Origin of the sequence: Amycolatopsis thermoflava N1165, assembly GCF_000473265.1 — a bacterium.
GTDB classification, from domain to species: Bacteria; Actinomycetota; Actinomycetes; order Mycobacteriales; family Pseudonocardiaceae; genus Amycolatopsis_E; species Amycolatopsis_E thermoflava.
In genome coordinates this window covers 4733346-4789238 of sequence record NZ_KI421511.1, presented here as the reverse complement: position 1 = coordinate 4789238, position 55893 = coordinate 4733346, and the positions used below count along the sequence as shown (strand labels likewise).

The following is a 55893-nucleotide window of genomic DNA, read 5'->3' as shown; positions in this document are numbered from 1 at the left end:
GCTCGGCGAGGCGCTCACCCAGGCGCAGTACGTGGTGGCCGAGCGGGACCCGCTGGCCGAGCTGATCGTGTCCGGCTCGGGCGACCTGTCGGGAATCGCCGGGCTCTTCCGCCGGTTGCAGCAGGGGCACACCAAACGGATGCAGGTGCTCGGGCTGGGCTAGCCTGGGCGGTGGAGTACGTGGCAGAACCAGTCGGAGGTAGCAGGTGGAGGTCAAGATCGGCATCAAGGACACCCCGCGTGAGCTGGTGGTGTCCAGTGGCCAGTCCGCCGAGGAGGTCGAGAAGCTGGTCGCCGACGCGCTGAAGACCGAGGACGGCCTGTTCAGCCTCACCGACGAGAAGGGCCGCAAGTTCCTGGTCCCGTCGGACCGGATCGCCTACGTCGAGATCGCGCCCTCGGACGTGCGCCGGGTCGGGTTCGCGGTCGGCTCGTAAGTCTTCTCGGATGTAAGAAGGGCGCCCACCGGCTGGTGGGCGCCCTTTTCAGTCCGCCAGTTCGGCGAGTGTCTTCGGCACCGTGAACGGCGGCGTGCTCGTCCCCAGGATGCGGTACCGCCCCCACGGGTCGGGGTCGGACAGCTCGCCGGTGGCCGAGCCGTCCGGGGTGCGGATCTCGCCCTTCTTCTTGCGGCCGCCGCACAGCTCGTCCAGCCGGGCGCTCGGCGCGATGCGGCCGTACCAGCGGTAGTAGCCGTCGATCGGCTGGAAGTGGCCCCTCAGCTCCACCTCGACCGGCACCTCGGCGCCGTCCACCACCACCGTCGCGGGACCGGTGTAGCCGTCTTCGTCGTCAGCCGACATCCGTCTCCTCCTTCGGGCGCACCCGTCCGAGCTGGACGATCTTGTTCTCCTCCAGCGGCTTGTTCGGGTCGATCGTGACCCCGTGCTGGCGGGCCAGCCCGTCGATGGCGGCCCAGATGATCTGCGTCAGGTACTCCACGACGCTGTCCCGGCTCATCGACCGGCGCTCCAGCCACCACTCACCGGTGTTCTGGACCATCCCGACGATCCCGTACGCCCACGGCTCGGCCGCGCCGGAGTCCATGTTGAACATCCGCATGTAGTCGCCGAGCAGGGCGGTCAGCGCGGTGGCGATCAGTTCCTTGTCCTCGGCCACCACGTCGGCGTCGGCCGGCTTGCCCGCGAACGAGCCGCGCACCAGCAGCCGGTACAGGTTCGGGTGCTCCTCGATGACGGTGAAGAACGCGTCCAGTGCCATGCGGATCCGCGGCACCGGCGCCAGTTCCGCGTTGATCGCCGGGACCAGCCGCGAGAACAGCAGCTCGGTGCCCCGCTGGCCGAGCGCGTCGTACAGGTCGGCCTTGTCCGCGAAGTGCCGGTACAGCACCGGTTTGGTGACCCCGGCGGCGACCGCCACGTCGTCCATCGCCAGGTCCGGACCGCGCTCGTCCAGCGCCTTCAGCGCCGCCTCGACGAACCCCGGCCCGGCGCTCGACCCGGTGCTTGCGCCACCGGTCCCGGCGCGCGTCGCCGGTCGCAGGCTCGCCTGCCGAGGGGTGCTTGCCGCTGCGCTTGACACGATCCGTCACGCGCCTCATGCTACCAGAGGTAACTGTTACCACGGGTTACACAATGTGGGGAGCACGCGATGACGCGAACGCTGGACGACCACGGCCGCGAGAAGACCGCCGACCGGTTGCTGAAGTCCTCGGCCAACAAGTTCTACGACCCCGACGTCGACATCGACTGGTCCGCCCCGCTGGCCGAGGGCAAGCCCTTCCAGCTGGAGCGCCGCAGCTCGCTCTACGGCACGCACCTGTGGGACCGGCTCACCGAGGAACAGCGGCTCGAACTGGGCAAGCACGAGCTGGCCAGCATCGCCAGCAACGGCATCTTCTTCGAGGTGCTGCTGATGCAACTGCTGCTGAAGGAGGTCTACAACTCCGACCCGACCACGCGGCACGTGCAGTACGCGCTCGCCGAGATCGCCGACGAGTGCCGCCACTCGACGATGTTCGCGCGGTCGGTCGAGGCCGTTGGGGCGCCGGCGTACGGCCCGGTGAAGATCGTGCATCGCCTGGGCAAGCTGCTGCCGTTCATCGGCTACGGGCCCGCGCTGTACGGCTCGATCCTGGTCGCCGAGGAGATCCTCGACCGGATCCAGCGGGAGAGCATGGCGGACGAGGACATCCAGCCGCTTGTGCGCATGGTCAACCGCATCCACGTGCTCGAAGAGGCGCGGCACGTGACCTTCGCCCGCGAGGAGGTCACCCGCGGCATGGCGAAGTTGAACAAGGCCGAGCTGTTCTACCAGCGCTGGCTCATCGCCGTGGTCAGCTTCGCGATCACCCGCAGCCTGATCAACCCGCGCGTCTACAAGGCGGTCGGCCTCAATCCGCGCGAGGCGTGGGAGGCGGCCATGAACAACCCGCACTGGCACGAAACCCTCCGCTGGTCCGGCGAGCGCATCATGGCGTTCCTCGACGACGCAGGGCTCGTCGGCCAGCCGGGCACGTACTGGTGGCGCAAGTCCTTCCTGCTGGGGGCCCGATGACGGCGACGGTCCGTCGGAGGGGGACGGACCGTCGCTTCACCACGAGCGACGGCACCGCCCTCCACGTCGAGCTGTCCGGACCGCGCGATGCCGCGGTCACCCTGGTGCTGGTGCACGCGTGGACGCAGGACCACCTGGAGTGGGACCCGGTCCTGCCGCTGCTGCCGACCGGCGTCCAGGTGCTGCGCTACGACCACCGCGGGCACGGCTGGTCGGAGCCGGCGAAACCGGGGACGGCGACGGTCGCGCAGCTGGCCGACGACCTCGCCGAGCTGATCGCGGAGCTGGCACCGGAGGGCAGGCTCGTCCTGGCCGGGCATTCGATGGGCGGGATGACCGTGATGGCGCTGGCCGAGCGGCACCCGGAGCTGGTCGAATCGCGGGTGGACGGGGTCGCGTTCATCGCCACCTCGTGCTGCGACATGGACCGGCTCACGCTCGGGCTGAACGGGCGGGCCGGACGGGTGGCGGCGCGTGTCGACAAGACGTTCGGGCGGCTGCTGAACCGCTGGGGCGCCGAGCACGTGCCGATCCCGGCGCCGCTGGCCCGGCCGTCGGTGAAGTGGCTGGCGTTCGGGAAGAAGGTGCGGCGGGCCGACGTGCGGGCGATGACGGAGCAGTTCCTGCGTGCGCACCCGCGCAGCGTCGGCGGCTTCCGGGACTCGATGTCCGACCACGACCGGCGCAAGGCGCTGGCCACGCTGCGGGAGAAGCCGACCGTGGTCATGGTCGGCGACCGGGACCGGATCACGCCGGTGCACCACGCGCGCGTGATCGCCGAGGAGTTGCCGGAGGCGGAGTTCGTGCTCTTCCCCGGCGCGGGTCACGAGCTGACCTACGAGCGGACGCGCGAGGTCGCGAAGCGGCTGAGCCGCCTGCTGGCGCTCTGACCGGCTGAGCCGTCAGGAGCGGCGGTGCCGCTCGTGCCACGCAGGCAGCCGGCACCGTCGTGGGTTCGGAGTCGGCTCAGCCGCGCGGAGCGCGTCGGTTGAGGGTGGTGGTCGGGCCGGCGGGCGGGGATTCATGAGGAGGCGATCCCACAGCCCGGAAGCACGGCGGCGCGAAGCGCCTCGATGAGGGGCGGTGGTCGGGTGGCGGGCGGGATTCTGAGGTTCCGCTACCCGCACCGCCTCGCAAGCTGGCCCGACACCTCAGGAATCGCCTGGCGTGTGCTGGAGCGGGAAGCCGCCGCCGATGCCGCGCCAGGCGAGCGTCGCGGTCAGCGACACCGCCTCCTCACGGCTCATCGTGCTGTGGTGGGCCAGCCAGAACCGGGCGCTGACCTGGCTCAACCCGACCAGGCCGACCGCCAGCAGGCGCGCCCGGCCCTCGTCCAGGCCCGCGTCGGCGGTGATGGTGTCCGTGATCGCGTTGACGCACTCGGTGGTGGCGCGGTCGACGGCCTCCTGCACGACGGGCTCGCCCCGCAGGTCGGACTCGAAGATCATCCGGAAGGCGCCGGTCTCGCTGGCGACGAAGTCGAAGAACGCGCCGACGGCGGCCCGCACGCGGAGCTTGTTGTCGGTGGTCGAGGCGAGCGCCTCGTTCACGCGCGCGACCAGCTCGTCGACGTGGTTCTCCAGCAGCGCGGTGTAGAGGTCCAGCTTGCCCGGGAAGTGCTGGTACAGCACGGGCTTGCTGACCCCCGCCTGCTCGGCGATCTCGTCCATGGCCGCCGCGTGGTACCCGTTTGCCGAGAAGACCCGCTGCGCCGCGGCCAGAAGCTGAGCGCGCCGCTCGGTCCGGGGTAGCCGGACTCCCCGCTGTTGCGCCGCCGCAGTCTCCGTCATGCTTTCCTCCCAAAGAACCCGTTCGAGATTACTCGCCGGTATCGCCGAGTCGCCAAGGGCCGGGTGGGTAGGCATCCTGGATTGATGACCGACACCGTCCCGGCTTCCCGGCCGTCCCCGGATTCCGGGGCGCCCAGGGTGCCCGTCACGCACGTACCGCTGTCCACTCGTCAGTTACCCGAACTCGACCCGAAACTCCCGCCGTGGCCGGGGAAAACCGAGCAGGTCGGGGGCGTGTCGCTGCACGTCCGGCGCACGCCGGGCGCGGCGGAGGAGACCGTCCTCTACGTGCACGGCCTCGGCGGGTCGTCGACGAACTGGACGGACCTCGCCGCCCTGCTGGCGCCGACGGCCGGGGGAGCGGCGATCGACCTGCCCGGCTTCGGGTTCTCCGAGCCGGAACGCGCCTTCGATTTCAGCCTCGACGCGCACGCCGAGGTGGTCGCCAGGTTCGCGGAGGGGCTCGGCGCCGGCCCGGTGCACCTCATCGGCAACTCGATGGGCGGCGCGGTGTCGCTGCTCGTCGCGGCGCGGCACCCCGAGCTGGTCAAGACGCTGACGTTGATCTCGCCCGCGATGCCGGACCGGCGGCCGGACCCGCGGCGGCTGTCCGACCCGCTGATGGCGCTGGCCTACCTGCCGATCGTCGGCCGCCGCGCCCGGCGCAAGCTCGCAGCCTACACCGCGCACCAGCGGGCCAAGCTGGTCATCAAGCTGTGCTTCGCCGACCCGGACTCCTTCCCCGAGCACCGGATGGCCGAGCTGGTCGAGGAGCACAGCGCCCGCGCCGAGCTGGCCTGGGCGAACGCGGCGATGTCGCGGAGCACGTTCGGGATCTTCCGCACCTGGTTCGCGCGGGGCGCCGCCTCACTGTGGCGGGTGACGCCCAACGTGACGGTTCCCACGCTGGTCGTGTGGGGCACCGAGGACAAGGTGATCTCGGTCCGCCGGGCGGCCCGGACCGCGAAGCTGTTGCCGCGCGGGCGGCTCCTCGTGTTGCCGCGGACCGGCCACGTGGCGCAGATGGAACGCCCGGTTGTCGTAGCGAAGGCTGTTCTGGGTATGTGGGAGGCGGTCGCCGCCGGTTCGTGGTAGCCCATTCGAGTTACTCCGAGCCCGCTCCGTGACGGCTTGGTCGCGCGTTGCGTAACTCTGCGCATGTGGCAATCTGGGAGCCGTGAAGCGGGCGAGCAGCGGCGAGCGTGGCGAAGGACGGCGACTGCAGTACGCGCCCCCGTCGGGCCGGCCGTCGGTTCGCCTGAGCGAGGACCGCTACCGGCCGCGTGCGCGGCGCGTGCAGGCCGAGCCGCTCGCCGCGTCGTGGAAGCCGCCGCAGGCGCAGCTCGAGCAGGACCCGGAGGAAGCCCGCCGGGAGCGGCGCCGCAAGGGCAAGGTCGGCCGTCTCGTCGGCGCCTACGGCTGGCGCGTGTACGCGCTGCCGGTCCTCGTCGTGATCACCGTCCTGGTGGTGTTCAACACCGCGACCGAGCCGCCGCAGACGAACTCCGCGGCGGAGACCGTCGACGGCGGCGCCGCGCAGGGCGGGGACAGCGCGCTCTCCGAACAACCGGCCACGCCGCGCGACCTCAACATCCCCACCGCCGAGCTGCCGACCGGCGGTGATTTCACGCAGAGCGGCTCCATGGCCTACCACGTCGTCCCGGTGCCGAACGACGGCGTGAGCGGCAAGGAGGCCGGCAGCGGCGGGAAGCTGTACCACTACACGATCGAGGTCGAGAACGGCATCGACGCGGCCAGTTACGCCGGCGACGACGCCTTCGCCAGCGCCGTCGAGCGGACGCTGTCGGACGTGCGCAGCTGGATCGGCACCAGCAAGGTCAAGCTGCAACGCGTCGGCGCGGACTACCCGGACATCGACTTCCGCGTGAGCCTCACCACCCCGGAGACCGCCAAGCGGCCGGACGTGTGCGGGTTCAGCATCCCGTTCCCGACCTCCTGCTACTCGCGGTCCTTCGACCACCGCGTGGTGATCAACCTCGCCAGGTGGGTCCGCGGCGGGCTCGCGTTCACCGACCTCGGGATGTACCGGCAGTACGCGATCAACCACGAGGTCGGGCACGCGCTGGGGAAATCGCACGTGGGCTGCCAGGAGAACGGCGCGCTGGCGCCCGTGATGATGCAGCAGACCTTCGGCGTGTCGAACAACTACGTGGCCCAGCTGAACGCGGTCGACCAGTACAACTCGAAGGCCGTGCCCGCCGACGGCAAGACCTGCGTTCCGAACGCCTGGCCGGTGCTGCAGTTCGGCGATTCCGCTCCGGCCGGCTGACCGGTTCCACATCCTGGGACGGCGGGAAGAGTCCGGTCGCGCTCCGTGTTGTGGATACTTGGGGAAGCGACAACGACAGCCGCGCGATTTTGGAGGACCGATGGCAGGCACGCTGCCGCCGCTCGTGGAGCCGGCGGCCGAACTCACCAAGGAAGAGGTGGCCCGCTACAGTCGGCACCTGATCATCCCGGATGTCGGGATGGACGGGCAGAAGCGGCTGAAGAACGCGAAGGTGCTGGTCATCGGCGCGGGCGGCCTCGGCAGCCCCGCGCTGCTGTACCTCGCCGCCGCGGGCGTCGGGACGCTCGGTGTCATCGACTTCGACGTCGTCGACGAGTCGAACCTGCAACGCCAGGTCATCCACGGCCAGTCCGACATCGGCAAGCCCAAGGCCGTCTCGGCCAAGGAGTCGATCGCCGAGATCAACCCGTTCGTCAACGTCATCCTGCACACCGAGCAGCTGACCACCGCGAACGCGCTGGACGTCTTCCGCGGCTACGACCTGATCCTGGACGGCACGGACAACTTCGCGACCCGCTACCTGGTCAACGACGCCGCCGTGCTGCTGGGCAAGCCGTACGTGTGGGGTTCGATCTTCCGGTTCGAGGGCCAGGTCAGCGTGTTCTGGGAGGACGCGCCGAACGGTCAGGGCCTGAACTACCGCGACCTCTACCCCGAGCCGCCGCCTCCGGGCATGGTCCCCTCGTGCGCCGAGGGTGGCGTGCTGGGCGTGCTGTGCGCCTCGATCGGCTCGATCATGGTGACCGAGGCGATCAAGCTGATCACCGGCATCGGCGAGCCGCTGCTCGGCCGCCTGATCAGCTACGACGCGCTGGAGATGAAGTACCGCGAGGTCAAGATCCGCAAGGACCCGGAGACGCCGAAGATCACCGAGCTGATCGACTACGAGGCGTTCTGCGGTGTCGTGTCGGACGAGGCGCAGCAGGCGGCGTCGGGCAGCACCATCACCCCGGCGGAGCTGAAGGCCAAGTTCGACGCGGGTGAGAACTTCGAGCTCATCGACGTCCGCGAGCCGCACGAGCACGAGATCGTGAACATCAAGGGCGCCAAGCTGATCCCGAAGGACCGCATCCTGTCGGGCGAGGCGCTGGCGGAGCTGCCGCAGGACAAGCCGATCGTGCTGCACTGCAAGTCGGGCGCCCGCTCGGCGGAGGCGCTGGCGGCGCTGCACCGGGCCGGGTTCAAGGACGCCACGCACCTCGGTGGCGGCGTGCTCGCCTGGGCGCGGCAGATCGACCAGAGCCTGCCGACGTACTGACGCTTGCCGGAAGGGCCCGCCGCGGTGTTTGCCGCGGCGGGCTTTTTCGTTACTTCAACCACGTGGCGATGTCGTCGACCACCGCCTCGTCCACGTGCTGCGGGTGCGCGTACTGCTCGGGCCGGGAGGGTTCCGTACCGGGGAAGAACAGGTGGTCGCAGGCATCGTGGACGCGGATGTCCACGTCCGCGCGGTGGGCGAGGCCCGCACGCCAGCGGGCCAGGTCTTCGTCGACGGTCACCTGGTAGTCGCGGCCGCCCTGGAGGATCAGCATCGGCACGTCCAGCGCGGCGGCGGTCGCCACCGGGTCGTAGTCGCGCAGGTCCAGCCAGTACGACGCGGGGAAGCCGAACAGCAGGTCCGCGGCCGGGGTCGATGGTTTCAGGTCCGGGCCGCCGGCCAGCGTGGCCTGCCGGACGATCGTGTCCAGGAAACCGTCCGGCAGTGCCCCGAGCGAGTCGAGGTGCCGGGCGACGCGGACCGCGGCCTCGTGCATCGGCTGTGCGTCCGCGGCCAGCAGCACCATCCCGGCGACCGGCTCGGCGGCGGCGACGCGGGGCGCGACCTTGCCGCCCATGCTGTGCCCGGCGAGGAACACCCGGTCCACCTCCGGCCGCGTGGCCAGCAGCCGAACGGCGGCGCGGGCGTCGGGCACGTACTCCTCGGCCATCGTCGGCGCGCCTGCCCGCTTGTCGAAGCGGACGACGGCCACGCCACGGCTCGCGAGACCCCACGCCAGGTCCTTGAGCGGCTTGTTCGGTCCGGTCGTCTCGTCGCGGTCCTGCGGCCCGCCGCCCGCGAGCAGCACGACGCCCGGCCTCGGCCCGGCGCCGACGGGCAGCGTCAGCGTGCCGGCGACCGCGCCGACCGCGACCTCGTGCTCGGCGAACGACGACGGAACGGTGTACCCCGGGGGCTCCCACATGGCATACCTTTCTCAAGTTTTGCGAACGGTAGCACGTCATGAGATCGTTGGGCTCGTGAACACCTTGGAGCTGCTCGCCCACCCGGTCCGGCTGCGGATCGTGCACGCGATGCGCGGCGGGCGCACCCTCACCACCGCGGAGCTGGGCGACCTGGTGCCCGACGTCTCGAAGGCCACGCTCTACCGGCACGTCGACGTGCTCGCCGGCGGCGGGGTGCTGGAGGTCGCCGAGGAGCGGCGGGTGCGTGGCGCGGTCGAGCGCCGCTACCGGCTGCGCCAGGAGCGCGCGGTCGTCGACGCCGAGGGCCTGTCCGCCGAGGACTACCGGCGGGCGTTCACCACCGCGGTCGCCGCGCTGGTCGCCGAGTTCGGGGCCTACCTCGACCGCGACGGCGCGGACCCGGCCGCCGATCTGGTCGGGTTCCGGCAGCACGCCGTCTGGCTCAGCCGCGACGAACTGGAGGCGCTGATCGCCGACCTGCGCGCGGCGATCGCGCCCCGGCTGGCGAACCAGCCCACCACGCAACGAGCGCGCTACCTGCTCAGCCCGATCCTCTTCCCGGCGGCCGAACCGACCGCTTGAACGCGGGAAAAACGTCGTCGTCACGGGGTAACCTCGGGCGGTGCCCGACGGTCCGAGAGCAGGTCAGCCACCGGCGACTGTCCTGATGGCGTTCGGCCTCCAGCACACCACCCCCGAGCCGCTGCCGGGCGGCCGGGCGCACCGCTGCGGCGACACCGTCCTGGCCCCGGTGCGGGACCGGCCGAAGGCGCTCTGGCTCGCCGGCACCATGCACACCCTCGACGTCCCCGACCTGCGCATCGCCCGGCCGCAGCGTGCCAGGGACGGGCGGTGGATCGTCGCCGGGTGGGCGGCCCGCCGCTACCTCGACGGCGCGCCCGAGCACCGGCACGACGAGATCATGCTCGCCGCCCTCAAACTGGCCCACGCCCTCACCGGCCTGCCGCGCCCGAAGCACCTCGCCGCGCGCACCGATCCGGACGGGATCGCCGACCGCGTCGCGTGGGGTGAGGCCGAGGTGCCGGTCGACGAGGCCAAGGGCGGCCGCTGGTTCGAGGTCCTCGCCGTGGCGCGAAGACCCGTGGGGTTGCCGGACCAGGTCGTGCCGGGCGACCTCTTCGGCGCCGTCCTCTTCGACGGTGACGCCCCGCCCGGCATCGTCGACTTCGACCCGTTCTACCGGCCCGCCGAATGGGGCGCCGCGGTCGCCGCCGTCGACGCGGTCGCCTGGGGCGACGCCGCCCCCGACTTCCTGCAGCGCTGGTCCCACCTGCCGGAATGGCCCCAGCTCCTGCTGCGCGCCGTGCTGTTCCGGTTGGCGGGCAACGCCCTCAGCCCGCGTGCCACGGCCGCTTCCCTGGACGGTTTGCGTGCCGCCGCGGCTGCCGTGAGTGAAATCCTGTAGCGCCGGTCACTTCTCACCGGGCATCCCTCGAAATGCCGTAGCAATGTCAAACGCCTGAAACATTCGGGAGTTTTCAGGTAACACGCCGTTCCTACCGTCTCTGGGCAGAGGCGGAAGGAGGTGCGCGTGACGCTCACCGCGGAACCCCAGGTCAAGGTGGCCACCCACTGTCCCTACTGCGCCCTGCAGTGCGGGATGAGCCTGTCCGGCACCGCCGTCGCACCCCGCGAGTTCCCCACCAACGGCGGCGGTCTGTGCCAGAAGGGCTGGACCTCGGGCAGCCTGCTCACCACCCCGGCGCGGCTGACCACGCCGCTGGTCCGGGTCGACGGCGAGCTGGTGCCCGCGACCTGGGACGACGCGCTCGACCTCGTCGCGCGCCGGATCGCCGAGGTCCAGGCCGAGCACGGCCGGGACGGGGTCGCCCTGTTCGGCGGCGGCGGCCTCACCAACGAAAAGAGCTACCTGCTCGGCAAGTTCGCGCGCGTCGCGCTGGGCACCTCGCAGGTCGACTACAACGGGCGGTTCTGCATGTCGTCCGCGGCGGCGGCGGGCAACAAGGCGTTCGGCCTGGACCGCGGGCTGCCGTTCCCGCTGACCGACGTGGGCGGGGCGGACGCGGTCCTGCTGATCGGCGCCAACCCGGCCGAGACCATGCCGCCGTTCATGCAGCACCTGCGCAAGGCCATCGACACCGGCGGGCTGGTCGTGGTCGACCCGCGCCGCACGCCGACCGCGGACCAGGCGAGCCTGCACCTCGCGCCCGCGCCGGGCACCGACCTCGCGCTGGCGCTGGGCATCCTGCACGCGCTCGTCGCCGAGGGCCGGTTCGACCGCGACTACGTCGAGCGGCGCACCCGCGGTTTCGACGCGGTGTGGCAGATCGCGGCCCGCTGGTGGCCCGAGCGCGTCGAGCGGATCACCGGTGTCGCCGCCGCCGACCAGCGCCGCGTCGCCACCCTGCTGGCGAACGCCCGTAACGCCTACATCCTCACCGCGCGCGGCACCGAGCAGCACGCCAGCGGTTCGGACACCGTGAGCGCCTGGATCAACCTGGCGCTGGCGCTCGGCCTGCCGGGCCGCGAAGGCTCCGGTTACGGCTGTCTCACCGGCCAGGGCAACGGCCAGGGCGGGCGGGAGCACGGCCAGAAGGCCGACCAGCTGCCCGGTTACCGCAAGATCGACGACCCGGCCGCCCGCGAGCACGTCGCGCGCGTGTGGGGGGTCGACCCCGCCGAGCTGCCCGGACCCGGCCGCTCGGCCTACGAACTGCTCGACGCGCTGGGCACCGAAACCGGCCCCAAGGCGATGCTCGTGTTCGGCAGCAACGTCGTGGTGTCCGCCCCGCGCTCGGCGCACGTCGCGGACCGGTTGCGCAGCCTGGACCTCCTCGTCGTCGCGGACTTCGTGCTGTCCGAGACCGCCGCGATGGCCGACGTCGTACTCCCGGTCACGCAGTGGGCCGAGGAGAGCGGCACGATGACGAACCTGGAGGGCCGCATCCTGTTGCGGCAGAAGGCGATCGACCCGCCCGCCGGCGTCCGCAGCGACCTGGAGGTCCTCAGTGGACTCGCGCAGCGCCTCGGTCAGCCCGCCGGACGCTTCCCGGTCGAGGCGAAGACGGTGTTCGCCGAACTCCGCGAGGCTTCGAGGGGCGGGCTCGCGGACTACTCCGGCGTCACCTACGAGCGCCTGCACGACGGCGAGGCCCTGTACTGGCCGGTGACCGGCGCCGAGCACGCCGGGACGCCGCGGATGTTCCTGGACACCTTCGCCCACCCGGACGGCCGCGCGCGGTTCGTCCCGGTCGAGCACCGCGGCCCGGCCGAGCCGACCGACGACGAGTTCCCGCTGATCGCGACCACCGGCCGGGTGCTGCAGCACTACCAGTCCGGGGCGCAGACCCGGCTGGTCGGCGAGCTGAACGACGTGGTGCCCGAGGCCTACGTCGAGGTGCACCCGGACACCGCCGCCCGCGCCGGACTGGCCGACGGCGACTGGGCGCGGGTGGTCTCCCGGCGCGGGGAGACCACCGCGCGGGTGCGGTGCATCGCCTCGATGCGGCCGGACACGGTGTTCCTGCCGTTCCACTTCCCCGGCGCGCAGCGGGCGAACCTGCTGACCAACCCCGCCCTGGACCCGACGAGCCGCATGCCCGAGTTCAAGGTGTGCGCGGTTCGCCTGACCACGAAGGACGGTGCGGAATGACCCGCAAGGTGGTGGTGCTGGGCTACGGCATGGCCGGGGCCCGGCTCGCCGACGAGATCCGGGCCCGCGATCCGGAGGGCACCCGCGTCACGCTGACCGTGATCGGCGAGGAGCCGCACGCCGCGTACAACCGCGTCCTGCTCTCCGCCGTCGTCGCCGGCACGATGCGCCCGGAGATGGTCCGCCTGCACGACGCCGGCTGGGCGGCCGCGCACAACGTCGACCTGCGCACGGACGTCAAGGCCGAGCACATCGACCGCGCCGCCCGGCGGGTCCGGCTCAGCGACGGGTCCACTGTGGACTACGACGCGCTGGTGCTGGCCACCGGCAGCCGCCCGTGGCTGCCGCCGGTCGAGGGCCTGACCCTGGACGACGGCACGCCCGCGCCGGGCGTGGTCACCTTCCGCACGCTGGACGACTGCGACCGCATCCTGGACGCGGCCAAGGCCGGCGCGCCGGTCGCGGTGCTCGGCGGTGGGCTGCTCGGCCTGGAGGCCGCCCGCGGCCTGGCCGGGCGCGGCAACCTGGTGACCGTCGTGCACCCGGTCGGCCACGTGATGGAACGGCAGCTCGACGCCGGTGCCGGTGGCGTGCTCGCCAAGGCGCTGGGCGAGCTGGGCATCGACTTCAAGCTCGGCGCGGGCGCGGCCCGGTATCTGCCGGGCGACGGGCTCAAGCTCGACGACGGCAGCAAGGTGCACGCCGACCTGGTCGTCGTCAGCACCGGTGTGCGGGCCGAGACCACCCTGGCTGTCGACGCCGGTCTGGAGGTCGACCGCGGCGTCCTGGTCGACGACGCGCTGCGCACCAGTGACGGCCGCATCCACGCGATCGGCGACTGCGCGCAGCACCCCGGCACCGTGTCCGGCCTCGTCGAGCCGGCCTGGCAGCAGGCCAAGGTGCTGGCCGACCTGCTGACCGGCGCCGACGTGTCCGCGCGGTACCGCGGCACGCAGGTGATCACCAAGCTGAAGGCGCGCGGCATCGACCTCACCGCGCTCGGCGACGTGCACACCGACGCCGCCGACCCGGACGCCGAGGTCGTCTGCCTGACCGACCCCACCCGGGGCCGCTACGCGAAGCTCGTCGTCCGCGGGGAGCGGGTGGCGGGGGCGATCCTGCTGGGTGCGCCGGACGCCGCCGCGAACATCACGCACCTGTTCGACCGGGGTGTCCCGGTTCCCGAAGACCGGCTCGCCGTCCTGCTCGGGCGCGCGCTGCCGGGCGGGGCGACCGTCGCGTCGAGCCCCGCCGACATCCCGGCGGCCGCCGTCGTCTGCCGGTGCAACTCCGTGACGAAGGGCCGGCTGGTCGAGGCATTCCGCGCCGGGGCCACCGACGTCACCGAACTCGCGTCCGTGACCAGAGCGACGACCGGATGCGGCAGCTGCCGCGACGCCGTGTGCGGCATCGCCGACTGGCTCGCGACCACCGCCTAGACCTTTCCGCATTGAAGGAGCAGGGATGACGACGACTGCCAGCGACACCACCGCGCCCAGCGGGCGCAAGCACTGGATCGAGCACTGGGAGCCCGAGAACGAGTCGTTCTGGGAGAGCACCGGCAAGAAGATCGCCAACCGCAACCTGTGGTTCTCGATCTTCTCCGAGCACATCGGCTTCTCCATCTGGACACTGTGGTCGGTCATGGTGCTGTTCATGGGGCCGCAGTACGGGTTCTCGGCCGCCGACAAGTTCCTGCTGACCTCAACGCCGACGCTGGTCGGCGCGATCGCGCGGCTGCCCTACAGCTGGGCGGTGGCGAAGTTCGGCGGTCGCAACTGGACGATCGTCAGCGCGTTGCTGCTGCTGATCCCGAGCGTCGGCGCGGCGATCGTGATGGAGCCCGGCACCCCGCTGTGGGGCTTCCTGATCGTGGCGGCGCTGGGCGGTGTCGGCGGCGGCAACTTCGCGTCCTCGATGACCAACATCAACGCGTTCTTCCCGGAGAAGGCCAAGGGCATGGCGCTCGGCCTGAACGCGGGCGGCGGCAACCTGGGCGTCGCCGTGATCCAGCTGCTCGGCCTGCTGATCATCGCCACGGCGGGCACCGGCGCGCCGCGGATCATCCTGTTCATCTACATCCCGCTGATCGTCGTCGCGGCGCTGTGCTCGGCGCTGTTCATGGACAACATCGCGTCCGTGAAGAACGACAAGAAGGCGATGCGGGAGATCATCGGCGACGCCCACACGTGGGTGATGTCGTTCCTCTACATCGGCACCTTCGGCTCGTTCATCGGCTACAGCTTCGCCTTCGGCCTCGTGCTGCAGAACCAGTTCGGCCGCACCCCGCTGCAGGCCGCCGCGGTCACCTTCCTCGGCCCGCTGCTCGGCTCGTTCTCCCGCCCGGCCGGTGGCTGGCTGGCGGACAAGCTCGGCGGCTCGCGGGTCACGTTCACCACGTTCGTCGGCATGGCGGCGATGACCGTCATCCTGATCATCGCGTCGAACACGAAGTCGCTGGCGTTGTTCACCACCGCGTTCATCGTGTTGTTCGTCCTCACCGGGATCGGCAACGGCTCGACCTACAAGAGCATCCCGGCCATCTTCCGCACCAAGGCCAAGGCGGCGATCGCGGCCGGCGCGGACGAGGCGGCCGAGCTGCTCAAGGCCCGCAAGCGCTCCGGCGCCCTGATCGGCCTCGCCGGCGCGATCGGCGCGCTCGGCGGCCTGTTCATCAACCTGGCGTTCCGCCAGTCCTTCTTGGACACCAAGAGCGGTGTCCCGGCGTTCGTCGGGTTCCTCGTCTTCTACGGGATCTGCTTCGTCCTCACCTGGGCCGTGTACCTCCGCAAGTCGGACGCCCCGGTGAGCGAGCGCGGGCTGGCTCTGGCCGGCGCCCGGGTCTGAAGCAAGAGAAAGCAAGCAGGAGGTTTCGGTAATGCGCACACTCGTCGTCGTCGGGAACGGCATGGTGAGCCATCGACTGGTGGAGGCACTGCGGGCCGAGGACACCGAGGGCGCCTGGCGGGTCGTCGTGCTCGCCGAGGAGCCGCGCCCGGCCTACGACCGGGTGGCCCTGACCTCCTACGTGGATGGCTGGGACGTCCAGGCGCTCACCCTGTCCGGTTCGGACTACGCGGGTGACGACCTCGTCGAGCTGCGGCTGGGCGACCCGGTCACGTCCGTGGACCGGGCGGCCAAGAAGGTGACCACCGCGTCCGGCCACGTGCAGGCCTACGACGCGCTGGTGCTGGCCACCGGCTCGCGGCCGTTCGTGCCGCCGGTGCCCGGCCACGACCTGCCGGGCTGCTTCGTCTACCGCACGATCGAGGACCTGGACGCGATCCGGGCCGCGGTCGAGCACGCGAAGGCGACCAAGCGCGGCCGCGCCGCGGCGATGGTCGTCGGTGGTGGCCTGCTCGGGCTGGAGGCGGCGAAGGCCCTGCGGGACATGGGCCTGTCGCCGCACGTGGTCGAGATGGCGCCGCGGCTCATGCCGATCCAGGTCGACGACGGCGGTGGCCGGCTGTTGCGCAAGCTGGTCACCGACCTCGACCTGACCGTCCACACCGGAACGTCGGCGGAGAAGATCGAGCAGGACGGCGACCGCCTGTTCACCAAGCTCACCAACGGCACCGAGCTGGACCTGGACCTGGTGGTGTTCTCCGCCGGTGTCCGCCCGCGCGACGACCTGGCCCGCTCGTCCGGTCTGGCGGTCGGCGAGCGCGGCGGCATCATCACCGACCTGGCCTGCCGCACGAGCGACCCGGACATCTGGGCGGTCGGCGAGTGCGCCGCCGTCGAGGGCCGCTGCTACGGCCTGGTCGCGCCGGGCTACACGATGGCCGAGATCGTCGCCGCGCAGCTTCTCGGCCGGGCAGGCGAGTTCCCGGGCGCGGACCTCTCCACCAAGCTCAAGCTGATGGGCGTGGACGTGGCCAGCTTCGGCGACGCGCACGCCACCACGGAGAACTCGGTCGAGGTCGTGCTCTCCGACGCCGTCGGCGGGTACTACAAGAAGCTCGTGGTGTCCGAACCCGATGAGCAGGGCGGACGACTCCTTCTGGGCGGTGTGCTGGTCGGCGACGCGAGCGCCTACAACCTGCTCCGGCCGCTGGTCGGCAGCCCGTTGCCGGCGGACCCCGCCGCGATGCTGGCTCCCGAGGGCGGTTCCAGCGCCGTGGGAGTGGACGCGCTGCCGGACGAGGCGCAGATCTGTTCGTGCAACGCGGTCAGCAAGGGCGCCATCACCAGCGCGATCCACGACCAGGGTTGCGACAGCGTCGCGAAGATCAAGGGCTGCACCAAGGCGGGCACGACCTGCGGTTCGTGCGTGCCGATGCTCGCGAAGCTGCTGGATGCCTGCGGGGTCGAGCAGTCCAAGGCGCTGTGCGAGCACTTCGCCTACTCCCGCCAGGAGCTGTTCCAGATCCTCAGCGCCACCCGCATCACCACGTTCGGCGAGCTGATCGCCAAGCACGGCACCGGCGCGGGCTGCGAGATCTGCAAGCCCGCGGTGGCCTCGATCCTCGCCACGCTGGACACGACCGACCGCGACGGCGGGCACGTCCTGGCCGGCGAGCAGGCCACATTGCAGGACACCAACGACCACTTCCTGGCGAACATGCAGCGCAACGGCACCTACTCGGTGGTGCCGCGGATCCCCGGCGGCGAGATCACCCCGGCGAAGCTCAAGGTCATCGCCGAGGTCGCCGAGGAGTTCGGCCTCTACACCAAGATCACCGGCGGGCAGCGGATCGACCTGTTCGGCGCCACCGTGGACCAGCTGCCGCACATCTGGCGGCGGCTGGTGGACGCGGGCATGGAGTCCGGCCACGCGTACGGCAAGTCGCTGCGCACGGTGAAGTCCTGCGTCGGCTCGACCTGGTGCCGCTACGGCGTGCAGGACAGCGTGGGACTGGCTGTCGAGCTGGAGCTGCGTTACCGCGGCCTGCGCTCGCCGCACAAGCTCAAGGCCGGGGTGTCCGGCTGCGCCCGTGAGTGCGCGGAGGCCCGCGGCAAGGACTTCGGCGTGATCGCCACCGAGAAGGGCTGGAACCTCTACGTCGGCGGCAACGGCGGCGCCCTGCCGCGCCACGCCGAGCTGCTGGCGTCCGACCTGGACAAGGACACGCTGATCACCTACATCGACCGGTTCCTGATGTTCTACGTCCGCACCGCCGACCGCCTGCAGCGCACCGCGCCGTGGGTCGAGGAGATGGACGGCGGGCTGGACCACCTGCGCGCGGTCATCGTCGACGACAAGCTCGGCATCTGCGAGGAGCTGGACGCCGCGATGGCCAAGCACGTGGAGAACTACGCCGACGAGTGGCGCGGCGTGCTGGAGGACCCGGAGAAGCTCGCCCGGTTCACGTCGTTCGTCAACGCGCCGGGCACGCCGGACCCGACCATCTCGTTCCGGGCGGAACGAGAGCAGAAAGTGCCCGTCCTGCTGGGTGTCCCGGAGGTGGTTTCGCGATGACCGCGGTGGAGGAGAAGCGCGCCACGGAGGTGGTCGAGATCTGCCGGTTCGACCGGTTGATCCCCGGTCGCGGGGTGGCCGCGCTGCTGCCGGACGGACGGCAGGTGGCGATCTTCCGCACCGTCACCGACGACGTCTACGCGCTGTCCAATGTGGATCCGTTCACCAAGGCCGCCGTGCTGTCCCGCGGGATCATCGGCGATGTCAAGGGTGTGCCGCACGTCGCATCACCCATGCTGAAACACCGTTTCGAGCTGGCCACGGGCTACTCTCTGGAGGACGAAACGGTGGCTGTGCGGACGTATCCCGTGCGGGTGATCGAGGGCGTGGTGTACATCCAACCATGATCGATTCCTCCGGAATCCTCCCGCTCGCCGGTTTCGCGGTGGGCATCACGGCCGCGCGCCGCGCGGACGAGCTCGGCGCGCTGCTGGTACGCAAGGGCGCGACCGTGCGGTACGGGCCGGCGATCCGGATCGTGCCGCTCGCCGACGACACCGAGCTGCACGCCGCGACCGTGCGGATGCTGGAGGAGCCGGTCGACGTGGTCGTGGCGACCACCGGCATCGGGTTCCGCGGGTGGGTCGAGGCGGCCGAGGGCTGGGGCCTCGGCGAGGCGCTGGTCGACCAGCTCGGCAAGGCGTCGCTGCTGGCCCGCGGCCCGAAGGCGCGCGGCGCGATCCGGGCGGCCGGGCTGTCCGAGATCTACTCGCCCGCCTCGGAGAGCAGCGCCGAGCTGCTCCAGCACCTGCTGGAGTCCGGTGTGGAGGGTCAGCGGATCGCGGTGCAGCTGCACGGCGAGCCGTTGCCGTACTTGGTGGAGTCGTTGCGGGAGGCCGGGGCCGAGGTCATCGAGGTGCCGGTGTATCGCTGGGTGGGGCCCTCCGACCCGGGGCCGCTGGACCGGCTGATCGACGCGGTGCTGGACGGTTCGGTGGACGCGCTGCCGTTCACCAGCGCCCCGGCCGCGGCGAGCACGCTGGCCATGGCCAAGCGCACCGGACGTCTCGCGGCGCTGGTCGACGCGCTGACGCACCGGGTGCTGGTCGCGTGCGTCGGGCCGATCACCGCCGCCCCGCTGGCGGCCGTCGGGATCCCCACGGTGCAGCCGGAGCGGGCGCGGATCGGCGCGCTGGCGCGGACGGTGGCGCAGGCGCTGGTCGAGCGGTCGCCCAAGCTGTGCGCGGCCGGGCGGCTCATCGAGCTGCGCGGCCAGGCGGCCATTGTGGACGGTCAGCTGTGTGAGGTGGCGCCCGCGCCGATGGCGGTGCTGCGGGCGCTGGCCCGCGAGCCCGGACGGGTGGTGTCGCGCCGGGAGCTGACGTCCGCGCTGCCCAGCGGCGGTGAGGAACACGCGGTGGAGACCGCGATCGGGCGGCTGCGCACGTCGCTCGGTGAGGGGAAGCTCGTGCAGACCGTGGTGAAGCGCGGATACCGGTTGGCGGTGGAACGATGATCGTGCTGGCAGCGCATGGAACGCGGGACCCGCAGGGCGCGCGGGTGATCGAGGAACTGGCCGACCGGGTGCGGGCCGAGACGCCTGTGCCGGTGCGGGTGGCCTACGCCGACGTGCGGCAGCCCGACGTCACCACGGTGCTCGACTCGGTGCGCGGCTACCAGGCGATCGTCGTTCCCGCGTTCCTGGCGGCCGGCTACCACGTGCGCACCGACATCCCGGCGCAGATCGCCGCGAGCGGGCACCGGAACGTCCTGCTGGCCGGCCCGTTCGGCCCGGCGCCGGAGTTGGTCGGCGTGATGCGCGACCGGCTGGAGTGGGCGGGTTATCGCGCGGGCGACGCGGTCGTGCTGGCCGCGGCGGGCTCCAGCGATCCGCGTGCGCTGGCCGAGGTGCGGGTCGCCGCGGATGCGCTGGGCGCGTTGCTGGGCGTGTCAGTGCAGGTGGGTTACGTCGCGACGGCGCGGCCCTCGATCGCGGACGCGGTCGCCAGGGCGCGAGGCCGCGGGCGGCGGGTGGCGGTGGCGTCGTGGCTGCTCGCGCCGGGGCTGTTCCAGCGGAAGGTGCTGGAGGCGGGCGCGGACGTGGTGGCGGACCCGCTCGGTGTGCACCCGGACGTCGTCGACCTGGTGCTGGCCAGGTACCAGCAGGCGCAGCGGCAGCTCGCGGTGGCCGCCTGACCCTTGTGGTTCGCTTGATGAAACAGTAGTTTCTGTTTCCGTGATGCGTTACACGAACAGGGTCGTTCTGATCACCGGTGCCGGGCAGGGGCTCGGCCGGGCCATGGCGCACAGGTTCGCCGACGAGGGGGCGTCGCTCGCGTTGTGCGACGTCAACGAGGGTGCGCTGAAGGAAACGGCGGTCGACTGCATCGATGTGCGCACGTCGGTGGTCGACGTGTCCGATCCCGAGCAGGTCGACTCCTGGGTCGCGGAGGCGCTGTTCGAGTTCGGGCGGGTGGACGTGCTGGTCAACAACGCCGGCGTGATCCGCGACAACCGGCTGGAGCGGATGACCGACGACGAATGGGACGCGGTGCTGAACGTCAGCCTGCGCGGCATGTTCAACTGCAGCCGCGCGGTGTTCCCGGTGATGAAGCGGCAGGGGTACGGGCGGCTGCTGTCGTTCTCGTCGATGTGCTGGCGCGGCAACTTCGGGCAGGTCAACTACGCTGCGGCGAAGGCCGGTGTGGTGGGCATGGCGCGCACGATCGCGCTCGAAGGCGCCCGCCACGGCGTGACGTCGAACGCGATCGCGCCCGGGCTGATCGCGACCCCGATGCTGGCGTCGATGGACGAGCGGGCGCGGGCGAAGCTCGCCGCGCGGGTGCCTGCCGGGCACATCGGCGACCCGGAGGACATCGCGGAGGCCGCGGCGTTCCTGTGCTCCGAGGCGGCCGGGTACGTGACCGGGGTCGTGCTCGACGTCGACGGCGGGATCAGCATCGGCAGCGCGTTGCGCTGATATCACGCGCGCTGCGGTGAGCTCACGGGTGGTTCACCGCGTCCGGCCGGGCAGCGGCCTGTCCGCGCTTTGCCCAACCCGCCGCGCCGCGCTTTGCCCAATGCGCCGCGCCGCGCCCAGCCGCGGCCTGTCCGCGCCCTGGCCAACCGTGGCTTGTCCGCGCCGTGCCAATCCGCCGGGTCGCGCCGTGCCAATCCGGCGTGCGCGCGGCCTGCTCGCGCCGCGCCTAGCCGTGGCCTGGTCCGCGCCCTGGCCAACCGTGGCTTGTCCGCGCCTGCCCAATCCGCCACGCTGCCCCGGCCAATCCGCCGCGTCGCGCCCGGCCCGCTTACGCCGGGCGCGCGCGGCCCGGCGCGTCAGCCCCAGCTCACCCGCAGATCCGCGAACCCCCGCGCTCGCGCGACGCGTTCGGCCTCCTCTTCCGCCGCCTTCCGTGCGGCGGGCGGCAGGGGGTCGAAGGCGGTGATCGTGAAGTCCAGGCGCTTGCGGCCGCTGCCCTTCGTCCGCCACACGCCGGCCACCTCGCCGCCCGCGAGGAGCGCTCCGGGGTTGCCCAGGATCTTCCACACCTCCTTCTGCCGCGCCCGGTCCGGCACCAGCACCGCCCGGTCGCGCGACTGCAGGAACGGGTCCCACGGCGGCAGCAACCGCACCAGGTCGGGCTCCGGCGGGTTCTCCAGCGCGGCCACATCCCCAGACGGCAACCACACCTCGCGGCCCGCGAAGCGCACCGGCGTCAGGTCGTCCGGCCACATCCGCTTCGCGATCGCCGTCTTCGTGCCGACGAAATCGGCCGCCTCCTTGGGCGTCGCCGGGCCGTGCAGGTGCAGGTAGTCCCGGACAACGCCCGTCGCCGCCTCAAGATCCGGTGTGGTCCGCATCCGCGACCTGCCCTCCAGCGGCGCGAGCGCCGCGGGCTGCGCGCCGGCCTCCAAGCGCACCCCGCCGTGGATCGCCGCCAGCCGCATGACCTGCTCCAGGATGTGGGTGGCCTGGCAGCCGCGGCACCAGTACGACAACCCGGCCGGGATGATCTTCGTGACGGCCTCGCTCACCGCCCCCTTGGTCATCACCCGCGTCACGACCTTGCGGATCGCCCGCGCCGCCGTGAACAGGCCGTCCACCGCGCTCATCCCGGCCGCCTCGACCTGCTTGCGCTGCCAGCCCATCCGCGCCATCGCGTCGTCCTCGTCGAGCGGGACCAGCGCGGCGGTGACCCGGCCGATCTCGTCCGCGCGGTGGAAATGCGGCGCGCCGCGGTGCGTCCACGCCAGCACGAACCGCGGATCCTCCACAAAGGACTCCTCGGTGACCGGGCCGGGCAGTCGCGCCGCGAGCGCTATCGCCGCCGTCTCCCGCTGGGTGCTCTGGACGCCGAGGTCGAACACGGCCAGCCCGGCCGCGTCCGCGACGTCGCGGTGCAGACCCTGCGCCGCGATCCGGTGGGCGAGCACCTGCTCGCGGTCGACGTCGAGCATCACAGCCGGTGGTCGAAGGTGTAGTTCACGGTCTCGCTCGCCCCTCCGATCGTCCCGGTGCCCGCCAGCCCCGCCAGCTCACCGGTGCCCGAGCCCTCGACGACGGTGAACGTGCCCCGGATGCCGTCCGCGCCGTACGACACGTCGTGCCGGATGACGAAGCTGCCCTTGCGGCCGTCCACGCTGCCCTCGATCCGCTCGAACCCCGGTGCGGTCTGCGTGCTGCCGGTGTAGCCCTCTCCCGGGTAGTACAGCAGGTAGTCGCAGGCGGATTCGCCCTCGATCAGCCCGGAGTAGGTGAACGTGGCGTGCGCGTGGGCGTACCGGGGCCCGTCCTCGGGGCCGCTCACGACCTTCTCGTCCCAGGTCCGCATGGTGAAAGTGTTGGTCATGGCACCAAGTCTGACCCCCTTGCCTGACACCTTCTGTCAGGTTTTCCGGCGATAATGGAGCCCATGCGCGCGAGCAGGTTGCTGTCGGTGCTGCTGCTCCTGCAGAACCGGGGCCGGATGACCGCCGAGGAGCTGGCGGAGGAGCTCGAAGTGTCGGTGCGGACCGTGTACCGGGACATCGAGTCGCTGTCGGCCGCCGGGGTGCCGGTCTACGCGGAACGCGGCCGGGCGGGCGGCTACCGGCTGCTCGACGGCTACCGCACCCGCCTGACCGGGCTGACCGGGGAGGAGGCGCAGTCGCTCCCGCTGGCCGGGCTGCCGGACGCGGCCGCCGAGCTGGGCCTGGGCACCGTGCTGACCGCCGCGCAGCTCAAGCTGTACGCCGCACTGCCGGACGAGCTGCGCGGCCGCGCCGGCAAGGTCGCCGAGCGGTTCGTGCTCGACGTGCCCGGCTGGTTCCGCGGCATCGAGAGCCTGCCGCACCTGGCCGAGGTGGCCCAGGCGGTGTGGGATTCGCGGCGTGTTTCGGTCCGGTACCGGCGGTGGGACAACAGCGAGACGAACCGGCTGCTGGAGCCGCTGGGGCTCATCCTCAAGGCCGGGAACTGGTACCTTGCAGCGCACTGCGACGGTGCGACCCGGACCTACCGGGTGTCGCGGATCCTCTCGCTCGAACCCGGCGCCGCGTTCGAGCGCCCGGCCGGGTTCGACCTCGCCGCCTACTGGCGGGAGTGGTCGGAGCAGTTCGAGCGGCGGATGTACCCGCGGGTCGCCGTCGTCCGGCTTTCCCCGCTGGGCCGCGAACTCGTACCGTTCTACCTGGGAGCGGTGGGCGCTCGCGCGCTGCGGGAGTGCCGTGCGGTTCCGGACGAAGACGGGTGGTTGCGCGTGGAGTTACCGGTGGAACCCGGCGCCCCGGCGCTCGGGGAGCTGTTGCGGTTCGGGCCCGAGCTGCAGGTGCTCGAGCCCGCCGACCTGCGTGACCGGGTGGCGGCCGCGGTGGGCCGGATGGGTGCGTTCTATGGGTGACCTGAGCGGAGTCACGATCGGGGTGACCGCGGAGCGGCGGGCCGAGGAGTTCATCGGCGCGCTGGAACGCAACGGCGCCACGGTGCGGCACGCGCCGCTGATCCACATCGTGCCGCTGCCCGACGACGCCCGGCTGCGCGCCGCGACCGAGGAGGTCCTCGCCGAGCCGCTGGACGTCCTCGCGGTCACCACCGGCGCCGGTTTCCGCGGCTGGATCGAGGCCGCCGAGGGGTGGGGACTGCGCGACGACCTGCTCGCGTCGCTGACCAGGGCGCGGGTGTTCGTCCGCGGCCCGAAGGGCAAGGGCGCGGTGCGGGGCGTCGGGCTCACCGAGGAGTGGGCCGCGCCCGAGGAGAGCAACCGGCAGCTGTTCGGGCACCTCCTGGAAGCCGGTGTCGCCGGCGCGCGGCTGGCGGTCCAGCTGCACGGCTCGCCGCTGCCCGAGCACACTGCGCCATTGCGCGAAGCCGGCGCGCGGGTGATCGAGGTGCAGCCGTACCGGTGGGAGTGGCCCGCCGACCTGCACCCGGCGCACGAGCTGCTCGACGGCGTCCTCGACGGCCGGGTCGACGCGCTCGCGTTCACCAGCGCCCCGGCGAGCGCGAACATGCTGAACCTGGCCCGGGAACGCGGCACCTACGACGACCTGGTGCGCGCCCTGCGGGGCGACGTCGTGTGCGCCTGCGTCGGGCCGGTGACCGCCGCGCCGTTCACCGACGCCGGGGTGCCGACCCTGCAGCCGGAGCGGCAGCGGCTCGGTGCGCTGGTCAAGCTGCTGGTGGCGGAGCTGGGCACCTAGCTTGAGTTTTAACGTTTGGGGTGGTGGCGAGGACCCAGTTGATCATGGATGAAGCCCTTGGTTGATCATTCTTCTTGCGACAGAAAGACGATCACACCAAGGGCTTCAGTTGATCAGTGTGCACGATCCGGATGCGGGTGGCGCGTCCGGGGACCTTGTCCGTTTCCGGCACGAGTTCTATCGGTGCCTGACCCGCCGGGCGGACGCGTTGTTCGAGCTGGCCGAGGCGGTGTTGTGTGCCGAGGGACCGGTGCGGTCGCTGCCGGAGTTGTCTCTGCTCGCGGAGCATCGCCGCGGTCATGGTGGGCTGTATGCGGGTCTGGCTCACGGCCGGATCGATGTCGATCGGCTCCGCGACGCGATCCTGGCCGGACCGCTGCCGCAAGCGGCCGACGGCCGGCTGGTGCTGGCCGTGGACATCACCTGCTGGTTGCGGCCCGAGGCGCACACCGCGCCAGAACGGGTCATGTGCCACGCCTACGGCCGCAACCGTAACCAGCACCTGGCGATTCCCGGCTGGCCTTACTCGGTCGTGGTCGCGCTGGAAAGCGGCCGTAGCTCCTGGACCGCGCCCGTGGACATCCAACGCCTGGCACCCGGGGTCGATGCCGCCACGGTCACCGCACACCAACTCCGCCGGGTGGTCACCGGACTGATCACCCACGGGCACTGGCAGCCCGGGGATCGCGAGATCCTGATCGTGGCCGACGCCGGCTACGACGGACCACGCTTGGCCTTCCAGTTAGCCGACCTGCCCGTGGCGGTGCTGGTGCGGATGCGCTCAGACCGGGTCCTGCGCCGCTCGGCCCCGCCCCACACACCGCACACGGTGGGCCGACCGCGCCGTCACGGCAGCGAGTTCGTCTTCGGTGATCCGGCCACCTGGGGTCAACCCGATGTCGCTATCGACGCCGACACCCGTCTCTACGGTCCGGCCATCGTCCGGGCCTGGAACCGGCTGCATCCCCGGCTGACACACCGCACCGCCTGGACCACGCATGTCGGACACCTGCCGATTCTGGAGGGCACCGTGGTGCGTTTGCAGGTGGACCGGTTACCGTCCGGGGCGATCCCGAAACCGGTGTGGTTATGGTATTCCCGCGTCGATCTGGACATTGAGATGGTCGATCTGCTCTGGCAGGCGTTCCTGCGCAGATTCGACATCGAGCACACGTTCCGACTGTTCAAACAGACACTCGGTTGGACCCGCCCGAAGCTGCGCACTCCCGAGCAGGCCGATCGGTGGGGCTGGCTGATGCTGGCCGCCTACACCCAACTCCGACTGGCCCGCCGGCTGGCCGCAGATCTACGGCGCCCCTGGGAGAAACCCGCACCACCGGGCCGGCTCACCCCAGCTCGAGTACGTCGCGGGTTTCGGCACCTACGCGCACAGGCCGGCTGTCCCGCGAGTGCACCGAAACCAACACGCGCCGGCCCAGGGCGGCCAACCGGCCGTCGCAACGACCGCCCAGCCACCCGCCATGACGTGCACGTCATCACCTCAACAACATCCAAGAAATACAAGTCGAGCACGCCTCGACCACGCCGAACAGGTTAAAACTCAAGCTAGGGCGTGTCTGACAAAGGTTCTGGCTGGTTGCTGGGACGCTGCTGGTCGTGTCGCGGTTTGAGTTGCTCTCGGATGAGCAGTGGGCGTTGATCAAGGACTTGCTGCCGGTGCGGACGGGTAAACCGGGGCGGCCGTTCTCCGACGCCCGGTCGATGGTGGAGGGAATCATTTACCGCTACCGGTGCGGGATCGCGTGGCGGGATGTGCCGGCGGTGTTCGGGCCCTGGCAAACAATCTGGACCTGGCACCGCCGCCTGGCCGCCCAGGGCGTCTGGGATGCGGTGCTGGCCCGGCTGCTGGCCACCGCGGACGCGGCCGGGCAGATCGACTGGGCGATCTCGGTGGATTCCACGATCGCCCGCGCCCACCAGCACGCCACCACCATCACCCGCCACACAGGGGGCTGGATCGAACTACACGAAACCCGGGATCGAGCCGCCTGACCATGCCATCGGCCGCTCCCGCGGCGGCCCGACCACCAAGATCCACCGGCTGGCCGACGGCCACGGCCGCCCCCTGGTCACCCTGCTCATCGCCGGGCAGGCCGGGGATTCGCCGATGTTCGAACCGCTCATGGCCCACCTGCAGGTCCCCCGGCTGGGCGGCGGCGGACCCCGCACCCGACCCGACCTCGTGCGCGGCGACAAGGCCTACTCCTCCCGCGCCATCCGCCAACACCTCCGCCGCCGCGGAATCCGCACGATCATCCCCGAACCCGCCGACCAGATCGCGCACCGCAAACGCCGCGGCTCCCGGGGCGGCCGCCCACCCACCTTCCACGCCCTGGATTACCGCGGCCGCAACGTCATCGAACGCAGCTTCAACCAGCTCAAACAATGGCGCGGCATCGCCACCCGCTACGACAAACTCGCCACCCTCTACCGCGCCGCCATCCTCATCCACGACATCATCACCTGGACGAAAGCATTGTCAGACACGCCCTAGGTGTAGTGCCCAGTGAGGTTGTCGACGCGGGTGTTGGGTGGTTGTCCGTTGAGGGCGGTGTGGGCTTGGTGGTGGTTGTAGTGGTGGAGGAAGTTGGGCAGTGCGGCGGTGCGCTGGTGTGAGTTGGTGAAGGCACGTCCAGGAGCCACCTCCGCAGACGTTCGGGTCGGGGAGGTGCGGCGGGCGACTCGGGCGGGCGGCCAACCCGGCCTCACCGTCCTCCTGAAACCGGCGCAACCGCCTTGATCAACCCGACTCAACGACCGCACCGTCAACAAACGTCCATGATCCCTACACCTAGGGGACGATCTCCGGGCCGCGACCGGATGTGCCCTGCCCCGCCGCTTCCTAGGTTCGGTGCATGGTCAAACCAAGATCGACAATCCGCAGTCTCGCGCTGCTCACCGCCGCCGCCTTCGCCCTCACCGTGGTGCCGGCGTCGGCCGACACGGCACTCGCCCTGCCGGCACCGTCCGGCCCGTTCGCCGTCGGCGTCACCGAGTTGCACCTGGTCGACCAGGCCCGCGACCGCGAGCTGATGGCGACGGTGCGTTACCCCGCCATCCACGACCGCGGCCCGCGGGCGCCGTTCCTGACGCCCGGCGCCGCCGCTGTGATCGCCGAAGCGGACGCCGCCCGGATCGGCATGGACCCGTCCCGGCTGGACTACGGCTTCGCCACCAACGCGCGTTCCGGCGCGCCCGTCGCCGCGGGGCGCCTGCCCGTCGTGCTCTACACACCGGGCGCCGAGCAGCCTCGCGCGCTGGCGACCACCCAGCTGGAGGAGCTCGCGAGCCGGGGATACGTCACCGTCGCGTTCGACCATCCCGGCGAGACGTCCGTGGTGGAGTTCCCGGACGGCCGCCTGGTGCGCGGCTCCCTGCCACCGCAGAGCGTCGAGGTCGGCCGTCGGATGATCGCCACCCGCGTCGCGGACGCCCGGTTCGTCCTCGACCAGCTCGAAGTCCTCGCGCGGGGCGGCAACCCGGACGTCGCGCGGCGTGCGCTGCCCGCCCGGCTGGGCCGCTCGCTCGACCTGACCCGGATCGGTATGTTCGGGCATTCGGCAGGCGGGTTCACCACGGCCGAGACGATGCTGGCCGACCCGCGGATCGACGCGGGCGCCAACCTGGACGGCAGCATGGCCTACTCGCAGCGGGACCGGATCTTCGGGCAAGCCGTCGAGCAGGGTCTGGACCGGCCGTTCCTGCTGATGAGCGCCGGTGACCACAGTGCCGGCACGGACGGGTCCTGGCAGGAGTTCCTGGACAACCGGCGCGGCCCGGTCGAGCAGCGGCACCTCGCCGGCGGCGAGCACTTCAGCTACACCGACTACCAGTTCCTGCTGCCCCGGCTCGGCGTCGATCCGGCGGTCACCGCGCCCTGGATCGGCGACGTCGACGCCGCCCACAGCCTGGAGTTCCAGCGGACGAGCCTCGTCGAGTTCTTCGGCCAGCGGCTCTACGGCTGCCAGCGGTAGGTCTTCAGGTTGACCTTCTGACCGTCCGCCAGCACGCCTTCGGCCCGGAGCAGCTCCAGCTGCCGGTGCACGAGGTGCGGCGCGGGCGTGCCGTTGGCGCGCAGGATCCGGTGCCACGGCAGGTCCGCGCCGTCCTCGGACAGGATCCGGCCGATCATCCGGGGTGACGGGGCGCCGGCGATCGCCGCGATGTCGCCGTAGGTGGCGACCTTCCCCGGCGGCACGGTCGCGACCACCTCGCGCACCCGCTCGTGCAGCTCCTCGTCCACGTGACCAAACTACCGTCAAGGTGTGCCGGTCCCCGGTTCTGTCGGACGGTCGTGATTCCATGCGAGCGTGAGCGGAGAGGGCACCCGGTCCCGGGCGGGCGCGCGGCTGGTTCGGCTGCCCGTCCCCGAGCCGCGCCCGGAACGCTGGGACGCCGACGCGCGGGCGGTGCTGGCGGCGCCCCGCGGGTTCGTCCGGGTCCTCGGTGGACCGGGCACCGGCAAGACCACCTTGATCACGAGCGCGGCGGCGGCCCGCATCTCCGGCGGCGCCGATCCGGAGAGCCTGCTGGTGCTCACCGCGTCCCGCCGCGCCGCCAACGCCCTGCGCGCCGAGATCACCCGCCGCGTGACCGCGGGTGACGGCGTGCCCCGCACGATCCGCGAGCCGATCGTGCGCACCGTCCACTCGTACGCGTTCTCCCTGCTGCGCCTGCAGGCCGGGCTGCAGGACGTGCCGGCGCCGCGGCTGCTGTCCAGCCCGGAGCAGGACGTCGTGGTCCGCGAACTGCTGGCAGGCGACCTCGCGGAGGGCGCGCCGGACTGGCCCGAGCAGCTGCGGCCGGCGCTGGCCGTGCCCGGCTTCGCCGAGGAGCTGCGGGACCTGCTGCTGCGGGCCGCCGAGCGTGGCCTCGGCCCGGAGGACCTGGTCAAGCTGGGGCGGCGCAAGGACCGTCCGGAGTGGGTCGCGGCCGGGGTGTTCTGGCGGCAGTACGAGGAGGTCACCGTCCTGCAGGGGGCGGGCGGCAACGCCCTCGGCGCGCCCGGTTCGCCCGCGCTGGACGCGGCTGAGCTGGTCGCGAGCGCGCTCGTCGAGCTGGAGGGCGACCCCGACCTGCTGGCGCGCGAGCAGGCGCGGATCAGGCACGTGTTCGTCGACGACGCCCAGCACCTGGACCACCTGCAGTTCCGCCTGCTGCGGCTGCTCGGCACGGCGGCCGAGGACTTCGTCGTCACCGGCGACCCGGACCAGGCGATCTTCTCCTTCCGCGGCGCCGACCCCGGCCTGCTCACACGGGCCGACGCCGACGGCGGCCGCACGGTGACCCTGACCAGGACCCACCGGCTGAGCCTGGCCGTGCACGAGGCGGTGACGAAGCTCGGCGCGACCCTGCCGGGCGCGCAGCGGCACCGCGCGATCGAGGTCGACCCGTCGTCCGAAGAGGGTGAGGTCAAGGTCCGGTTGCTGCCGACCCCGTCCGCCGAGGCGAGCTGGGTCGCCGACCAGTTGCGCCGCGCGCACCTCATCGACGGCGTGCCGTGGTCGGAGATGGCCGTGCTGGTGCGCTCGCCGGGACGGTCGTTCCCCGTGCTGCAGCGGGCGTTGCGTGCCGCGGGCGTGCCGATCGCGTCGGCCGCCGACGAGCTGCCGCTGGCCCGCCAGCCCGCGGTCCGGCCACTGCTCGCGGTCCTGCGGGTGGCGAGCGATCCCGGGCTGCTGGACGTCGACACCGCCGAGATGCTGCTGGCGTCCCCGCTCGGCGGCGCCGATCCGCTGGCGCTGCGCCGGATGCGGCGCGGTCTGCGGCGGCTGGAGCTGGCAGGCGGCGGTGAGCGGTCGAGCGACGAGCTGCTCGTGGAAGTGTTGCGGGACAACGACAAGCTCGGCGGACTGGCCGAGGCCGAGGCGGCGCCGATCCGCCGGGTCGGCGGGCTGATCGCGGTCGCCCGCGAGGCGATCGCCCGGGGCGCCGGGGTCGAGCAGGTCCTGTGGGACGTGTGGCGGGAGAGCGGCCTGCAGAAGCGGTGGGTGCGGCTGTCCGGCCGCGGCGGCACGCTGGGCGCGCAGGCCGACCGCGACCTGGACGCGGTGGTGGCGCTGTTCCACGCCGCGGGCAACTACGTCGACCGGTTGCCGAAGGCGAGCGTGGCGGCGTTCGCGGACTACCTGTCGTCGCAGAACATCGCGGGCGACAGCCTCGCCCCGGTGGCGATGCGCGGCGAGGGCGTGTCGATGCTGACCGCGCACGGCGCGGCCGGTCGCGAGTGGACGGTCGTCGCGGTGGCGAACGTGCAGGAGGGCAGCTGGCCGGACCTGCGGCTGCGCGGGTCGCTGCTCGGCGTCGAGCGACTGGTGGACCTGCTCTCCGGGCTGGAGGAGGAGACGGTGTCCGCGACGGCGCCGATCCTCGCCGAGGAGCGGCGGCTGTTCTACCTGGCGCTCGGCCGGGCGAAGCGGACGCTGCTGGTGAGCGCGGTGATCGGGGAGGACGAGCAGCCGTCGCGGTTCGTCGACGACCTGGAGGCCAACAGCGCGGACGAGTCCGGGCTGGACTCGCGGGTCAAGCCACCCGGCCGGTCGCTGGTGCTGGCCGAGCTGGTCGGCGACCTGCGGCGCGCGGTGTGCGACCCGGAGGTGCCGCCGGACCGGCGGGCGCGGGCGGCGCGGCAGCTGGCGCGGCTGGCGCGGGCCGGGGTGCCCGGCGCGCACCCGGATTCCTGGTACGGCCTGGTGGAGACGTCGACGGACACCCCGCTCTACGGCGAGGGCGACGTGATCCGGATTTCGCCGTCCACTGTGGACACGTTGAAGAAGTGCCCGTTGCGGTGGCTGATCGAACGGCACGGTGGCGCCGACCCGGCCCAGCTGGCGGCGATCACCGGGACGCTGGTGCACGAGCTGGCGCAGGCCGCCGCGGACGGCATGGACGACGAGGGCCTGCGCCGCGCGTTGGACGACGCGTGGGCGAAGGTCGACGCCGGTGCGCCGTGGTTCTCGCGGCGGGAACGCAACCGGGTCGAGCAGATGGTGCGCAACTTCCTGACCTGGCTGCACAATTCGCGGCACGAGCTGCAGCAGATGGGGATCGAGCAGGACATCGAGGTGGAGCTGCCGGTCGGTGGTGACGGTCTGCTGGTCAAGCTGCGCGGCCGCGTGGACCGCCTGGAGCACGACGCCGAGGGCCGGCCGGTGATCGTCGACCTGAAGACCGGGAAGAACGCGGTGAGCGCCGCGGACGCCGAGCTGAACCCGCAGCTGGCGGCGTACCAGTTGTCCGTGCTGCTGGGCGCGTTCGGCGGTGGGAAGCGACCGGGCGGCGCGAAGCTGGTGTACCTGGCGAAGGCGCACAACAAGACCGGCGCGACGGTGCGGGAGCAGCCCCCGCTGGACGACGAGAGCGGCCGCGAGTGGCTGGAGCTGGTGCGAAAGGTGGCGGCCTCCGCGACGGGCCCCTCGTACGACGCGACGGAAAACCCGGACTGCGACCGCTGCCCGGCGAAGGGATCGTGCCCGCTGCGCCCGGAGGGCAGGCAGGTGACAGGCCCGTGAGGATCCTTTCCAACTCCCGCCAGCCTGGGGGCCGCCCCATGACCGAACCCGCCGCCCGGGCCGAACATTCTGGCTGGGCCGAACCCGCCGACCGGGCCGAACCCGCCGATCCGGCTGGTCGGGCCGGACTTTCCGGCTGGGCCGAACCCGCCGACCGGGCCGAACCCGCCGATCCGGCTGGTCGGGCCGGACCCTCTGGCTGGGCCGAACCCGCCGACCGGGCCGAACCCGCCGATCCGGCTGGTCGGGCCGGACTCTCTGGCTGGGCCGGTCCGGCTGGCCGGGCCGAACCCGCCGATCCCGTCAACCGAGCCGAACCCGCACTCCAATGACCGAGATCGCCTCCCCAGCTGAAGTCGCCCACGCGCTCGGCCTCCATCCGCCCACCCCCGAGCAGGCGGCGGTCATCGCGGCGCCCATCGAGCCCGCGCTGGTCGTCGCGGGGGCCGGGGCCGGTAAGACCGAGACCATGGCCGCCCGGGTCGTCTGGCTCGTCGCCAACGGGTTCGTCACCCCGGAGCGCGTCCTGGGCCTCACGTTCACCCGCAAGGCCGCCCGCCAGCTCGCCGACCGCGTCCGCGCCCGCCTGCGCCGCCTCGCCGGCTCGGGCCTCCTCGACCGCCTCGACCCGGGCGGCGCGCGCCGGGCCGCGGTGGTCGCCGGGGAACCGACCGTCCTCACCTACCACGCCTACGCCGGCCGCCTCCTCGCCGAGCACGGCCTCCGCCTGCCCGTCCAGCCCGGCGTCCGCCTCCTCTCCGAGACCAGCTCCTGGCAGCTCGCCCACCGCGTGGTCTCCACCTGGGACGAGGACCTGGACACCGACCGCGTCCCGGCCTCGGTCACCGCGCAACTGCTCGCCCTCACCGGCGAACTCGGCGAACACCTGGTCACCGAAGAAAAACTCGCCGACTACACGCGCTGGCTCTGCGACCTCATCGAACGAGCCCCGCGCGCCAAGGGCCAGCGCGCCGCCATGCCGAAGTCGCTCACCGACATCGTCGCCGCGCAGAAGTTCCGCCTCTCGCTCATCCCGCTGATCGAGGAGTACCAGCGCCGCAAACGGGCCGAGGGCGCGCTCGACTTCGCCGACCAGATGTCACTGGCCGCGACGCTCGCCGACAACCACCCGGCGGTCGCGGAGGGCGAACGCGCCCGCTACGGCGCCGTTCTCCTCGACGAGTACCAGGACACCGGCCACGCGCAGCGCATCCTGCTGCGCGCCCTGTTCGGCGGCGTCGAGAACGAACCGCTGCCGGTCACCGCGGTCGGCGACCCCGCGCAGGCCATCTACGGCTGGCGCGGCGCGAGCGCGGCCAACCTGCCCCGCTTCACCACCGACTTCCCGCGCCCCGGCCTGGAACCCGCCCGCGAGTACGGCCTGCTCACCAGTTTCCGCAACCCCGCCGAAGTCCTCGTCCTCGCCAACGGCATCGCCGAGCCGCTGCGGCAGCGCGGCCTCGGCGTCGAACGGCTCCGCGCCCGCGACGGCGCGCCGCCCGCCGACATCGAGGTCGCCCTGCTGCCGGACATCCGGACCGAACGCGAGTGGGTCGCCGACGCCCTGGCGCGGAGGTGGTTCGCCCACCAGGCCGAGCACGGCGCCCCGCCCACCGCCGCCGTCCTCGTCCGCCGCCGCGCCGACATGGCCCCGATCGCGGCCGAGCTGCGGGCCCGCGGGTTGCCGGTCGAGGTCGTCGGTCTCGGCGGGCTCCTCGACGAACCCGAGGTGGCCGACCTCGTCGCCACTCTGCGCGTCCTCGCCGACCCCCTGGCGGGAACCGCCGCCGCCCGCCTGCTCACCGGCGCCCGCTGGCGGCTCGCGGCCGCCGACCTGGCCGCGTTGTGGCGGCGCGCCAACGAGATCTCCGCGCCCCCGCCCACCGAAGAGTCCAAGGTGGACGACCTGTTCGCCGAACGCGCCGAGCAGACCGGCCTGATCGACGCGCTGGACGATCCGGGTGACCCCAAGCGCTACTCGCCGGAGGGCTACCGCCGGATCCGGGAACTGGGCCACGAGCTCGCCGCGCTGCGCCGTCGGCTGGACCAGTCGCTGCCCGAGCTGGTCGCCGACGTGGAGCGGACCATGCTGCTGGACGTCGAAGCCCAGGCCCGCCCCGGCAGCGCCCGCCGCGCCCACCTGGACGCGTTCGCCGACGTGGTCACCGACTTCGCCGAGACCTCGCCCACCGCCACGCTGATGTCCTTCGTGGACTACCTCGCCACCGCCGCGCACGCCGAGGACGGCCTCACCCCGGGCGAGGTCGAGGTGGTGCCGGACCGGGTGCAGGTGCTGACCGTCCACTCCGCGAAGGGCCTGGAGTGGGAGGTCGTCGCCGTGCCGCACCTGGCGCGCGAGGTCTTCCCGAACAAGCGCCGGTCCTCGTCGTGGCTGCGCACGGTCACGTCGCTGCCCGCCGCGCTGCGCGGCGACTCCGAGGACCTGCCGAAGCTGCGTGTGTCCGACGGCATGGACCGCAAGGAGGTCATCGAGGCCTTCGAGATCCACGAGCAGGACTTCGCCGAGCGCGAGGCGGAGGAGGAACGCCGCCTCTGCTACGTCGCGCTGACCCGCTCCGAGCGCGCCCTCATCGTCTCCGGGCACTGGTGGAACGAAACCAGCGCACGGCCGAAGGGCCCGTCGGACTTCCTGGTCGAGGTCGGCGAACTCGCGAAGGAGGGCGTCGGCAAGGTCGCCGTCTGGGCCGATGAGCCGCCTGCCGACGAGGAGAACCCGCTGGTCAGCCAGGCCCGGTCGGCGCAGTGGCCGTCCGACCCGCTGACCGGCCGCCGCGACGCCGTGCACGAGGGCGCCGACCTGGTGCGCACCGCGCTGGCCGAGGGTGAGGTCGAGGAGACGGACGAGGACGACCCGGACGGCTGGATCGCCGACACCGACGTGCTGCTCGCCGAGTTCGCCAAGCGCAGCGGCACGGCCGAGCAGGTCGCCCTGCCGGACCACCTGTCGGTGAGCCAGCTCGTCGAGCTCGCCGCGGACCCGGCCGGGCTGGCCCGCCGCCTGCGCCGCCCGCTGCCGGTGCCGCCCAACACGTTCGCCCGCCGCGGTACCGCCTTCCACGGCTGGCTGGAGCGCCGCTTCGCCGGCGACCGCCTGTTCGACCTCGACGAGCTGCCCGGCGCCGCCGACCCGGACGAGGCCGGCGACGACGAACTCGAAGCGTTGCAGGAGGCCTTCGACCGGAGCGCATGGGCGGCCCGCACTCCGCACGAGGTGGAGGTGCCGTTCTCCACCGAGGTGGACGGCGTGACCGTGCGCGGGCGCATGGATGCCGTGTTCGCCGACCCGGACGGCGGCTGGACCGTCGTGGACTGGAAGACCGGCGCGGTGCCCGAGGAGGGCCGGATGGCTTCGCTCGCCGTGCAGCTGGCGGCGTACCGTCTGGCTTGGGCGTCGCTGTCCGGAACGCCGTTGGAGAAGGTGCGCGCTGCCTTCCACTACGTCCGCGAAGACCACACGCTGCGCCCGGTGGACCTGCTCGACGCGGACGGTCTGCGCGACCTCCTGCGCAGTGTGCCGCAGCCCTAGCGAGGCCTGACATGATCGCTTACGATCCGCGGGTGCGTGTCGCGGACGAACCGGACCACTCGCTCGTCGGCGTCGTCCGGATGCCGGAGCCGGCCCTCAGCCCGATCCGGTCCATCGGCAGACGGATCCTCGGTGCACTGCTGGCGCTCGTCGCCGCGGTGTTCATCGTCTACCTCGGGCGGGACGGCTACCGGGACGTCAACGAGGACGGCCTGTCGCTGCTCGACGCGTTCTACTACGCCACGGTGTCGCTGTCGACCACCGGCTACGGTGACATCACCCCGGTCACCAACTCGGCCCGGCTGATCAACGTGCTGGTGATCACGCCGCTGCGGGTGCTGTTCCTCATCGTCCTGGTCGGCACGACGCTCGAGGTGCTGACCGAGCGGTCGCGGCAGGCGTTCCGGATCCAGAAGTGGAGGACCAAGGTGCGGGACCACGTGGTGGTCGTCGGGTTCGGGACCAAGGGCCGGGCCGCGGTCAAGACCCTGCTCGGGGACGAGGCGATCGAGCCCAACAAGATCGTCGTGGTGGACACCGACCAGCAGGCGCTGGACGCGGCAGCCGCGCTCGGCCTGGTCACCGTGCACGGGTCGGCCACCCGCTCGGACGTGCTCCGGGTGGCGGCCGTGCAGCGGGCGCGCGCGGTCGTCGTCGCCGCGGACCGGGACGACTCGGCGGTGCTGGCCACGCTCACCGCGCGGGAGCTGGCCCCCAAGGCGCACATCGTGGTCTCCGTGCGCGAGGCGGAGAACGTCCACCTGCTCAAGCAGTCCGGCGCCAACCAGGTGGTGGTCTCCAGCGAGACCGCGGGCAGGCTGCTCGGCATGGCGACGTCCACGCCGGTCGTGGTGGACATGTTCGAGGACCTGCTGACGCCCGAGTCGGGGCTGGCGATCGCCGAGCGCCCCGCGGAGAAGTCCGAGGAGGGCGGTTCGCCGCGGCACCTGCCGGACATCGTGCTCGGCGTGGTGCGCGACGGGCAGCTGTACCGGGTGGACGCGGCCGCCGTGGACGCCATCGAACCCGGCGACCGGTTGCTCTACGTGAAGAAAGTGACCCCGGCCGACCGGGTTGAGTGATAGATCTCGGCAGCCCGTCGGCGGCTGTGCTTCACCCGGAGCTTCTGGAAGCATGGGGATCGTGCTGCGCTGGAACACCCTCGCCGTCGCCGTGCTGGTCGGCATCGCCATCGTGACCGCCGTGTGGTGGGCGGGGCCGGGGATGCTGGGCACCGCGGCCGCCGCGCAGGGCACGGTCGCGCAGGCCACCGTCACCAAGGGCGCCGAGTGCTCCGAGCCGAACCCGCAGGAGACGGTGGAGATCACGATCGGCGGCCAGACCCGCGCCGGGGTGCTGGACGCGTGCGGGCACGACCAGAACGACCGCGTCGACGTCACCGTGCCGGCCTCGGTGGGGGACGGGGAAATCCAGGTGCACCTCGCCGACGTGGTGACCGGCCACGACGACCTGCGCCGCCCGATCGGGCTGGCGCTGCTGGCGCTCAGCTGCCTCGGCGGGGGCACGTACGCGTTCCTGGTCCACCGAGGCCCGCGCCGGGCGGAGGCGGCGAAAGTCGCCTGAGGGCGCGGTTCGAGGGGTTGGTGCGGCTTACGGCGCCGCCCCACCGGCGCGTCAGCTGACCTCGGACGCCGGTGCCGCGAACGTGTTGCACTTCGCGATCCGGTTGAACTGCGCGCCCGTCCGCCACCACTGCGCGTAGTGCGCGTTGGTGCCGTGGTCGGCGCTGCCGGAGGTGTTGTCGCCGCGGGTGTCCTGGTCCCGCCAGGCCTTGGCGTACATGTCGCGCGTCACCGAGCCGCCCCGGTCGACCACCGCGCCCAGGAACATCCCGGAGAAGCACTGCGCCTGCAGCTCCTTGCGCCGCGACAGCTCCAGGCCGGCCGGGGTGTTCTGCCCGACGGCGTAGATCTGCTGCCACACCGCGTCCATGATCCCGGCGACCTCCTGCACGTGGTGGCCGTACTCGTGCGCGAACAGCGCCAGGTAAACCCCCGGGTTGTCGCCGTACTGGTCGGTCTGCAGCCCGCGGAACGGCACGTACAGGTTGTCGTCGCAGTAGTAGGCCGCCGTCGCCACGCTCACCGCGATCGTGCCGCACGCGGTGGTGAAGTGGGTGCCGGTCGGGAAGTGCAGGTTCGGCGGGGTGAACGGCAGGTTGTACCGCTCCAGGAACTGGCCCCACGCCTCGTTGAGGCACTGGTCGGCGGCGGTGAAGAAGGCCTCGGCCGAGGCCTGGTCGCTGTGCCACTCGGGCAGCTCGCAGGCGAAGTTCTGCAGGCCGTCGTCCGGGTTGCGCAGGATCGGGTGGTTCGCCAGCTCCAGGATCTTCTCGCCGTCCACCGCGCCGGTCGCCGCGCCAGCCGCGTTGCCGCCGCTCACGGCGGTGGTCGTCGGCGCGGCCACGGTCGGCGACGAGGGGTCCGGCCCGTTGCCGATCGCGATGAACACCACCAGCCCGGCCAGCAGCACCGCGACCGCGCTCAGCACGAACGCGGTGACCGGCCGCGAGGAACGACGCTGTGCCCGGTGCCGCGGCGCGGAGGAGGGCGGCGGCAACGGTTCCCGAGGGCGCTGCGGCGGAGGCGTCATCGGGCGCCAGCATAGTCAGCGCCCGTGCTGTGCGAGTGAGATCACGACTCGGCGGCGGCCGCGTGCCACCCGTGGCCGGTGCCGGACCGCTCTGCGAGAGTGGGCGGCGAAGCGACCCGCAGTCAGTTGGAGTACACCCGATGAGTGACACCGGAGGCTGGACCGGCCCCGATCCGAAGGACCGGCCGGACGACTCGACGCCTCCCGCCGGCAACCAGATGCCGCCCGCGCCGCCCCCGCCCGACGCGCCCTACCAGCAGCAGGGCTGGGGTCCGCGCCCGGTTACGGCAAGCCCGGCGTGATCCCGCTGCGCCCGCTGACGGTCGGCGAGATCCTCGACGGCGCCATCACGACCATGCGCCGCCACCCCGCGCTGGTGTTCGGCTCGTCGGCGGTCGTCGCGGTGATCGGCGCGGTGCTGCAGCTGCTCGCCAGCCGCTACCTGCTGCCGGACGTCCAGACGCTGCAGAACCTCGGCCCGGCCGCCACCGACCAGCAGATCCAGGACGCGGCGCTGGACGTGCTCGGCGACACGGCGCTGATCACCGGGGTCGCGCTGATCATCACCGTGCTCACCCAGACCTTCCTGTCCGGTTTCCTGACCGTGGTCATCGGCAAGGCGGTGCTGGGCAAGCCGGTGACCTTCGCGGAGGCGATGGCCGAGGCGAAGCCCCGGTTCCTGCCGCTGCTCGGCGCCACGATCGTCTACGTCCTGCTGGTCGCGGCCGGTTCGGTGCTGTGCCTGATCCCGGGCATCTGGCTCTACACGCTGTTCGGCCTCACCACGCCCGCACTGGTGCTGGAGCGCGCGAAGGTCGGGCAGGCGCTGTCCCGGTCCCGGCAGCTGGTGTCCGGCTCGTGGTGGCGGTGCTTCGGCATCCTGCTGCTGGCCGGTCTGATCGCGACCGTGCTGCAGTACCTCGTGGACATCCCGTTCAGCCTCGGCGCAGGCGGCACCGACGTGCTGACCGGTGAGGCCGTCCCGGCCGGGTGGGGCGCCCTGCTGCTCGTCGCGGTGGGACAGGTGATCGCGCAGACGATCGTGCAGCCGTTCGTCGCGAACACCACCGCCCTGCTCTACATCGACCAGCGCATGCGCAAGGAGGGCATGGACCTCCAGCTGGCGCGGGCGGCGGGCACCGCTTGATCCCGGGCCTGCTCGCCGAGGTGCCGGTCGTCGTCGACGCCGACGACGCGCGCCGCGCCGCCGAGGCCGAGCTGTCCGACCCCGCCTACGCCCTGGCGCAGCCGAGCTGGTTCGACCGCGCGATCGGCTGGCTCGCCGAACGCGTCGCCGACCTGTTCAACGGCGCGGCGGGCCTGGTGCCCGGCGGCGGCTTCGGCGTGCTCGTGCTGATCGCGGTGCTGGTGCTGGTGATCGTGGTGGTGCGGCTGCGGGTCGGGCCGCTCGCCCGGTCCGCGCGCAGGCCGGCCGCGGTCTTCGCGGACCGTTCGCGCACCGCGCAGGACTACCGCGACGCGGCCGAGCGGGCGTTCGCCGCGGGCGAGCTGGACGCGGCGGTCCGCGACCGGTTCCGCGCCGTGGTCCGGACGCTGGAGGAGCGCGGCGTGCTGGACGAACGCGCCGGGCGCACCGCCGACGAGGCGGCTCGCGAGGCCGGTGGCCCGCTGCCGTCCGCCCGCGAGGCGTTGCGGCAGGGCGCGGAGCTGTTCGACGCCGTGCACTACGGCGGCCGCCCGGCCACCGCCGAGGGCTACCAGCACCTGGCCGAGCTCGACGAGCTGGTCCGCCGGACCCGTCCCGAGGTGCCTGCGTGACCAGTGTGTCTCCCGACTCGCGGCGGATCTGGCGGGCGGCTCGCGCGCCCGTGGTGATCGCGGTGATCGTGCTCATCGGCGCGGTGATCGTGCTGCTGACCTCGGCAGGCGAGCAGCGTGGGTCGCTCGACCCGGAGTCGGCCGCGCCCGGCGGCTCGCGCGCGCTGGCGCGGCTGCTCGAACGGGAGGGTGTGCGGATCGTCCCGGCGCGGACCTACGCCGAGGCCGAAGCGGCGCTGCAGGGCGACGCCACCCTGCTCGTGACCGGTCCCGGCCGCGTCGAACCGGGCCGGCTCGCCGCGCTGCGGTCCCGCGCTACGGACGCGGTGCTGGTCGGCCCCGACGATCCGGTGCTCGACATCCTCGCGCCCGGCGTGGTCGTCAGCGGCGAGGTCGAGCCCGCCGCGCGCGAGCCCGGGTGCACGGTGGCCGGCGCGGTCGCCGCGGGCAACGCGGTGCTGGGCGGCTTCACCTACGAGGCGCACGGCCGCGCGCGCGGCTGCTACGACGGCACCCTGCTGCAGCTGCCCGGCGACCGCGGCACCACCACGATCCTGGGCGGCGGCGCGCCGATGACCAACGACCGGCTCGACGAGGCGGGCGACGCGGCGCTGACCATGCGCCTGCTCGGCCGCCACGCGACGCTGGTCTGGTACGTGCCGACGCCGGGTGACGCGGGCGCCGGGATCGTGGCGCGGTCGTTCACCGACCTCATCCCGCGCCCGTGGCTGTTCGGCGCGGTCCAGCTCGGCGTGGCCGCGGTGCTGTTCGCGCTGTGGCGGGCCCGGCGGCTCGGGCCGGTCGTGTCGGAACGGCTGCCAGTCGTCGTCCGCGCCGCCGAAACCACCGAGGGCCGCGCCCGGCTCTACCGCCGTGCGGGGGCGGCTGGCCACGCCGCGGCTACGCTGCGGCAGGCGGCGATCGACCGCGTGCGGCCGCTGCTCGGCCTCGGCGCGGGCGCGGAACCGGCGGCCGTCGTCGCCGCGGTCGCGGCCCGCACCGGACGGCCCGCCGCGGCCGTCGGGGAGCTTCTGTACGGTCCGGCGCCGGGGGACGACGCCGGTCTGGTCCGCCTCGCCGACGAGCTGGACCGCATCGAGAGGGAGATCAGTTGACCAGCACGGACACCACTTCGGACGCCCGGAACGCGTTGGTCGCGTTGCGCGCCGAGGTCGGGAAGGCGGTGGTCGGCAACGACGCCGCGGTCACCGGGCTCATCATCGCGCTGCTGTGCCGTGGGCACGTGCTCGTCGAGGGCGTGCCGGGGGTGGCGAAGACGCTGCTGGTGCGGGCCCTGGCGACCGCGCTGGACCTGGACACCACGCGAATCCAGTTCACGCCCGACCTGATGCCCGGCGACGTCACCGGCTCGATCGTCTACGACTCGCGCTCGGCCGAGTTCTCCTTCCGCGAGGGGCCGGTGTTCACGAACCTGCTGCTCGCCGACGAGATCAACCGCACCCCGCCGAAGACCCAGTCCGCGCTGCTGGAGGCGATGGAGGAGCGGCAGGTGTCGGTCGACGGGCGGCCGCGACCGCTGCCGGACCCGTTCACCGTCATCGCGACCCAGAACCCGGTCGAGTACGAGGGCACCTACCCGCTGCCGGAGGCGCAGCTGGACCGGTTCCTGCTCAAGCTCACCGTGCCGCTGCCGACGCGCGAGGACGAGATCGGGGTGCTGGCCCGGCACGCGCAGGGGTTCGACCCCCGTGACCTGTCCGCCGCCGGGGTGCGGCCGGTCGCCGGGGCGGCGCAGCTCGCCGTCGCGCGGGCCGCGGTCGCCGGGGTGACGGTCGGGCCGGAGGTGCTCGGCTACATCGTCGACCTGTGCCGGGCGACGCGCGCGATGCCTTCGGTGCGGATCGGGGTGTCCCCGCGTGGCGCCACGGCGCTGCTCGCCGCCACGCGGGCGTGGGCCTGGCTGTCCGGCCGCGGGTTCGCGACGCCGGACGACGTGAAAGCGCTCGCGCGGCCCGCGCTGCGGCACCGGCTGGACCTGCGGCCGGAGGCCGAGCTGGAGGGCGCGACCGCGGACGGCGTGATCGAGCGCGTGCTGGCCACCGTCCCCGTCCCGCGCTGACATGGCGATCACCGGCCGGGCCGGCCTGCTGGCGCTCGTGGGCATCGTCGTGGTGGCGCTCGGGGTGCCGTCATGGACCGGTGTGCTCGCGGTGCTCGGCGTGATCGCGGTGCTGGTGGCCGTGGACCTGCTGCTCGCGGCGTCCGTGCGGAGGCTGGTGTTCGCGCGGTCCGGGGCGACGTCGGCGCGGCTCGGGGAGCCGGTCGAGGTGACGCTGTCGGTGACCAACCCCGGTTCCCGTCCGCTGCGCGGCTTGCTGCGGGACGCGTGGCCGCCGAGCGCGGGTGTGGAGCAGGACCGGTTCCGGATCGCGGTGCCGCCGGGGGAGCGGCGGTCGGTCGTGGTGCGGATGACGCCCCTGCGGCGCGGCGACCGGTCCTCGGCGCGGGTGACCGTGCGTGCGCTGGGGCCGCTCGGGCTGGCCGGGAGGCAGGGTTCGCACCGGGTGCCCGGCAGGGTCCGGGTGCTGCCGCCGTTCCGCAGCCGCAGGCATCTGCCGTCGCGGCTGGCGCGGCTGCAGCAGCTCGACGGGCGGCAGGCGGCGCTCGTGCGCGGTGAGGGGACGGAGTTCGACTCGTTGCGGGAGTACGTGATCGGCGACGACGTGCGATCGATCGACTGGCGCGCGTCGGCGCGGGCGGCGGACGTGATGGTGCGGACGTGGCGTCCCGAACGGGACCGGCGGGTGCTGCTGGTGCTGGACACCGGGCGGACGTCGGCGGGCCGGGTCGGCGATGCGCCACGCCTCGACGCCGCGATGGACGCCGCGTTGTTGCTCGCGGTGCTGGCTTCACGGGCGGGGGACCGGGTGGATTTCCTCGCCTACGACCGGCAGGTGCGGGCGGACGTGCGCGGGCTGGCGGCCGGGGAGCTGCTGCCGGGCCTGGTGAACGCGATGGCGCGGCTCGAGGCGAGCCTGGTGGAGACCGACGCGCGCGGCATGGTGGCCGAGGTGCTGCGCCGCGCCCGGCGGCGGTCGCTGGTGGTGCTGCTGACCGGGCTGGACGCCGCGCCGCTGGAGGAGGGCCTGTTGCCGGTGCTGCCGCTCGTGGTGGGGCGGCACCAGTTGCTGGTGGCCGGCGTGGCGGACCCCGGGGTCGCGGCGATGGCCCGCGCCCGCGGCGACGCGGAAGCGGTCTACGAGGCGGCGGCCGCCGAACGGACTCTGGCGGAGCGCCGCCACGTGACTGGTTTGCTGGCGCAGCGCGGGGTCGAGGTGGTGGACGCGGTGCCGGACGAGCTGGCGCCGGCGTTGGCGGACCGGTACCTGGCGCTGAAGGCCGCCGGCCGGTTGTAACCGCACACCCGCCGCCCCGCGCCTGCGACCGCAAGAACTCGCGCCCACGACCGCAGAACTCGCGCCCGCGGGTTTCGCACCCGCCGGCCTTGCGCCTGGGACCGCTTCGTGCCTGCGCCCGCTGGCCTGGCGCTCGTGGGTTCCGCACCCGCCGGCCTTGCGCCCGGGACGCTTCGCGCCTGCGCCCGCTGGCCTCGCGCCCGCGGGTTCCGCACCCGCTGGCCTTGCGCCTGGGACCACTTCGCGCCTGCGCCCGCTGGCCTGGCGCTGGCGGTCGCTGGCCTCGCGCCCGCGATCGCCGGCCTCGCGCCCGCGCCCGCTGGCCTCGCGCCCGCGGGTTCCGCACCCGCTGGCCTTGCGCCTGGGAGCGCTTCGCGCCTGCGCCCGCTGGCCTGGCGCTCGCGGGCCCTGACCTCCCGCCGGCGACCGCCGGTCTCGCGCCCGCCGCGAGCGCATCCCGACGATGTGCGACGTCAGTCGGTGGCGATCACCATGAACAGGCGCGTGCTGAGGCGCTGCATGAGTTCCTCCGGCACCTCGCCGAGCTGCCGCGTCAGCGACTCCTTCGGCACGTGGTCCAGCCAGGTGTACCGCACCCAGCCGCCCGCGCCGGTGGCCACGCTGAGCGGCACGGCGTGCTCGATGACCTCCATCGTCACCACGTGCTCGTCGTCGATGTCGTTCAGCATGTTGCCCGAGAAGACCAGCACCCGCCGCGAGCCGCCGGACACCGCCCAGATCTGTCCCCTACGCGGCCGAAGAGCCACGGGCACGCCAGTCGTCCGCGGCGGCGCGCACCTGCTCGGGGTGCTCGGCGTTCCACCGCGCCTGCTGCTCGCACAGCTGCCGGTACGCCTCGCGCTCCACGGCAGCCCGGACCCACTCGCCCACGGACTGCCCCGCCGCCTCGGCGAGGGCCGTCACCTGCGCGTACGTGTCATCGGAAAGCTCCAGCCGCATGCCCATCACCATAGAGCCGGCCACCGACAATCGCGGGCAGCGGCGTGTCAGCCCGCCTCGGGCAGCAGGTCGCCGCGGTGCCGGGCGTCCACGTCCCCGGTGACCCCGGCCCGCACGGCCCGCCGCCCCAGCACGAACACGTACACCAGGAACAGCACCTCGGCGGCCGCGCCGATCGCGATCCGCGCCCACGTCGGCAGCCCGGACGGCGTCACGAACGCCTCGATCACGCCCGACACCAGCAGCACGCATGCCAGCCCCAGAGCCATCCCCGCCGCCGCCCGGCCTTCCTGCGCGAGCGCCGCCGCCCGGGAGCGCCGCCCCGGGTTGACGACCGTCCATCCCAGACGGAGACCGGTGCCCGCCGCGACGAACACCGCGGTCAGCTCCAGCAATCCGTGCGGCGTGATCAGGCCGAAGAAGACGTCCAGCCGCCCGGCCGCCGCCATGAACCCGGCCGACAGACCGACGTTGAGCACGTTCTGCCACAACGCGAACAGCACCGGGATCCCCAGCAGCACCCCGAAGAACAGGCAGGTCGCCGCGACCCACGCGTTGTTCGTCCACACCTGCGCGGCGAACGAGGCGGCCGGGTTGCTGGAGTAGTAGGTCTCGAACTGCCCGCCCGGCTCGGTGAGCGCCCGGACGTCCTCCGGCGCGGCGATGCTCGCCTGCAGCTGCGGGTCGCCCGCGATCCACGCCCCGATCAGCCCGCCCACCAGCACCGACACCAGCGCGGCGGGCAGCCACCATCGGACCGTCGTGTAGACCGCGGCCGGGAAGCGCTGCGCGAAGAACAGCCCGACCTCGCGCCAGGCCGGGTTGTGCGACCCGGTGACCGCCGAGCGGGCGCGCGTGACCAGCGACGACAGCCAGGACAGCAGCGCCGGGTCCGGCGCCGACGACCGCACCACCGACAGGTGCGTCGCGGCCCGCTGGTAAAGGGTGACCAGTTCGTCGGCCTCCGGACCGGTCAGCCTGCGCGTGGCCAGCAGCTGGTCCAGCCGGGCCCATTCGGCGCGGTGGGCCGCGACGAACAGGTCCACGTCCATGGGGGCAGATTACAGTGGGGCGGTGACAGGCGAACCCGATCTGGTGACCGGCGAGGCCGTCGTGCTGGAGCTGCCGATAGCGCAGGTCGCCAGCCGGGCCGCGGCGTTCGCCATCGACGTTGCGGTCCAGGCCGGGGCGCTCTTGCTCTTCATGCTGGCGCTGACCGTGTCCGGGGTGACCGACGAGGCGTTGCTGGCCGCGCTGGCTCTCGGTTTCTTCGTGCTGGTTCGGGTCGGGTACTCGGTGCTGTTCGAGACGCTCGGCCGGGGGATCACGCTCGGCAAGATGGCGATGGGGCTGCGCGTGGTGCGCGACGATGGCGGCCCGGTCCGGTTCCGGCAGACCCTGACGCGGGCGCTGGCCGGCGCGATCGTCGACTTCGGACCGGTGCTGGCGTGGAGCGCGGTCGCGTTGTTCGTGTCGCTGTTCTCGCCGCGGTCCAAGCGGGTCGGCGACTACCTGGCCGGCACGGTGGTGATCAGGGAGCGTGCGCCGCGGACGGTCGCGCCGCACATCACGATGCCGCCGGCGCTCGAGGGCTGGGCGGCGCAGCTCGACCTGACCGGGCTGAGCGACGAGCTGGCCCTGATGGCGCGGCAGTACCTGGCGCGGTACGCCGAGCTGAGCGACCGGGCGCGGGAGCCGTTGGGACACCAGCTGGTGCAGGACGTCGCAGCCCGGATCGGCGCGCCGCCGCCGTGGGGTGTGCCGCCGTGGGCGTACCTGCAGGCAGTGCTGGCCGAGCGGCGCCGCCGGGCCGGGGGATACGTGGGAACGCCGGGCTGGGCCCCGGTGGCGGCGCCGGTTGTGCCCGTGGCGGTGCCGCAGGTGGGGGCGTCGCCGGTGGTGCCACCCCCGCCGCAGGTGGGGGCCCAGCGAGTGGTGGCACCTTCGGCGGAGGTAGGGGCGCCGGTCGCCGCTGTGCCGGTGACCTCGCCGACCGCGGAGCCCGGGGAGCCGACTCCGCCGCGTGGTTTCGTGCCACCGAGCTGATCACCGGCTGGATCAGCGGCAGCCCCGCCGCCCCAGACGTCGGGCGTTCCCGCCACCGCAGGCGCCCAGGCGATCCCGCCACCGCCGCGGCGATTCGGGCGCTGATCCCGGATCAGGCCGGGGTGCGCGAGAGGCCGTCAATCCGCAGGGCAACGGCAGCCCCCGCTGCCGCGGGTGCCGCGCGTTCCCGCCACCGCAGGCGCCCAGGCGTTCCCGTCACCGCCGCGGTGATTCGGGCGCTGTTCCCGGATCAGGCCGGGGTGCGCGAGAGGCTGTCTATCCGTAGGGCAACGGCAGCCCCCGCTGCCGCAGGCACCGCGCGTTCCCGCCACCGCCGTGGCGATTCGCGCGAGTGATTCAGGCCGCCGAGGCCAGCCGTGCGCCGCCGTCTACCCGGAGCACCACTCCGGTCGTGTAGGTGTTGTCCGTCAGGAACGCGATCGCCGCGGCGATGTCGTCCGGCGTGCCCACCCGGCGCGCCGGCAGCCCGGCCGCCATGGCTTCGAACGTCGCCGCCTTGGTGTCCGCGTCCAGGAAGTCCCACCACGGCGTGTCGATCACGCCCGGCGACACCGCGTTGACCCGCACCGGCGCCAGTTCCACCGCCAGCACCGGCACCATCGCCTCGATCCCGGCGTTCACCGCGGCCAGCGCGGCTGTCCCGGGCATCGCCGCTCCGGCGGACGCCGCCGTCACGAACGTCAGCGAACCCCGCAGCACCGGCAGCGCCGCCCGCGCCGCGGCCGTGTGCGGCACCAGCTTCCCCTCGACGCCCTCGCGCACGCCGTCCATGGTCAGGTCGGCGAACGCCGTCGTCCCGGGCGCCCCGGTCACCGTCACGACCAGATGGTCCACCGGCCCGCTCGACGCGAAGAACGCCTGCAGCGCTTCGTAGTCTCGCGCGTCCACGACCTCGCCCCGCGCGTCGCCCAGCTTCGCGAGTGCGGCGTCGAGCTTCCCGGCGTCGCGTCCGGTCACGATCACCTCCCGGCCGCTGTCGACCATGCGGTGCGCGGTCGCCAGCCCGATTCCCGAGGTGCCACCCAGGATCACGACTCGTTCGGTCACGATCTCCTCAAATTTCGAGACACTGTGCACCGTAAACATATTCGAGGCAAGGTGTCTTGTAAAGTTCCCCGCATGAGAGGACGCCCCCGCAGCGAAGAGGCCCGGCGCGCGATCCTGGACACCGCCCTGCGCATCTGCCACCGCGACGGCTACCAGCAGGTGACGATCAAGGCGATCGCCGACGAGGCCGGTGTCGGGCGGCAGACCGTCTACCGCTGGTGGCCGGACAAGGCGCAGGTGCTGCTGGACGCCCTCATCGACCTCCGCGAACGCGAACCGCGGCTCGACGAGGACACCGGCGACGCCCTGCGCGACATCGAGCGGATCCTCGCCCGCACGTTCGCGCTCACCCACGAGTCGACCGGGCGCGCGCTGGTCGGCCTGATGGCCGAGGCCCAGAACGACCCCGCGTTGTCGGACCGGTTGCAGGGCACGGTCATCGGCCCGCGGCGCGACGTCCTGCACCGGTTCCTGCGGCAGGGCGTCGAGGCGGGGCAGCTCGCCGAGAACGTCCCGCTCCCGCTCGTCGTCGACTTCGCGTTCGGCACGATGTGGTACCGCCTGCTCAGCAAGCACGCCCCGGTCGACGACCGGCTCGCCGCCGACATCACCGCCGCCATCGCGCGCCTGCTCGCCCGCTAACCTGCGCGGGTGCGATGGCTGTGCGCCGCCCTGGTGCTGATCACGCCCCCGTTGCCCGCCCTGCCGAACGGCGCCGAGATCGAGATGCGGCTCCAGCCGGATGGCTCGCTCTCGGTCGTGGAAGCGGTCGACGTGCAGCACCGCACCACCCGGACCATCCGGCTCCGCGTGCCGTCCGGCGACCACCGCGACCGCGTGCACACCCTTCGCGACCTCGCCATCGAGGGCTCCGGATCGGCCGAGCGGCGCGCGGACGCCGTCACCGTCACCCTCAACCCCGGCACCGCCATCCTCCGGTACACAGTGGACGGTGCGGTCCGGGACGCCGGTGACCGCCTCGAGGTGACCTGGACCCTGGAGGGCTGGGACACCGCCCGCACGCTCGTCCGCGCGAGCTTCGCCGCGCCGCGCATCGCGATCGGCGTTCGCTGCACCGGCTGCACCGCCGCGCAGAACGACCAGACCGGCCTCACCCGCTTCGCCGTCCAGCGCCTGGAACCCGGGCAGACGCTGGACATCGCGGTCGACCTGCCAGCAGGCACGGTCCCCGCCAACGCCCGCATCCAGCCGGCGAAGACCCTGGCCGGCGCGTTCGCGCTCACCGCGCCGGTCGCGACCGCATGGGCCGCCTTCGGGCTCCTGCTCCTCGCCGGGGCGGTGTCGCTCCTGCTCGCCCGCCGCGAAGGCCGGCCGCTGCCGTCCGGGTTCACCGCCGAGCCGTTCGCCACCCCGGACGGTGTTCTGCCCGGCCACATCGCCCTGCTCCGCGGCGCCGACCCGGTGGTCGTCACCGCCGTCGACCTGGCGATCCGCGGCTACCTCGGGCCGGACGCCGGACCGGCCCACCCGCCCGACGACCGGCTCACCGGATTCGAGCGCCGCGTCCTCGCCGGCGACGACCCCCGCCAGGACCTCGAAGCCGACGCGATCCGCCGCGGCTGGCTCCGCCCGCCCGGCCGCGCGCGCCGGGCCGGCATCCGGATCACCTGCTACGGCCTGTTCCTGACGATCGTGCTCGCGCTCACCGCCGGCTACGCGCAGCTCGGCGTGATCCTCACGCTCACCGGGCTCGCACTGGCGCTCGCCGCCCGGCACCTCCCGGATCGAACGAGCCGCGGCCGCACCCTCGCCCGGCGCCTGCGTGACCCGGCCGAACTGCCCGCCGGTGACCGCTTCGTGCCCTACGCGCTGGCCCTCGGGCGGCCGGCGCCGGACACCGCGTTCGCTCTCGGTGAATTCCTCGTTGCCCTGCAGGACCGTCGCCGGACCCCGGCCCCGTGATGGCCGTATGGTGGGGCCCATGGCCGAGACCTCCCGCTTCACCCTGCACAACGGCCTGCGCGTAGTGCTCGCGCCGGACCCGACCGCTCCGGTTGTCGGCGTCGCCGTGCACTACGACGTGGGCTTCCGCTCCGAGCCGGAGGGGCGCACCGGGTTCGCGCACCTGTTCGAGCACCTGATGTTCCAGGGCAGCGAGAGCCTGGAGAAGCTCGCGCACTTCAAGATCGTGCAGTCCAGCGGCGGCACCTTCAACGGGTCGACCCACCCGGACTACACCGACTACTACGAGGTGCTGCCCTCCGCGGCACTGGAGCGCGCGCTGTTCCTCGAGGCCGACCGCATGCGCGCGCCGAAGCTGACGCGGGAGAACCTCGCCAACCAGATCGACGTGGTGAAGGAGGAGATCCGCCTCAACGTGCTGAACCGGCCCTACGGCGGGTTCCCGTGGATCCTCCTGCCGCCGGTGCTCTACTCGACGTTCCCCAACGCGCACAACGGCTACGGCGACTTCACCGACCTGGAGCAGGCCAGCCTGGACGACTGCGCGGCCTTCTTCGACACCTACTACTCGCCGGCCAACGCGGTGCTCACCGTCGCGGGCGACTTCGAGCCGGACCGGGCGCGCGACCTGATCGAGAAGCACTTCGGCGACGTGCCGCACCGCCCGGCGCCGCCGAAGCGCTCGTTCGCCGAGGCGCCGCCCGCAGGCGAGGTCCGCGGCCAGCACACCGATCCGCACGCGCCGCTGCCCGCGCTGGCCGTCGGCTACCGGATGCCGGACCCGGTCGGCGAGCTGGACGCCTACCTCGCGAACCTGGTGCTGGCCGGCGTGCTGACCGACGGCGACGGCTCCCGGCTGCAGCAGCGGCTGGTGCACCGCGAGCCGCTGGTCACCGACATCGGCGCGGGCGCGGGCCTGTTCGGCCCGTTCGAGGCGCGCGACCCGGACACCTTCTCGATCACCGCCATCCACTCGCCGGACGTCTCCGCGGAGCGGGTGCTGGCCGCGGTCGACGAGGAGCTGGAGAAGCTGGCCGCCACGCCGCCGGACGCGCAGGAACTGGCCAAGGTCACCGCGCGCTGGAGCGCGAGCCTGCACGCCGAGCACGACCGGTTGATGTCCCGGACGCTGTCGCTCGGCGCGTTCGAACTGCTCTACGGGGACCCGTCCCTGGTGTCCCGGCTGCCGGACCGGATGGCGGCCGTCACCGGCGAGGACGTGGCCGCCGCCGCCAAGGCGCTGCGGCCCGACTCGCGCGCGGTCCTGCTCGTCGAGCCCGAAGGGGGAGCGAAGTGACGTCCGTCGACCACCGCAGCGCCGAGGAGATCGGCCGCACCGCCACCGGACCGCGCCCGGTCCCGGAGCTCGGCGCGCAGAAGGCCGCGGCGGATCTGTCCCACGTGGACACCGTGCTGTCCAACGGCCTGCGCCTGCTCGCGGTCCGCAAGCCGACGGTGCCGTTGGTGGAGCTGCGGCTGCGGATCCCGTTCGGCGGCACGGCGCCGCTGCACGCGGCCACCGCCGAGGTGCTCGCCGAGACCATGCTCACCGGCACCGCCCGGCGCGACCGGATCGAGATCGACACCGAGCTGGCGCTGATCGGTGGCGAGCTGGACACCGTGGTCGATCCCGAGCGGCTGACCATCTCCGGCAACGGTCTGGCCACCGGCCTGCCGACGCTGCTGGACGTGCTCGCCGACGCGCTCACCGCCGCGTCCTATGTGGACGAAGAGGTGGCGCGCGAGTCGGCCCGGCTGGTCGAGCGGCTGGCGGTGTCGCGCACGCAGCCGCGGGTGATCGCCCGCGAGGCGCTGCTCAGGCACGTCTACGGCGACCACCCGGCCACCCGCGAGGTGCCGCAGGCCGCCGATGTGGAGCAGGTGACGCCGGAGGCCGTCCGCGCGTTGCACACCGCCGCGGTGCTGCCGCGTGGTTCGGTGCTGGTGATCGTCGGCGACATCGACCCGGAGCGGATCGCGGCCGACGTCGAGCGCGTCCTGGGCGGCTGGTCGTCCGACGCGTCGGCGGTCGTGATGCCCGGCCTGCCCGAGGTCACGGGTGGTGACCTGCTGCTGGTGCCGCGGGCCGGCGCCGTGCAGTCGCAGATCCGGCTCATCGCGCAGTCGCTGCCGCGCACGGACCCGCGGTACGCCGCGCTGCAGCTGGCGAACATGACCTACGGCGGCTACTTCTCCTCGCGGCTGGTGGAGAACATTCGCGAGGACAAGGGTTACACCTACAGCGCGCACTCCGGGTTCGAGTTCACCGGCACCACGGCGACGGTCGGGGTCGACGCGGACACCGCGAACGAGGTCACCGCGGCCGCGCTGCTGGAGACCCGCTACGAGCTGGGCAGGCTCGCGGTCGTGCCGCCGACGGCCGAGGAGGTCGAGTCGGTGCGCCAGTACGCGGTCGGCTCGCTGCTCACCGCGACGTCGTCGCAGGCCGGGCTGGCCAGCCAGCTCGCCGCGCTGACCGCGGCCGGCCTCGGTGTGGAGTGGCTGGCCGAGCACCCGGAGCGGGTCGCCGCGGTCACCGTGGAGGAGGTCGCCGAGGCCGCGCTCGACTTCTTCGCCCCGGCCCGGTTCACCGGTGTCGTGGTGGGTGACGCCGCGACGCTCGCGCCGCAGCTGACCGCGCTCGGCGGGGTCACCGTGGGGGAGCCCGGCAAGTGACCGTCGCACCGTTCACGCTGGGCCGCCTCCCGACGCTCTCCCGGTCCACTGTGGACCGGCAGGAGACGCTGCGCACCAACCCGGAGCGTCTGCGCGCCCGGTGGCCGGACGCGCAGGTCATGCTGCTGGACAAGCAGTTGCGCACGCCCGTGCGCGAGGGAGAAGCGGTCCTGGCAACCCGCAAGGCGCTGACGTTCGGCGAGGAGCCGCCCGCGGACGCGGTGTTCCTCGGCGAGTGGCAGGGCGTCGACTACTGGTCGCTGCCGGGCGAGCCGGAGGGCGAACCGGAGATCGTCGAGATCCCGGGCAGCTGGGGCGTGCCCGAGGAGGCGCCGCGGGTCGACGGCGAGCTGTGGGTGACGCTGCGGGCGCACGGCGACCAGCTGGACGACACGGCCGCCGGGCTGTTCACCACGGCGCAGGCGCTGCGGGTGTGGCACCGGCAGGCGCGGTTCTGCGTGCGCGACGGCAGCCCGACGCACCTGGTGCAGTTCGGGTGGGCGTCGAAGTGCGAGGCGTGCGGCCGCGAGGAGTACCCGCGCACCGACCCGGCGATCATCTGCCTGGTGCACGACGAGGAGGGCGTCAACGGCGAGCACGTCCTGCTGGCGCGCCAGCCGGTCTGGCCGCCGGGGCGGTACTCGGTGCTGGCCGGGTTCGTCGAGGCAGGCGAGTCGCTCGAGGGCTGTTGTGTGCGGGAGATCCGGGAGGAGGTCGGCGCGGACGTCCACGACGTGCGGTACCTGGGCAGCCAGCCGTGGCCGTTCCCGCGCTCGATCATGCTGGGCTTCGCCGCGAAGGCCGACGCGTCCCGCCCGCTGGTCCCGGCCGACGGCGAGATCGAGGCCGCACTGTGGGTGCCGCGCGCCGAGGTGCGCGCGGCGTTCGAGGCGAAGGGCCGCCCGGTCCCCATCCTCGGCGGCGCGAGCGAGCTGATCCTGCCGGGCAACTCGTCGATCGCGCGCGTGATGCTGGAAGCCTGGGCCTACGCGGATCGGGGCTGATGTCGAGAAGCCGGTCGTCGCGCCGGGACCTCGAATGGGGAACCGCGGGCTTCGACCGGCTCCGCACGCGCCGTCGCCGGGGACGCGTCACTGCTGGGCTTCTGGCTGGACCGCGTCGCGTTCGGCTGACTCGGCGTTGTGCTTCGCCAGGCGCAGCCACCGCCGCATGATGAACCCGGCGAACGGCCCGACCACCGTCCAGTACCGCGCGAACCGGTTGCGGGACAACGGATCCGTCGTCGCCGTGCGGGTCTCGGTGGTCAGCAGCGACCGGCCCGGCCCGTACGGCTGGACGACGAAGTTCAGCGCCACCTTGCCATAGCCCGGCTCGTCGAACCCGGTGAACTCGCCCGGCTCGAACCGCCGGAACTCCAGCTGCGTCGCCGTCATGAACTTGCCGATCATGCCGACCACGAACTCGGTGCCCGGCCGCTCGTCGAGCAGCACGAACGCGGCCTGGTACTCCTCGGCCGGAAGGGATTCCGGTGGCGGCTCGGTGTCGCCGCGGATCCGGTCCGCGATGGCGGCCGGGATCGCGCGGGCGCGGCCGAGCACCCGCAGCAGGGGCACGGCCTGGGCGACCTTGTCCGGGTCCAGGTCGCGGACCGCGCGGTAGGCCGCGTCCGGTGGCGTGTCGACGACGATGGCGTCGAGCTGGTGCGCCTCGTGGACGGGCAGGTATTCGTCGATCAGGAGTTTTTCGGTCATGCCGCCAGCGTTCTGCGGCGGCGCGCACGGCATAAGGGGCCTTCGGCACCAACCGAAGGCCCCCTCGGCCTCAGGCGAGCAATGCGCCCAGCGGCAGGATGATCGCGATCGCGACCACCGAGATCACCGTCTCCATGATCGACCAGCTCCGGATGGTCTGGCCGACGGACAACCCGAAGTACTCCTTGACCAGCCAGAAACCGGCGTCGTTGACGTGCGAGAAGAACAGCGAACCGGCGCCGATCGCGAGCACCAGCAACGCCGCCCCGGTGGGCGACATCGTCGCCGCCAGGCCGGACACCAGCCCGGCCGCGGACACCGTCGCCACGGTGGCCGAGCCCGTCGCGAGCCGGATCAGCACCGCGACCAGCCAGCCGAGCAGCAGCGCCGGGATGTTGGCGCCCTCGGCGAGCTGCGTGACGACGTTGCCGACGCCCGCGTCGACGAGGATCTGCTTGAACCCGCCGCCGGCGGCGACGATCAGGATGATCCCGGCGATCGGGCCGAGCGAGTCGCCGATCGTCGAAGCCAGCCGGTCGCGGGTGAACCCGGCGGCGCGGCCGAGCGTGAACATGCCGAGCAGCACGGCGGCGAGCAGCGCGATCAGCGGGTCACCGACGAAGTCCAGCACCCGGCGGACCGGGTTGCCGCTGTCGGCGACGATGTCCGCGATCGCCTTGCCCAGCATCAGGACCACCGGCAGCAGCACGGTCACCAGCGTCGCGGTGAAGCTCGGCCGCCGCCGCTCGTCCTCGCTCCCGCCCGCGGCCGGGATCAGGTGTTCCGGGGCCTTCGCCTCGGGCACCCAGCGCGCGGCGAGCTTGCCGAACAGCGGGCCCGCGATGATCACGGTCGGGATGGCGACCAGCAGGCCGAGGCCGAGCACGATGCCGACGCTCGCGTTCAGCGCGCCGGCCGCGGCGAGCGGGCCCGGGTGCGGCGGGACCAGGCCGTGCAGCACGGAAAGCCCGGCCAGCGCGGGGATCCCGACCAGCATCAGCGGTTTGCCGCTGCGCTTGGCGACCAGCAGCACGACCGGGATGAGCATGACCAGGCCGATCTCGAAGAACATCGGCAGCCCGATCAGGGCGGCGACCAGCGCCATCGCCCACGGCAGCGCCTTCGACGAGGTGCGGGACAGGATCGTGTCGACGATCTGTTCCGCCCCGCCGGAATCGGCCAGGAGCTTGCCGAGCATCGCGCCCAGCGCGATCAGCAGGCCGACCGACGCGACGGTCGAGCCCACCCCGCTGGAAAAGCTCTTGATCACTTTGTCGACCGGCAGGCCGCCCAGCAGGCCGACGACCATCGATCCGATGATCAGCGACAGGAAGGCGTGCATGCGGGCCTTGCTGATCAGCACCACGATCACGGCGATGCCGATCAGGGTCGCGACGACCAGGCGGGTGTCGTGACCCGTCCAGGCGGCGGCGAGAGTACTCACGGCTGCTCCTTTGCCAGCTCGGTGAGCGCGCGGTCCACGATCGCCGAGGGGGCTTCGAGGATGTCGGCGATCAGGCCGCGCTCATCGGTTTCGAGGGGTTCGAGGTCGGCGAGCTGGGAGTCCAGCAGCGACACCGGCATGAAGTGCCCGGTGCGCCCCTGCATCCGCTCCGCGAGGACGTCGCGCGGGGCGTCGAGGTGCAGGAACCACACGTCCCCGCCGGTCCGCAGCACGTCGCGGTAGCGCCGTTTCAGGGCGGACGACGACACCACGCCGCCCGTGGCCTGGTGGTCGGAGATCCACGCCGCGATGGCGTGCAGCCACGGCCACCGGTCGTCGTCGTCGAGCGGGTGACCGGACGACATCTTCGCGATGTTGGCCGGCGGATGGAAGGCGTCCGCTTCGGCGTATTCGACGCCGAGGCGCTCGGCCAGCGCCGAACCCACTGTCGTCTTGCCCGAACCGGCGACTCCCATCACGACGATGACCGTCATTGGCTTCGCTCCTCAGACCTCGCTGTCACTCGATCAGTGCAACGCAAAAGTACTACTTATTCAACCCACAAGTACTACTTAATCGAATCAGTGGTCTAGCGTCACCTTCGTGGCCGAGGGAATTCACGAGCGCATGCTCGACGCGGTGGGCACCGCGATCGCCTGCGGCAAGCTGCCGCCGGGGACGGTGCTGCGGCTGGAGGAGCTGCAGCAGAACCACGGCGCCTCGCGCACCGTGGCGCGTGA

General features: G+C 72.7%; 52 protein-coding genes and 3 pseudogenes (2 of these 55 running past the window's edge). 39 read left to right on the top strand and 16 right to left on the bottom strand.

What is annotated here, in order from left to right; genetic code table 11:
• Positions 1–163, top strand: the 3' end of a protein-coding gene (locus AMYTH_RS0123525; RefSeq protein WP_027932367.1) for a ferritin-like fold-containing protein. It extends 485 nt beyond the left edge of the window; only the last 163 of its 648 coding nucleotides appear in the window; its start codon lies beyond the left edge, outside the window; it ends in the stop codon at positions 161–163.
• Positions 164–206: 43 nt separating this feature from the next.
• Positions 207–437 carry a DUF3107 domain-containing protein gene (locus AMYTH_RS0123520; protein ID WP_017986956.1) on the top strand — a complete coding sequence of 77 codons (231 nt, stop codon included), beginning with the start codon at positions 207–209 and terminating at the stop codon, positions 435–437.
• Positions 438–485: 48 nt separating this feature from the next.
• On the opposite strand, the gene AMYTH_RS0123515 is transcribed toward AMYTH_RS0123520, so the two are convergent.
• Positions 486–803, bottom strand: coding sequence for a DUF4873 domain-containing protein (locus AMYTH_RS0123515; RefSeq protein WP_020419785.1), 318 nt, complete (start codon positions 801–803; stop codon positions 486–488).
• Positions 793–1561 (bottom strand): annotated as a pseudogene (locus tag AMYTH_RS45610) (TetR/AcrR family transcriptional regulator). Before AMYTH_RS45610 ends, AMYTH_RS0123515 begins: the two are co-directional and overlap by 11 nt.
• Before the next feature lie 50 nt (positions 1562–1611).
• Here AMYTH_RS45610 and AMYTH_RS0123505 point away from each other — a divergent pair.
• Positions 1612–2517, top strand: coding sequence for an AurF N-oxygenase family protein (locus tag AMYTH_RS0123505; protein WP_017986959.1), 906 nt, complete (start codon positions 1612–1614; stop codon positions 2515–2517).
• Complete coding sequence (locus AMYTH_RS0123500; protein WP_027932366.1) at positions 2514–3407, top strand: alpha/beta fold hydrolase; 894 nt, start codon at positions 2514–2516, stop codon at positions 3405–3407. The genes AMYTH_RS0123505 and AMYTH_RS0123500 overlap by 4 nt, the downstream gene beginning before the upstream one ends.
• A gap of 261 nt (positions 3408–3668) precedes the next feature.
• On the opposite strand, the gene AMYTH_RS0123495 is transcribed toward AMYTH_RS0123500, so the two are convergent.
• Complete coding sequence (locus AMYTH_RS0123495) at positions 3669–4307, bottom strand: TetR/AcrR family transcriptional regulator (protein ID WP_027932365.1); 639 nt, start codon at positions 4305–4307, stop codon at positions 3669–3671.
• Positions 4308–4391: 84 nt separating this feature from the next.
• Between AMYTH_RS0123495 and AMYTH_RS0123490 the strand changes: the two genes are divergently transcribed.
• The 3 genes from AMYTH_RS0123490 (at position 4392) to moeZ (ending at position 7876) form a co-directional block, all read left to right on the top strand.
• Positions 4392–5402 (top strand): alpha/beta fold hydrolase, encoded by a 1011-nt coding sequence (locus tag AMYTH_RS0123490; protein WP_084022662.1) that lies wholly within the window; start codon positions 4392–4394, stop codon positions 5400–5402.
• 82 nt (positions 5403–5484) lie between these two features.
• Positions 5485–6597 (top strand): DUF3152 domain-containing protein, encoded by a 1113-nt coding sequence (locus tag AMYTH_RS0123485; RefSeq protein WP_228684932.1) that lies wholly within the window; start codon positions 5485–5487, stop codon positions 6595–6597.
• Between the two features lie 100 nt (positions 6598–6697).
• Entirely contained in the window at positions 6698–7876 is a 1179-nt protein-coding gene (moeZ, locus tag AMYTH_RS0123480; protein WP_027932362.1) for an adenylyltransferase/sulfurtransferase MoeZ, read from the top strand.
• A 49-nt stretch (positions 7877–7925) separates the two neighbouring features.
• Here the strand turns inward: moeZ and AMYTH_RS45605 are convergent, their stop codons facing one another.
• Positions 7926–8801 (bottom strand): alpha/beta hydrolase family protein, encoded by an 876-nt coding sequence (locus AMYTH_RS45605; protein ID WP_051362804.1) that lies wholly within the window; start codon positions 8799–8801, stop codon positions 7926–7928.
• A gap of 55 nt (positions 8802–8856) precedes the next feature.
• Between AMYTH_RS45605 and AMYTH_RS0123470 the strand changes: the two genes are divergently transcribed.
• The 10 genes from AMYTH_RS0123470 to fabG all read left to right on the top strand — a co-directional run bounded on the left by AMYTH_RS0123470 (position 8857) and on the right by fabG (position 20778).
• A complete protein-coding gene (locus AMYTH_RS0123470; RefSeq protein ID WP_027932361.1) occupies positions 8857–9384 on the top strand; it encodes a helix-turn-helix domain-containing protein in 528 nt (175 codons plus the stop codon).
• 40 nt (positions 9385–9424) lie between these two features.
• Entirely contained in the window at positions 9425–10228 is an 804-nt protein-coding gene (locus AMYTH_RS0123465) for a TIGR02569 family protein (RefSeq protein ID WP_228684930.1), read from the top strand.
• 195 nt (positions 10229–10423) lie between these two features.
• Positions 10424–12436, top strand: coding sequence for a molybdopterin oxidoreductase family protein (locus tag AMYTH_RS0123460; protein ID WP_157360798.1), 2013 nt, complete (start codon positions 10424–10426; stop codon positions 12434–12436).
• Entirely contained in the window at positions 12433–13875 is a 1443-nt protein-coding gene (locus AMYTH_RS0123455) for an FAD-dependent oxidoreductase (protein WP_027932358.1), read from the top strand. The genes AMYTH_RS0123460 and AMYTH_RS0123455 overlap by 4 nt, the downstream gene beginning before the upstream one ends.
• Positions 13876–13900: 25 nt before the next feature.
• Positions 13901–15283, top strand: coding sequence for a nitrate/nitrite transporter (locus tag AMYTH_RS0123450; protein WP_027932357.1), 1383 nt, complete (start codon positions 13901–13903; stop codon positions 15281–15283).
• A gap of 31 nt (positions 15284–15314) precedes the next feature.
• Entirely contained in the window at positions 15315–17858 is a 2544-nt protein-coding gene (nirB, locus tag AMYTH_RS0123445) for a nitrite reductase large subunit NirB (protein ID WP_027932356.1), read from the top strand.
• The gene (gene nirD / locus AMYTH_RS0123440; protein WP_027932355.1) at positions 17855–18205 is read left to right on the top strand and encodes a nitrite reductase small subunit NirD; all 351 of its coding nucleotides are present in this window, start codon (positions 17855–17857) and stop codon (positions 18203–18205) included. Before nirB ends, nirD begins: the two co-directional genes overlap by 4 nt.
• Positions 18202–19314 (top strand): uroporphyrinogen-III synthase, encoded by a 1113-nt coding sequence (locus AMYTH_RS0123435; RefSeq protein ID WP_027932354.1) that lies wholly within the window; start codon positions 18202–18204, stop codon positions 19312–19314. Before nirD ends, AMYTH_RS0123435 begins: the two co-directional genes overlap by 4 nt.
• Positions 19311–19994 carry a sirohydrochlorin chelatase gene (locus AMYTH_RS0123430; RefSeq protein WP_027932353.1) on the top strand — a complete coding sequence of 228 codons (684 nt, stop codon included), beginning with the start codon at positions 19311–19313 and terminating at the stop codon, positions 19992–19994. The genes AMYTH_RS0123435 and AMYTH_RS0123430 overlap by 4 nt, the downstream gene beginning before the upstream one ends.
• Positions 19995–20037: 43 nt before the next feature.
• The gene (fabG, locus tag AMYTH_RS0123425; RefSeq protein WP_123683808.1) at positions 20038–20778 is read left to right on the top strand and encodes a 3-oxoacyl-ACP reductase FabG; all 741 of its coding nucleotides are present in this window, start codon (positions 20038–20040) and stop codon (positions 20776–20778) included.
• 356 nt (positions 20779–21134) lie between these two features.
• Here the strand turns inward: fabG and AMYTH_RS0123420 are convergent, their stop codons facing one another.
• Positions 21135–22256, bottom strand: coding sequence for a DNA glycosylase AlkZ-like family protein (locus tag AMYTH_RS0123420; protein WP_027932351.1), 1122 nt, complete (start codon positions 22254–22256; stop codon positions 21135–21137).
• Positions 22256–22648 carry a DUF3224 domain-containing protein gene (locus AMYTH_RS0123415; protein WP_027932350.1) on the bottom strand — a complete coding sequence of 131 codons (393 nt, stop codon included), beginning with the start codon at positions 22646–22648 and terminating at the stop codon, positions 22256–22258. The genes AMYTH_RS0123420 and AMYTH_RS0123415 overlap by 1 nt, the downstream gene beginning before the upstream one ends.
• 63 nt (positions 22649–22711) lie before the next feature.
• Here AMYTH_RS0123415 and AMYTH_RS0123410 point away from each other — a divergent pair, with 63 nt between their 5' ends.
• The 4 genes and pseudogenes from AMYTH_RS0123410 to AMYTH_RS48075 all read left to right on the top strand — a co-directional run bounded on the left by AMYTH_RS0123410 (position 22712) and on the right by AMYTH_RS48075 (position 26991).
• Entirely contained in the window at positions 22712–23677 is a 966-nt protein-coding gene (locus AMYTH_RS0123410) for a helix-turn-helix transcriptional regulator (RefSeq protein WP_017986978.1), read from the top strand.
• Positions 23670–24476: a uroporphyrinogen-III synthase gene (locus AMYTH_RS0123405; protein ID WP_027932349.1), complete on the top strand. Its 807-nt coding sequence runs from the start codon at positions 23670–23672 to the stop codon at positions 24474–24476. Before AMYTH_RS0123410 ends, AMYTH_RS0123405 begins: the two co-directional genes overlap by 8 nt.
• A 118-nt stretch (positions 24477–24594) precedes the next feature.
• Positions 24595–26034, top strand: a complete 1440-nt coding sequence (locus tag AMYTH_RS0123400) for an NF041680 family putative transposase (protein ID WP_228685314.1) — start codon at positions 24595–24597, stop codon at positions 26032–26034.
• 59 nt (positions 26035–26093) lie between these two features.
• A pseudogene (locus tag AMYTH_RS48075) lies at positions 26094–26991 on the top strand (IS5 family transposase).
• Here the strand turns inward: AMYTH_RS48075 and AMYTH_RS50515 are convergent.
• Positions 26988–27104, bottom strand: a pseudogene (locus AMYTH_RS50515) (IS481 family transposase); the annotation flags it as partial. The pseudogenes AMYTH_RS48075 and AMYTH_RS50515 sit on opposite strands and share 4 nt — an antisense overlap.
• 248 nt (positions 27105–27352) lie before the next feature.
• On the opposite strand from AMYTH_RS50515, the gene AMYTH_RS0123385 reads away from it, so the two are divergent.
• The gene (locus AMYTH_RS0123385; RefSeq protein ID WP_027932345.1) at positions 27353–28471 is read left to right on the top strand and encodes an alpha/beta hydrolase family protein; all 1119 of its coding nucleotides are present in this window, start codon (positions 27353–27355) and stop codon (positions 28469–28471) included.
• On the opposite strand, the gene AMYTH_RS0123380 is transcribed toward AMYTH_RS0123385, so the two are convergent.
• Positions 28453–28740 carry an MGMT family protein gene (locus AMYTH_RS0123380; protein WP_020419763.1) on the bottom strand — a complete coding sequence of 96 codons (288 nt, stop codon included), beginning with the start codon at positions 28738–28740 and terminating at the stop codon, positions 28453–28455. The two genes, AMYTH_RS0123385 and AMYTH_RS0123380, sit on opposite strands and share 19 nt — an antisense overlap.
• Before the next feature lie 67 nt (positions 28741–28807).
• Here AMYTH_RS0123380 and AMYTH_RS0123375 point away from each other — a divergent pair, with 67 nt between their 5' ends.
• The 4 genes from AMYTH_RS0123375 (at position 28808) to AMYTH_RS0123360 (ending at position 37139) form a co-directional block, all read left to right on the top strand.
• Positions 28808–32008, top strand: coding sequence for an ATP-dependent helicase (locus AMYTH_RS0123375; protein WP_027932344.1), 3201 nt, complete (start codon positions 28808–28810; stop codon positions 32006–32008).
• Positions 32009–32336: 328 nt separating this feature from the next.
• Complete coding sequence (locus tag AMYTH_RS0123370) at positions 32337–35555, top strand: ATP-dependent helicase (protein ID WP_027932343.1); 3219 nt, start codon at positions 32337–32339, stop codon at positions 35553–35555.
• Positions 35556–35566: 11 nt separating this feature from the next.
• Positions 35567–36637: a potassium channel family protein gene (locus AMYTH_RS0123365; RefSeq protein ID WP_017986984.1), complete on the top strand. Its 1071-nt coding sequence runs from the start codon at positions 35567–35569 to the stop codon at positions 36635–36637.
• Between the two features lie 52 nt (positions 36638–36689).
• Positions 36690–37139: a hypothetical protein gene (locus AMYTH_RS0123360; protein ID WP_027932342.1), complete on the top strand. Its 450-nt coding sequence runs from the start codon at positions 36690–36692 to the stop codon at positions 37137–37139.
• A gap of 51 nt (positions 37140–37190) precedes the next feature.
• On the opposite strand, the gene AMYTH_RS0123355 is transcribed toward AMYTH_RS0123360, so the two are convergent.
• Positions 37191–38066 carry a neutral zinc metallopeptidase gene (locus AMYTH_RS0123355; protein ID WP_027932341.1) on the bottom strand — a complete coding sequence of 292 codons (876 nt, stop codon included), beginning with the start codon at positions 38064–38066 and terminating at the stop codon, positions 37191–37193.
• A 242-nt stretch (positions 38067–38308) separates the two neighbouring features.
• Between AMYTH_RS0123355 and AMYTH_RS50510 the strand changes: the two genes are divergently transcribed.
• The 6 genes from AMYTH_RS50510 to AMYTH_RS0123330 are packed head-to-tail and all read left to right on the top strand — an operon-like array spanning position 38309 to position 43324.
• Positions 38309–38470 carry a hypothetical protein gene (locus tag AMYTH_RS50510; protein ID WP_228684928.1) on the top strand — a complete coding sequence of 54 codons (162 nt, stop codon included), beginning with the start codon at positions 38309–38311 and terminating at the stop codon, positions 38468–38470.
• The gene (locus AMYTH_RS45600; RefSeq protein WP_228684926.1) at positions 38467–39315 is read left to right on the top strand and encodes a hypothetical protein; all 849 of its coding nucleotides are present in this window, start codon (positions 38467–38469) and stop codon (positions 39313–39315) included. The genes AMYTH_RS50510 and AMYTH_RS45600 overlap by 4 nt, the downstream gene beginning before the upstream one ends.
• A complete protein-coding gene (locus tag AMYTH_RS0123345) occupies positions 39312–39947 on the top strand; it encodes a DUF4129 domain-containing protein (RefSeq protein WP_027932340.1) in 636 nt (211 codons plus the stop codon). The genes AMYTH_RS45600 and AMYTH_RS0123345 overlap by 4 nt, the downstream gene beginning before the upstream one ends.
• Positions 39944–41062 carry a DUF4350 domain-containing protein gene (locus AMYTH_RS0123340; protein ID WP_027932339.1) on the top strand — a complete coding sequence of 373 codons (1119 nt, stop codon included), beginning with the start codon at positions 39944–39946 and terminating at the stop codon, positions 41060–41062. The genes AMYTH_RS0123345 and AMYTH_RS0123340 overlap by 4 nt, the downstream gene beginning before the upstream one ends.
• Positions 41059–42027: an AAA family ATPase gene (locus AMYTH_RS0123335; protein WP_027932338.1), complete on the top strand. Its 969-nt coding sequence runs from the start codon at positions 41059–41061 to the stop codon at positions 42025–42027. The genes AMYTH_RS0123340 and AMYTH_RS0123335 overlap by 4 nt, the downstream gene beginning before the upstream one ends.
• Before the next feature lies 1 nt (position 42028).
• Positions 42029–43324, top strand: a complete 1296-nt coding sequence (locus AMYTH_RS0123330; RefSeq protein WP_027932337.1) for a DUF58 domain-containing protein — start codon at positions 42029–42031, stop codon at positions 43322–43324.
• A 473-nt stretch (positions 43325–43797) separates the two neighbouring features.
• Here the strand turns inward: AMYTH_RS0123330 and AMYTH_RS0123325 are convergent, their stop codons facing one another.
• From AMYTH_RS0123325 to AMYTH_RS0123315, 3 genes are read right to left on the bottom strand one after another with little or no spacing between them, the layout of a single operon-like run.
• Positions 43798–44097: a hypothetical protein gene (locus tag AMYTH_RS0123325; protein WP_228684924.1), complete on the bottom strand. Its 300-nt coding sequence runs from the start codon at positions 44095–44097 to the stop codon at positions 43798–43800.
• Entirely contained in the window at positions 44072–44284 is a 213-nt protein-coding gene (locus tag AMYTH_RS0123320; protein WP_157360654.1) for a ribbon-helix-helix protein, CopG family, read from the bottom strand. The genes AMYTH_RS0123325 and AMYTH_RS0123320 overlap by 26 nt, the downstream gene beginning before the upstream one ends.
• 47 nt (positions 44285–44331) lie before the next feature.
• A complete protein-coding gene (locus AMYTH_RS0123315) occupies positions 44332–45336 on the bottom strand; it encodes a stage II sporulation protein M (protein ID WP_027932336.1) in 1005 nt (334 codons plus the stop codon).
• A gap of 22 nt (positions 45337–45358) precedes the next feature.
• Here AMYTH_RS0123315 and AMYTH_RS50930 point away from each other — a divergent pair, with 22 nt between their 5' ends.
• The gene (locus AMYTH_RS50930) at positions 45359–46330 is read left to right on the top strand and encodes an RDD family protein (protein ID WP_267283899.1); all 972 of its coding nucleotides are present in this window, start codon (positions 45359–45361) and stop codon (positions 46328–46330) included.
• A gap of 357 nt (positions 46331–46687) precedes the next feature.
• Here AMYTH_RS50930 and AMYTH_RS0123305 read toward each other — a convergent pair whose 3' ends face one another.
• Positions 46688–47398 (bottom strand): SDR family oxidoreductase, encoded by a 711-nt coding sequence (locus AMYTH_RS0123305; protein WP_027932334.1) that lies wholly within the window; start codon positions 47396–47398, stop codon positions 46688–46690.
• Positions 47399–47470: 72 nt separating this feature from the next.
• On the opposite strand from AMYTH_RS0123305, the gene AMYTH_RS0123300 reads away from it, so the two are divergent.
• The 5 genes from AMYTH_RS0123300 to nudC are packed head-to-tail and all read left to right on the top strand — an operon-like array spanning position 47471 to position 53001.
• Positions 47471–48040, top strand: coding sequence for a TetR/AcrR family transcriptional regulator (locus AMYTH_RS0123300; RefSeq protein WP_027932333.1), 570 nt, complete (start codon positions 47471–47473; stop codon positions 48038–48040).
• A 9-nt stretch (positions 48041–48049) separates the two neighbouring features.
• A complete protein-coding gene (locus tag AMYTH_RS0123295) occupies positions 48050–49321 on the top strand; it encodes a DUF2207 domain-containing protein (RefSeq protein WP_027932332.1) in 1272 nt (423 codons plus the stop codon).
• 19 nt (positions 49322–49340) lie between these two features.
• Positions 49341–50618, top strand: coding sequence for a M16 family metallopeptidase (locus AMYTH_RS0123290; protein ID WP_157360653.1), 1278 nt, complete (start codon positions 49341–49343; stop codon positions 50616–50618).
• On the top strand, positions 50615–51997 hold the full coding sequence (locus tag AMYTH_RS0123285; protein ID WP_027932330.1) for a M16 family metallopeptidase: 1383 nt from the start codon (positions 50615–50617) through the stop codon (positions 51995–51997). Before AMYTH_RS0123290 ends, AMYTH_RS0123285 begins: the two co-directional genes overlap by 4 nt.
• Positions 51994–53001: an NAD(+) diphosphatase gene (nudC, locus tag AMYTH_RS0123280; protein WP_027932329.1), complete on the top strand. Its 1008-nt coding sequence runs from the start codon at positions 51994–51996 to the stop codon at positions 52999–53001. The genes AMYTH_RS0123285 and nudC overlap by 4 nt, the downstream gene beginning before the upstream one ends.
• Positions 53002–53088: 87 nt before the next feature.
• Here nudC and AMYTH_RS0123275 read toward each other — a convergent pair whose 3' ends face one another.
• From AMYTH_RS0123275 to AMYTH_RS0123265, 3 genes are all read right to left on the bottom strand, one after another.
• Positions 53089–53709, bottom strand: a complete 621-nt coding sequence (locus AMYTH_RS0123275) for a hypothetical protein (protein WP_037324030.1) — start codon at positions 53707–53709, stop codon at positions 53089–53091.
• Positions 53710–53779: 70 nt separating this feature from the next.
• Positions 53780–55153, bottom strand: coding sequence for a GntT/GntP/DsdX family permease (locus AMYTH_RS0123270; RefSeq protein ID WP_027932327.1), 1374 nt, complete (start codon positions 55151–55153; stop codon positions 53780–53782).
• Positions 55150–55647: a gluconokinase gene (locus AMYTH_RS0123265; RefSeq protein ID WP_027932326.1), complete on the bottom strand. Its 498-nt coding sequence runs from the start codon at positions 55645–55647 to the stop codon at positions 55150–55152. The genes AMYTH_RS0123270 and AMYTH_RS0123265 overlap by 4 nt, the downstream gene beginning before the upstream one ends.
• 133 nt (positions 55648–55780) lie before the next feature.
• Between AMYTH_RS0123265 and AMYTH_RS0123260 the strand changes: the two genes are divergently transcribed.
• Positions 55781–55893, top strand: partial view of a FadR/GntR family transcriptional regulator gene (locus tag AMYTH_RS0123260; protein ID WP_020419738.1) — the 5' end (the start) only. The gene runs 556 nt beyond the window's last position; the window shows 113 of its 669 coding nt (coding positions 1–113); it begins with the start codon at positions 55781–55783; its stop codon lies beyond the right edge, outside the window.

Excerpts from the sequence above, each read along its gene's own strand:
- AMYTH_RS0123410 (WP_017986978.1), top strand. The coding sequence starts at position 22,712 with ATGCGCGCGAGCAGGTTGCTGTCGGTGCTGCTGCTCCTGCAGAACCGG.
- moeZ (WP_027932362.1), top strand. The coding sequence starts at position 6,698 with ATGGCAGGCACGCTGCCGCCGCTCGTGGAGCCGGCGGCCGAACTCACC.
- AMYTH_RS0123495 (WP_027932365.1), bottom strand. The coding sequence starts at position 4,307 with ATGACGGAGACTGCGGCGGCGCAACAGCGGGGAGTCCGGCTACCCCGG.
- AMYTH_RS0123360 (WP_027932342.1), top strand. The coding sequence starts at position 36,690 with ATGGGGATCGTGCTGCGCTGGAACACCCTCGCCGTCGCCGTGCTGGTC.
- AMYTH_RS0123370 (WP_027932343.1), top strand. The coding sequence starts at position 32,337 with ATGACCGAGATCGCCTCCCCAGCTGAAGTCGCCCACGCGCTCGGCCTC.
- AMYTH_RS0123420 (WP_027932351.1), bottom strand. The coding sequence starts at position 22,256 with ATGCTCGACGTCGACCGCGAGCAGGTGCTCGCCCACCGGATCGCGGCG.
- AMYTH_RS0123320 (WP_157360654.1), bottom strand. The coding sequence starts at position 44,284 with ATGCGGCTGGAGCTTTCCGATGACACGTACGCGCAGGTGACGGCCCTC.
- AMYTH_RS0123490 (WP_084022662.1), top strand. The coding sequence starts at position 4,392 with ATGACCGACACCGTCCCGGCTTCCCGGCCGTCCCCGGATTCCGGGGCG.
- AMYTH_RS45605 (WP_051362804.1), bottom strand. The coding sequence starts at position 8,801 with ATGTGGGAGCCCCCGGGGTACACCGTTCCGTCGTCGTTCGCCGAGCAC.
- AMYTH_RS0123300 (WP_027932333.1), top strand. The coding sequence starts at position 47,471 with ATGAGAGGACGCCCCCGCAGCGAAGAGGCCCGGCGCGCGATCCTGGAC.
- AMYTH_RS0123430 (WP_027932353.1), top strand. The coding sequence starts at position 19,311 with ATGATCGTGCTGGCAGCGCATGGAACGCGGGACCCGCAGGGCGCGCGG.
- AMYTH_RS0123500 (WP_027932366.1), top strand. The coding sequence starts at position 2,514 with ATGACGGCGACGGTCCGTCGGAGGGGGACGGACCGTCGCTTCACCACG.
- AMYTH_RS50510 (WP_228684928.1), top strand. The coding sequence starts at position 38,309 with ATGAGTGACACCGGAGGCTGGACCGGCCCCGATCCGAAGGACCGGCCG.
- AMYTH_RS0123330 (WP_027932337.1), top strand. The coding sequence starts at position 42,029 with ATGGCGATCACCGGCCGGGCCGGCCTGCTGGCGCTCGTGGGCATCGTC.
- fabG (WP_123683808.1), top strand. The coding sequence starts at position 20,038 with ATGCGTTACACGAACAGGGTCGTTCTGATCACCGGTGCCGGGCAGGGG.
- AMYTH_RS0123385 (WP_027932345.1), top strand. The coding sequence starts at position 27,353 with ATGGTCAAACCAAGATCGACAATCCGCAGTCTCGCGCTGCTCACCGCC.
- AMYTH_RS0123265 (WP_027932326.1), bottom strand. The coding sequence starts at position 55,647 with ATGACGGTCATCGTCGTGATGGGAGTCGCCGGTTCGGGCAAGACGACA.
- AMYTH_RS0123275 (WP_037324030.1), bottom strand. The coding sequence starts at position 53,709 with ATGACCGAAAAACTCCTGATCGACGAATACCTGCCCGTCCACGAGGCG.
- AMYTH_RS0123290 (WP_157360653.1), top strand. The coding sequence starts at position 49,341 with ATGGCCGAGACCTCCCGCTTCACCCTGCACAACGGCCTGCGCGTAGTG.
- AMYTH_RS0123505 (WP_017986959.1), top strand. The coding sequence starts at position 1,612 with ATGACGCGAACGCTGGACGACCACGGCCGCGAGAAGACCGCCGACCGG.
- AMYTH_RS0123515 (WP_020419785.1), bottom strand. The coding sequence starts at position 803 with ATGTCGGCTGACGACGAAGACGGCTACACCGGTCCCGCGACGGTGGTG.
- AMYTH_RS0123415 (WP_027932350.1), bottom strand. The coding sequence starts at position 22,648 with ATGACCAACACTTTCACCATGCGGACCTGGGACGAGAAGGTCGTGAGC.
- AMYTH_RS0123365 (WP_017986984.1), top strand. The coding sequence starts at position 35,567 with ATGATCGCTTACGATCCGCGGGTGCGTGTCGCGGACGAACCGGACCAC.
- AMYTH_RS0123315 (WP_027932336.1), bottom strand. The coding sequence starts at position 45,336 with ATGGACGTGGACCTGTTCGTCGCGGCCCACCGCGCCGAATGGGCCCGG.
- nirB (WP_027932356.1), top strand. The coding sequence starts at position 15,315 with ATGCGCACACTCGTCGTCGTCGGGAACGGCATGGTGAGCCATCGACTG.
- AMYTH_RS0123460 (WP_157360798.1), top strand. The coding sequence starts at position 10,424 with ATGAGCCTGTCCGGCACCGCCGTCGCACCCCGCGAGTTCCCCACCAAC.
- AMYTH_RS0123405 (WP_027932349.1), top strand. The coding sequence starts at position 23,670 with ATGGGTGACCTGAGCGGAGTCACGATCGGGGTGACCGCGGAGCGGCGG.
- AMYTH_RS0123455 (WP_027932358.1), top strand. The coding sequence starts at position 12,433 with ATGACCCGCAAGGTGGTGGTGCTGGGCTACGGCATGGCCGGGGCCCGG.
- nirD (WP_027932355.1), top strand. The coding sequence starts at position 17,855 with ATGACCGCGGTGGAGGAGAAGCGCGCCACGGAGGTGGTCGAGATCTGC.
- AMYTH_RS0123435 (WP_027932354.1), top strand. The coding sequence starts at position 18,202 with ATGATCGATTCCTCCGGAATCCTCCCGCTCGCCGGTTTCGCGGTGGGC.
- AMYTH_RS0123450 (WP_027932357.1), top strand. The coding sequence starts at position 13,901 with ATGACGACGACTGCCAGCGACACCACCGCGCCCAGCGGGCGCAAGCAC.